This window comes from Streptomyces sp. NPDC003635, assembly GCF_053587635.1.
On the sequence record NZ_JBSFOK010000033.1, the window covers coordinates 57,412 to 103,116 of the forward strand.

General features: G+C 73.0%; 43 protein-coding genes. 27 read left to right on the forward strand and 16 right to left on the reverse strand.

The features are described 5' to 3' along the window. Nucleotides 1-236 precede the first annotated feature (236 nt). The gene (locus ACWDRW_RS27220) at nucleotides 237-1,193 is read left to right on the forward strand and encodes an AraC family transcriptional regulator (RefSeq protein WP_451726792.1); all 957 of its coding nucleotides are present in this window, start codon (nucleotides 237-239) and stop codon (nucleotides 1,191-1,193) included. A gap of 59 nt (nucleotides 1,194-1,252) precedes the next feature. On the opposite strand, the gene ACWDRW_RS27225 is transcribed toward ACWDRW_RS27220, so the two are convergent. The 3 genes from ACWDRW_RS27225 to ACWDRW_RS27235 all read right to left on the reverse strand — a co-directional run bounded on the left by ACWDRW_RS27225 (nucleotide 1,253) and on the right by ACWDRW_RS27235 (nucleotide 4,772). Further along, nucleotides 1,253-2,896, reverse strand: coding sequence for a sodium/solute symporter (locus tag ACWDRW_RS27225; protein WP_451726795.1), 1,644 nt, complete (start codon nucleotides 2,894-2,896; stop codon nucleotides 1,253-1,255). After that, nucleotides 2,896-3,204, reverse strand: a complete 309-nt coding sequence (locus ACWDRW_RS27230) for a hypothetical protein (RefSeq protein ID WP_451726798.1) — start codon at nucleotides 3,202-3,204, stop codon at nucleotides 2,896-2,898. Before ACWDRW_RS27230 ends, ACWDRW_RS27225 begins: the two co-directional genes overlap by 1 nt. 200 nt (nucleotides 3,205-3,404) lie before the next feature. After that, entirely contained in the window at nucleotides 3,405-4,772 is a 1,368-nt protein-coding gene (locus ACWDRW_RS27235) for a glycoside hydrolase family 43 protein (RefSeq protein WP_451726801.1), read from the reverse strand. 214 nt (nucleotides 4,773-4,986) lie between these two features. On the opposite strand from ACWDRW_RS27235, the gene ACWDRW_RS27240 reads away from it, so the two are divergent. Together ACWDRW_RS27240 and ACWDRW_RS27245 are read left to right on the forward strand one after the other, a co-directional pair. Next, entirely contained in the window at nucleotides 4,987-6,411 is a 1,425-nt protein-coding gene (locus ACWDRW_RS27240) for an amidase (RefSeq protein WP_451726803.1), read from the forward strand. Between the two features lie 34 nt (nucleotides 6,412-6,445). Next, complete coding sequence (locus tag ACWDRW_RS27245) at nucleotides 6,446-6,892, forward strand: type II toxin-antitoxin system PemK/MazF family toxin (RefSeq protein WP_451726806.1); 447 nt, start codon at nucleotides 6,446-6,448, stop codon at nucleotides 6,890-6,892. A gap of 43 nt (nucleotides 6,893-6,935) precedes the next feature. Here the strand turns inward: ACWDRW_RS27245 and ACWDRW_RS27250 are convergent, their stop codons facing one another. Continuing rightward, entirely contained in the window at nucleotides 6,936-7,754 is an 819-nt protein-coding gene (locus ACWDRW_RS27250) for a TIGR02452 family protein (protein ID WP_451726809.1), read from the reverse strand. Nucleotides 7,755-8,032: 278 nt separating this feature from the next. On the opposite strand from ACWDRW_RS27250, the gene egtA reads away from it, so the two are divergent. From egtA to ACWDRW_RS27285, 7 genes are all read left to right on the forward strand, one after another. Then, on the forward strand, nucleotides 8,033-9,328 hold the full coding sequence (egtA, locus tag ACWDRW_RS27255; RefSeq protein WP_451726812.1) for an ergothioneine biosynthesis glutamate--cysteine ligase EgtA: 1,296 nt from the start codon (nucleotides 8,033-8,035) through the stop codon (nucleotides 9,326-9,328). Beyond that, entirely contained in the window at nucleotides 9,325-10,641 is a 1,317-nt protein-coding gene (gene egtB / locus ACWDRW_RS27260; protein ID WP_451726815.1) for an ergothioneine biosynthesis protein EgtB, read from the forward strand. The genes egtA and egtB overlap by 4 nt, the downstream gene beginning before the upstream one ends. Then, the gene (egtC, locus tag ACWDRW_RS27265) at nucleotides 10,641-11,468 is read left to right on the forward strand and encodes an ergothioneine biosynthesis protein EgtC (RefSeq protein WP_451726817.1); all 828 of its coding nucleotides are present in this window, start codon (nucleotides 10,641-10,643) and stop codon (nucleotides 11,466-11,468) included. The genes egtB and egtC overlap by 1 nt, the downstream gene beginning before the upstream one ends. Further along, nucleotides 11,465-12,427: an L-histidine N(alpha)-methyltransferase gene (gene egtD / locus ACWDRW_RS27270; protein WP_451726820.1), complete on the forward strand. Its 963-nt coding sequence runs from the start codon at nucleotides 11,465-11,467 to the stop codon at nucleotides 12,425-12,427. The genes egtC and egtD overlap by 4 nt, the downstream gene beginning before the upstream one ends. A gap of 61 nt (nucleotides 12,428-12,488) precedes the next feature. Next, nucleotides 12,489-12,704, forward strand: coding sequence for a dodecin (locus ACWDRW_RS27275; RefSeq protein ID WP_451726823.1), 216 nt, complete (start codon nucleotides 12,489-12,491; stop codon nucleotides 12,702-12,704). A 43-nt stretch (nucleotides 12,705-12,747) separates the two neighbouring features. After that, a complete protein-coding gene (locus ACWDRW_RS27280; RefSeq protein ID WP_451726826.1) occupies nucleotides 12,748-13,341 on the forward strand; it encodes a dihydrofolate reductase family protein in 594 nt (197 codons plus the stop codon). A gap of 16 nt (nucleotides 13,342-13,357) precedes the next feature. Next, a complete protein-coding gene (locus ACWDRW_RS27285) occupies nucleotides 13,358-14,215 on the forward strand; it encodes a GNAT family N-acetyltransferase (protein WP_451726829.1) in 858 nt (285 codons plus the stop codon). A gap of 8 nt (nucleotides 14,216-14,223) precedes the next feature. On the opposite strand, the gene ACWDRW_RS27290 is transcribed toward ACWDRW_RS27285, so the two are convergent. Next, entirely contained in the window at nucleotides 14,224-14,715 is a 492-nt protein-coding gene (locus ACWDRW_RS27290) for a phosphatase domain-containing protein (protein WP_451726832.1), read from the reverse strand. Nucleotides 14,716-14,782: 67 nt separating this feature from the next. Between ACWDRW_RS27290 and ACWDRW_RS27295 the strand changes: the two genes are divergently transcribed. The 3 genes from ACWDRW_RS27295 to ACWDRW_RS27305 all read left to right on the forward strand — a co-directional run bounded on the left by ACWDRW_RS27295 (nucleotide 14,783) and on the right by ACWDRW_RS27305 (nucleotide 16,604). After that, on the forward strand, nucleotides 14,783-15,184 hold the full coding sequence (locus ACWDRW_RS27295) for a (2Fe-2S) ferredoxin domain-containing protein (RefSeq protein ID WP_451726835.1): 402 nt from the start codon (nucleotides 14,783-14,785) through the stop codon (nucleotides 15,182-15,184). A gap of 81 nt (nucleotides 15,185-15,265) precedes the next feature. Next, nucleotides 15,266-15,436 carry a 50S ribosomal protein L32 gene (rpmF, locus tag ACWDRW_RS27300; protein WP_451726838.1) on the forward strand — a complete coding sequence of 57 codons (171 nt, stop codon included), beginning with the start codon at nucleotides 15,266-15,268 and terminating at the stop codon, nucleotides 15,434-15,436. Between the two features lie 4 nt (nucleotides 15,437-15,440). Further along, nucleotides 15,441-16,604 (forward strand): GTP-binding protein, encoded by a 1,164-nt coding sequence (locus tag ACWDRW_RS27305; protein WP_451726841.1) that lies wholly within the window; start codon nucleotides 15,441-15,443, stop codon nucleotides 16,602-16,604. Between the two features lie 27 nt (nucleotides 16,605-16,631). On the opposite strand, the gene ACWDRW_RS27310 is transcribed toward ACWDRW_RS27305, so the two are convergent. From ACWDRW_RS27310 to ACWDRW_RS27330, 5 genes are all read right to left on the reverse strand, one after another. Continuing rightward, nucleotides 16,632-17,447, reverse strand: coding sequence for an AfsR/SARP family transcriptional regulator (locus ACWDRW_RS27310; RefSeq protein WP_451726843.1), 816 nt, complete (start codon nucleotides 17,445-17,447; stop codon nucleotides 16,632-16,634). A 292-nt stretch (nucleotides 17,448-17,739) separates the two neighbouring features. After that, nucleotides 17,740-18,954, reverse strand: coding sequence for an alpha/beta hydrolase family protein (locus ACWDRW_RS27315; protein WP_451726846.1), 1,215 nt, complete (start codon nucleotides 18,952-18,954; stop codon nucleotides 17,740-17,742). Continuing rightward, on the reverse strand, nucleotides 18,951-19,634 hold the full coding sequence (locus tag ACWDRW_RS27320) for a TetR/AcrR family transcriptional regulator (RefSeq protein ID WP_451726848.1): 684 nt from the start codon (nucleotides 19,632-19,634) through the stop codon (nucleotides 18,951-18,953). Before ACWDRW_RS27320 ends, ACWDRW_RS27315 begins: the two co-directional genes overlap by 4 nt. Nucleotides 19,635-19,639: 5 nt before the next feature. Beyond that, the gene (locus ACWDRW_RS27325) at nucleotides 19,640-21,244 is read right to left on the reverse strand and encodes an MFS transporter (protein ID WP_451726851.1); all 1,605 of its coding nucleotides are present in this window, start codon (nucleotides 21,242-21,244) and stop codon (nucleotides 19,640-19,642) included. 133 nt (nucleotides 21,245-21,377) lie between these two features. Continuing rightward, nucleotides 21,378-21,911, reverse strand: a complete 534-nt coding sequence (locus tag ACWDRW_RS27330) for a 4'-phosphopantetheinyl transferase family protein (RefSeq protein ID WP_451726853.1) — start codon at nucleotides 21,909-21,911, stop codon at nucleotides 21,378-21,380. Nucleotides 21,912-22,210: 299 nt separating this feature from the next. Here ACWDRW_RS27330 and ACWDRW_RS27335 point away from each other — a divergent pair, with 299 nt between their 5' ends. From ACWDRW_RS27335 to ACWDRW_RS27375, 9 genes are read left to right on the forward strand one after another with little or no spacing between them, the layout of a single operon-like run. Then, nucleotides 22,211-24,016: a fatty acyl-AMP ligase gene (locus ACWDRW_RS27335; RefSeq protein ID WP_451726854.1), complete on the forward strand. Its 1,806-nt coding sequence runs from the start codon at nucleotides 22,211-22,213 to the stop codon at nucleotides 24,014-24,016. Between the two features lie 35 nt (nucleotides 24,017-24,051). Next, a complete protein-coding gene (locus ACWDRW_RS27340) occupies nucleotides 24,052-24,387 on the forward strand; it encodes an acyl carrier protein (protein WP_451726856.1) in 336 nt (111 codons plus the stop codon). Next, complete coding sequence (locus ACWDRW_RS27345; protein WP_451726859.1) at nucleotides 24,384-27,410, forward strand: type I polyketide synthase; 3,027 nt, start codon at nucleotides 24,384-24,386, stop codon at nucleotides 27,408-27,410. Before ACWDRW_RS27340 ends, ACWDRW_RS27345 begins: the two co-directional genes overlap by 4 nt. After that, complete coding sequence (locus ACWDRW_RS27350) at nucleotides 27,407-28,429, forward strand: 3-oxoacyl-ACP synthase III family protein (protein WP_451726862.1); 1,023 nt, start codon at nucleotides 27,407-27,409, stop codon at nucleotides 28,427-28,429. The genes ACWDRW_RS27345 and ACWDRW_RS27350 overlap by 4 nt, the downstream gene beginning before the upstream one ends. Next, nucleotides 28,426-30,375: an HAD-IIIC family phosphatase gene (locus ACWDRW_RS27355; protein WP_451726865.1), complete on the forward strand. Its 1,950-nt coding sequence runs from the start codon at nucleotides 28,426-28,428 to the stop codon at nucleotides 30,373-30,375. The genes ACWDRW_RS27350 and ACWDRW_RS27355 overlap by 4 nt, the downstream gene beginning before the upstream one ends. Continuing rightward, the gene (locus ACWDRW_RS27360) at nucleotides 30,372-30,614 is read left to right on the forward strand and encodes a phosphopantetheine-binding protein (protein WP_451726868.1); all 243 of its coding nucleotides are present in this window, start codon (nucleotides 30,372-30,374) and stop codon (nucleotides 30,612-30,614) included. The genes ACWDRW_RS27355 and ACWDRW_RS27360 overlap by 4 nt, the downstream gene beginning before the upstream one ends. Beyond that, nucleotides 30,611-30,838: a hypothetical protein gene (locus tag ACWDRW_RS27365; RefSeq protein WP_451726871.1), complete on the forward strand. Its 228-nt coding sequence runs from the start codon at nucleotides 30,611-30,613 to the stop codon at nucleotides 30,836-30,838. Before ACWDRW_RS27360 ends, ACWDRW_RS27365 begins: the two co-directional genes overlap by 4 nt. Next, a complete protein-coding gene (locus ACWDRW_RS27370; RefSeq protein ID WP_451726873.1) occupies nucleotides 30,835-31,935 on the forward strand; it encodes an alpha/beta fold hydrolase in 1,101 nt (366 codons plus the stop codon). The genes ACWDRW_RS27365 and ACWDRW_RS27370 overlap by 4 nt, the downstream gene beginning before the upstream one ends. Further along, on the forward strand, nucleotides 31,932-32,741 hold the full coding sequence (locus ACWDRW_RS27375; protein ID WP_451726876.1) for a thioesterase II family protein: 810 nt from the start codon (nucleotides 31,932-31,934) through the stop codon (nucleotides 32,739-32,741). The genes ACWDRW_RS27370 and ACWDRW_RS27375 overlap by 4 nt, the downstream gene beginning before the upstream one ends. Here the strand turns inward: ACWDRW_RS27375 and ACWDRW_RS27380 are convergent. From ACWDRW_RS27380 to ACWDRW_RS27400, 5 genes are read right to left on the reverse strand one after another with little or no spacing between them, the layout of a single operon-like run. Further along, nucleotides 32,674-33,558, reverse strand: coding sequence for an MBL fold metallo-hydrolase (locus ACWDRW_RS27380; RefSeq protein WP_451726878.1), 885 nt, complete (start codon nucleotides 33,556-33,558; stop codon nucleotides 32,674-32,676). The two genes, ACWDRW_RS27375 and ACWDRW_RS27380, sit on opposite strands and share 68 nt — an antisense overlap. Nucleotides 33,559-33,590: 32 nt before the next feature. After that, the gene (locus ACWDRW_RS27385; RefSeq protein WP_451726880.1) at nucleotides 33,591-35,519 is read right to left on the reverse strand and encodes an AMP-binding protein; all 1,929 of its coding nucleotides are present in this window, start codon (nucleotides 35,517-35,519) and stop codon (nucleotides 33,591-33,593) included. Then, nucleotides 35,516-36,691 carry a thiolase family protein gene (locus ACWDRW_RS27390; protein WP_451726882.1) on the reverse strand — a complete coding sequence of 392 codons (1,176 nt, stop codon included), beginning with the start codon at nucleotides 36,689-36,691 and terminating at the stop codon, nucleotides 35,516-35,518. Before ACWDRW_RS27390 ends, ACWDRW_RS27385 begins: the two co-directional genes overlap by 4 nt. Nucleotides 36,692-36,697: 6 nt before the next feature. Further along, the gene (locus ACWDRW_RS27395) at nucleotides 36,698-36,886 is read right to left on the reverse strand and encodes a thiolase family protein (RefSeq protein WP_451726885.1); all 189 of its coding nucleotides are present in this window, start codon (nucleotides 36,884-36,886) and stop codon (nucleotides 36,698-36,700) included. Nucleotides 36,887-36,892: 6 nt separating this feature from the next. Continuing rightward, nucleotides 36,893-38,236, reverse strand: a complete 1,344-nt coding sequence (locus ACWDRW_RS27400) for an MFS transporter (RefSeq protein ID WP_451726887.1) — start codon at nucleotides 38,234-38,236, stop codon at nucleotides 36,893-36,895. 108 nt (nucleotides 38,237-38,344) lie between these two features. On the opposite strand from ACWDRW_RS27400, the gene ACWDRW_RS27405 reads away from it, so the two are divergent. The 5 genes from ACWDRW_RS27405 to ACWDRW_RS27425 all read left to right on the forward strand — a co-directional run bounded on the left by ACWDRW_RS27405 (nucleotide 38,345) and on the right by ACWDRW_RS27425 (nucleotide 44,704). Beyond that, entirely contained in the window at nucleotides 38,345-38,962 is a 618-nt protein-coding gene (locus tag ACWDRW_RS27405; RefSeq protein ID WP_451726888.1) for a TetR/AcrR family transcriptional regulator, read from the forward strand. A 100-nt stretch (nucleotides 38,963-39,062) separates the two neighbouring features. Next, on the forward strand, nucleotides 39,063-40,058 hold the full coding sequence (locus ACWDRW_RS27410) for an LLM class flavin-dependent oxidoreductase (RefSeq protein ID WP_451726890.1): 996 nt from the start codon (nucleotides 39,063-39,065) through the stop codon (nucleotides 40,056-40,058). A gap of 62 nt (nucleotides 40,059-40,120) precedes the next feature. Then, nucleotides 40,121-41,341: a DUF2716 domain-containing protein gene (locus tag ACWDRW_RS27415; protein ID WP_451726893.1), complete on the forward strand. Its 1,221-nt coding sequence runs from the start codon at nucleotides 40,121-40,123 to the stop codon at nucleotides 41,339-41,341. Between the two features lie 66 nt (nucleotides 41,342-41,407). Then, nucleotides 41,408-43,762, forward strand: coding sequence for an ATP-binding cassette domain-containing protein (locus ACWDRW_RS27420; RefSeq protein ID WP_451726895.1), 2,355 nt, complete (start codon nucleotides 41,408-41,410; stop codon nucleotides 43,760-43,762). A 27-nt stretch (nucleotides 43,763-43,789) separates the two neighbouring features. Beyond that, the gene (locus ACWDRW_RS27425; protein ID WP_451726897.1) at nucleotides 43,790-44,704 is read left to right on the forward strand and encodes an amidohydrolase family protein; all 915 of its coding nucleotides are present in this window, start codon (nucleotides 43,790-43,792) and stop codon (nucleotides 44,702-44,704) included. Nucleotides 44,705-44,757: 53 nt separating this feature from the next. Here the strand turns inward: ACWDRW_RS27425 and ACWDRW_RS27430 are convergent, their stop codons facing one another. Next, nucleotides 44,758-45,618 carry a lysophospholipid acyltransferase family protein gene (locus tag ACWDRW_RS27430; protein ID WP_451726900.1) on the reverse strand — a complete coding sequence of 287 codons (861 nt, stop codon included), beginning with the start codon at nucleotides 45,616-45,618 and terminating at the stop codon, nucleotides 44,758-44,760. Between the last annotated feature and the right edge of the window lie 87 nt (nucleotides 45,619-45,705).

The following is a 45,705-nucleotide window of genomic DNA, read 5'->3' on the forward strand; positions in this document are numbered from 1 at the left end:
TGGCGGGTCGACGGGCGCACGACGGTAGTAGGACGCCGCGTGACGCACTTGTCCGAGCGCGCAAGGAAGTTGCCGTGGGACGCAGGCACGTTCGTGGGACGGGCCGATCGCGCCAGGCTCGCCTCCGGCACCGGCCAATGAGGCGGGGACGAGTTCCGGAAACCGATTGCCGATCCCTAGTCTGCGCTGAGTAACGGACAAGGCCGTTCGACACACGTCACCATGAAGGGAAAGCGTTGCCCACGGGAAGTTACGTCGTGGAGACGACGAGGACCGCCGAGGTCGCGGCAGGCGAGCGGACCGACCTGTGGAGCGAGCGCGTCGGGACGTACCAGACCCGGCTCGACTACAAGTACGCCCGCGCCGAGGGCTTCCGCGGCGAGATGGTCCGTCAGCGCAGCGACACCTACCAGGTCGTCACCTGGCACAGCGACCAGATCGAGTACGCCCGCACACCGGGCCTGATCCGTCAGATGCCGGACCCCGACTACCGGCTCCTCTTCCCGCTCTCCGGCGAACTGCGGCTGCGCCAGGACGACCAGGAGGTGCGGCTGAGGCCGGGCACGGGCAGCCTGTTCACGCTCGGCGCGCCTTTCGAGCTCCAGCACGGCGCGTCCCTGCGCGCTGTCATCATGTCGATCCCGGCCCAGGAGATCGACGGCCCGCTGAACCGGAAGGCACCGCTGGCCACCGGCCTGGATCTGACCCAGGGTCTCGGCCGCGTGGTGCAGTCCGTGATGCACAGCCTGAACGAGGAGCGCGAGCACCTCACCGCCCCGCAGTTCGACGCCGTCTGCGACCGCGTCGTGGAACTGCTCTGCATGCTCGCCTGCGGCGACGACCGCCCCGGCGCGCCCGGGCATCTGACCGAGGTCGAGGCGGTGGTCCGCCGCCACGTCCGCGAGCACGCGGCCGACCCCGACCTGTCCGGCAACTCCATGGCCCGCGCCCTTGGTTGGTCCCTCCGCCAGATCCAGCTCGCACTCCAGCACGTGGGCACCACACCCCGCGACCTGATCCGCGAGGAGCGCCTCCGTCTGGTCCGCGAGCGTCTCCTGTGCACCGACTGCGCGCACATGACGATCACGGACCTGGCGTACGCCTCGGGCTTCTCCTCGGCCAGCGCCATGAGCACGGCCTTCCACCGACGCTACGGGGTGAGCCCTCGGGAGATGCGCCACAAGTCCCGCTGAGACCGGGGCGGCGGCCGGTGAGCTGGTGCGGGCGCTCCGCCGGCCGCCGCCTTCGTGCGTCAGTACGTCAGTGCGTCAGGGCGCCGGGCTCGACCGGCGCCCGCGTCCCCGGGGCCGGCCGGGTGCCGCGGTCCCGTCACGCTGCCGAGCCAGCCGAGCAGGAACGCCACGGGCAGCGACACCAGCGCGACGGTCTGGAGCGGGAACCAGTCGATGTGCCACTCGGGCACCAGCGCCATCGGGTTGCCCGAGAAGACGGGGCTGCACACCTGGAGCCCGATCGCGGAGCCCAGGCCGCCGTACAGCGTCCACAGCAGTCCCCGACGGGTGAAGCCGCGCCAGAACAACGCGTACACCAGCGCCGGGAGCAGGCAGGAGGCCGCCACCGCCAGGGAGAGTGTGGACAGGAACCCCATGTCCCAGCCCTGGACCCACACCGCGCAGAAAATACTCGCCACCCCGACCAGGGCGGACGCGATACGGGCCGCGGCCACCTCCCGGCCCTCGGTGGTGCGTCCGCGGCGCACGACGTTGGTGACGAGATCGTGGGCTACGGCGCCCGCCGCCGCCAGGGTCACGCTCGCGACGACCGCAAGGGTCGTGAGGAACACCGCGCAGGCGACCAGCACGACGAGCCATGCCTCGCCCGTCCGCGCCGACGATCCTCCCGCCAGATCACCGGTGAGCATCAGCAGGCTGCTGGTGGCTCCGGGATCGGCGGCGAGGATCTTCGGGGCACCGATCAACGCCGAGGCGCCGAAGCCCAGCACCGTGGTGACGAGGCAGACGGCGCCGACGATGCCGATGGTGTGGCGGACCGTACGTCGGGCGGCGGCCGGGTCGGGCGCGGTGTTGAGCTGGGTGGCGACATGGGGCAGGCACGCCACACCCAGCACCACCGTGATCATCAGGCCGATGAAGTCGAGCGTGCTCTTGACCGGACCGCCGGCGGCGAAGCGCAGGCCCGGCCGCATATAGCCCTCGGGGCGGCCGCTGCCCCGAGCGGCGGTGTCGATGAGGGCGTCGGCGCTCCAGTGGAAGCGGTGCAGCAGCACCGCGGCCACGGCGAGCGTCATGGCGAGCAGGAGCACCGTCTTGATGATCTGCAGGGCGATCATGCCTCGCATCCCGCCGAAGGCCGTGGCGCAGACGACGAGCGTGCCGATCATGACGATGACGGTCTGTTCGGCGCCCGGCCCGGAAAGGCCGAGCAGCATGGCGGTGGTCCGGCCTGCGCCGGAGAGCTGGACGATCAGATACGGGATACAGGCGCTCAGCGTCACGACGGCCGCCGCGATCCGCACGGCGGGCCCCGGGGCGCGCAGGGCGAAGGTGTCGCCGAGGGTGTAGCTGCCGCGCTCGCGCAGCGGGCCGGCCAGCAGGAGCAGGACGCCGAGCGACAGCACGGTGCACAGGGCGATGAACAGGCCGTCGAAGCCGTAGACCGCGACGGTTCCCGTCGTACCGAGCACGGTCGCGGCGGAGAGGTAGACGCCGGAGAGGACGATGGCTCCCTGCACGGGGCGCAGCCTGCGGCCCGCGGTGTAGAAGTCGTTGACCCGGTCGCGCTCGGGGCCGTTGAGCACGCAGATGAGCAGCATCGGGACGATGAAGGTCAGGAAGCCGACGAGGACCCAGGAGCGGATGTCCGCGTCCAGGTCGAGGGTGCCGGGTGCCCCTGCGAGCAGCACCTGAGGAAGCATCAGCGCTCCCCCTGCGGCCCGTACGAGGCCTCGTCGCTCGACGTCTCGTCGCGGGCCTCGCCGTAGGGGGCGCGGTCGTAGCGCGCCGCCGTCCACAGCAGGAGCAGGACCTGGGCGAGGAGTGCGACGACACCGAAGGTGATCTGCCCGGCGATGCGCGTGGCCAGCAGGTCCTCGGCGGTGCAGGCGAGCAGGAGATGGACCGCGAAGGTCAGTGCGTTGACGAGCAGGAAGGACCTGCCGGGCGGGTGGGGCCGGGGTCTTGGAGGGTACTGGGGGGCGTGCGGATGGGCGTGCTGATGGGCCATGGAGTTCTCCTGGCGGGCAGGGACGCGCGCACCGCCTGACTCGGGCGATGCACCGCGCGGGCATTGCCCCTGACGGCATTGCCCTGATGCGGGCTCACCCGAGCACGTACCGACCAGTCGGTCCATGCGTTTCGGGCCCGCCGTTGTCCGCTCCCAACGCCGGAGGGCAGTGACTGTGCCACTGCCCATCCGCGTGCGGGTCAGGCCCAGGGGGTCACCGGGACGAACGAACTGTCCTGCCGGAACAGCTCCGTCCCGTCCGACCGTTCCACCCGCAGCTGGTAGCCGTAGTGCCGCAGGTAGTACCCGGGGTAGTTGTACGACTCGAAGCGCAGCGAGCCCGTCGCGGTACCGGTGCGGGCGATGAACGTCGCGTCCCTCGCGAACGTCGAGGTCGCGCTGTTCGCGTCGAACCGGGCGCGGAAGTCGTAGTGGCGCAGGTAGTTCCCGGACGCGTCCCGGAAGGAGTAGCCGTTCGAGTCCGCGAGGCCGGCGACGACCGTGAACGTGGACGCCCGCTTCTCCGCCGTCGTGCTGGAGGCACTCACGACCGGGAGGTTGAGCAGGGACGACTGCTGCTGCCAGTTGCGGGTCGGGTAGTTGGCCGACTGGAAGGAGCGAGTGACGTTGCGGACCAGGCTCGGCCCGCCCGGCACCGTCTCTTTCACCACCGTGAAGTGGCGTGCCGTACCCGAGATCGCGGGCAACGCGGCAGGCGCCGACCATGTCGTGAAGGTGTCGTAGCTGTCGCTGTAGTAGTAGCGGCCGTCTCCGTAGCCGTCGAAGAACAGCCGCCAGGCTCCGTTGTCCAGCTGGATCAGCGCCGGGCCCTCCCGATAGCTGCCCCAGCCCGCCCAGTTGCCCGTGCGCGTGATCGCGTAGGGGCCGGCGAGGCTGGAGGCCGTGCCGTACTCGATGTACTTCGTCGTCTCGTTCTTGGTGAAGGCGTGATAGGTCGAGCCGATCCGCACCACGAACGTGTCGATGTGGTTGGCGCCGATGCCGGACAGGGCGACCGGTGAACTCCACGTCGTCAGGGCGGAGTTCGTCGCCCGCAGCAGATACGGCGTGAAGATCCACTCGTCGTCGGCCGTCGAGCAGGACACGATGATGTGCACGCTGCCGTCGCTGTCGACGAAGAACTCCGGCGCCCACGCTCGGGACAGGTTCGCGATCGGGACCGGATGGTCGTACAGGAACGTCCAGTTGACCCGGTCCGCGCTGCGCGCGAAGCCGATCGTCGTGCTGGTGTCCTGCCAGGTGCGGGTCGTGTACGTGAGGTAGTAGTAGCCGTCCGAGTGCCTGATGACGCCGGCGTCGCGGATGCGGCCCGCCGGTGGGGTGTAGGCGGTGGAGCGCAGCAGCCGGAAGTCGGTGGCGTCGTCGGACTGGTAGACGTTCACCGTGCCGTCGTCGCTGTTGAGGAACGGGACGATCGTGTAGCGGGTCGCCGAGCCGCTGGGGGGTGCGGCGGCGTAGGCCGTGGCTTCGGGCAGCAGCAGCGCGGAGGCGGGGACGGCGGCCATCGCGCGCAGCACGGTACGGCGGGACGCGAACGCGGGGGTCATGGGGCTCTCCCTCTGACACGGACGGCAGCGGATGTTCGAAATTCCGGACTCAGTTCGGCAAGCCGGTCAGAAGTTAGGACTGGGGCCCGAGTGCGTCAATGGTTCGCGCACGAGTGCCGCGTACACCCAAGTCCGGCTCGCCGTGAGGACGTTCCTTCGCGCGCCCCCAGAGGTTACTGTTCAGTAGACAAGGCCGTCCCCGGAGGTGTTCCGCATGACGTTCGACCGTTCCGCAGGCCTGGCGGAGTCCGCCCGCGCGCTGGCCGACGGGGAGGTGACGTCCCGGGCGCTGGTCGAGCGGGCCCTGGCGCGCATCGAGGCCACGCAGGGCTCCCTCAACGCCTTCCGGATCGTCAGGGCCGAGGCGGCGCTCACCGAGGCGGACGCGGCGGACAAGGAACTCGCGGCCGGGGCACGGCGGCCGCTGCTCGGGGTGCCGGTGGCGGTCAAGGACGACATGGACGTGGCGGGCGAGCCCACCGCCTTCGGCTGTCAGGGGCAGTTCCCGGCGATCTCCCAGGACGGCGAGGCGGTACGGCGGCTGCGCGCGGCCGGGGCCGTGATCGTCGGCAAGACCAACACCTGCGAGCTGGGCCAGTGGCCGTTCACCGAGGGCCCGGCCTTCGGCGAGACACGGAACCCCTGGCACACCGCGCACACTCCCGGCGGCTCCTCCGGCGGTTCGGCCGCCGCCGTCGCCGCGGGTCTGGTGCCCGCCGCGCTGGGCTCGGACGGCGCCGGGTCGGTGCGGATCCCCGCCTCCTGGACCCATCTGATCGGCATCAAGCCGCAGCGCGGCCGGATCTCCACCTGGCCGCGCGGCGAGTCCTTCCAGGGCATCACCGTCAACGGCACGCTGGCCCGTACGGTCGCCGACGCGGCCCTGCTGCTCGACGCGGCGAGCGGCAACCACGAGCGCGACCCGCACCGGCCGCCCGCCGTCGACGCCTCGGCGGCCGTGGGCCGGGACCCGGGGCGGCTGCGGATCGCGCTCTCCCTCAAGCCGCCGTTCACCGCCGTACCCGCCCGGCTCCGGCCCGAGGTGCGGGCCAAGGTCGTCCAACTCGCGGACAAGCTGGCCGCGTTGGGGCACACCGTGGAGGAGGCCGATCCGCCGTACGGACAGATCGGGCTCACCTTCGTGCCCCGAGCGACCGCCGGGATCGCCGAGTTCGTCAGCGAGTCGCCCTTCCCGGCCCTGCTCGACCGGCGCACCCTGGACGCCGCCCGGCTCGGCAAGCTGCTCGGCGGGGCACCCCTGCGGGCGGCCCGGCGCGCCGAGGCGGTCCTGCACCGCCGTATCGGCGCGTTCTTCGAGTCGTACGACGTGATGCTCGCGCCGACCACGGCCGCTCCCCCGCCGCGGATCGGCGCGATGCTCGGGCTCGGCGGGTTCGCCACCGACCGGGCGATGATCGCCGCCTGCCCCTTCGCGTGGCCGTGGAACGTACTGGGCTGGCCCGGCGTCAACGTGCCCGCCGGGTTCGTCGACGGCGGACTTCCCGTCGGCGCCCAACTCCTCGGCCCCTCCCACAGCGAGCCTCTTCTGCTCTCGCTCGCCGCCCAGTTGGAGGCGGAGTTGCGCTGGCACGAGACGTGGCCGCCGGAACAGGTCACCGCGGACGCACCGGTCGCCTGAACCGCTTTCGGCGGCACCCTCTAACGTGATCCCCGTGACCGCGACCACCGAAGAAGACGTCCCCGGCCGCTCCGGCCCGTCCGCCACCGTCGAGGCCGACCCCCGCGAGGTCGGCCGGGTGCGCACCGAGTACTCACCCGCGCACGACGGCGACCCCGATCCCGGCGAGATCGTGTGGACGTGGGTGCCGTACGAGGAGAACGACGGCCGGGGCAAGGACCGCCCGGTGCTCGTCGTGGCCCGGGAGCCGGCCGGGACCTTCCTCGCCGTGCAGTTGTCCAGCAAGCGGCATGACGCCGACCGGGACTGGGTGCCGATCGGGCACGGGCCCTGGGACCGGTCCGGGCGCGACTCCTGGGTCGCTGTGGACCGGGTGCTGCGGCTGCACGAGCGGGGGATGCGGCGCGAGGCGTGCGCGCTGGACCGGATGCGGTTCAACTCCGTTGTGCACCAGTTGCGACTTCGGTACGGCTGGAAGTGAGGATGCGGGTCGTCCGTGGCCGGTCGCGCCGTTGCCCGCGCCCCTAACGGCGCGCCCCTGCAAACGCTCGCTCGAAGGCCGCCCGGGTCGTCGCGCCCGGAGAGCGGTCGAGTATCCCGAACACCACCTGCTCGAAGCGGTCGGCGAACCGTCCGCCCGGTCCGAGCAGCCCCCGGAACGCGCCTGCCACCTGCGCCGGGTCGTTCTGGAACACCCCGCAGCCCCAGGCGCCCAGCACCAGGCGCCGGTAGCCGTGCGCCGCGGCCGTCTCCAGCACCCGCTCGGCGCGGTGCGCGAGGGCGGCGGGGAGTTCGGCGACGCGCTCGGGTGCCGTGCGCCGGACCACTCCCGCGTTCGGCGCCGCCGAGGTGAGGAAGCCGCGCGTGTACGGCTCGTCCAGCAGACGTCCGCGGTCGTCGCGGAAGACGGGCACGCCGGGTGAGTGGATCACACGGTCCGTGTAGAACGCGTCCCGGTGCGCGCGGTGGTGGTCGTAGAACTCCCGGACCTCGGTCAGGCACGTGTACAGCGCCGAGGCGCGGCACAGGGCCTCCTCCTGCGCCTGCGCGCCGTTGAGGTAGCCGCCGCCCGGGTTGCGGGCCGAGGAGAAGTTGAGTACGGCCGTACCGTCCCCGAGCCTGCGCGCCGCCTCCAGGCTGGACTCGCCCGTGACCTCGATGCGCGTCCCGACCGGCGGCGCGGACGGCACCGGCACGGGCTCTGGTCCGTACATGCGCGTGCCGCGCCTGGCGGCGGCCACCGCCTGCGCGATCGGTGTCTCGCGGCCGTCGGAGCGCGTGTAGCCGCCCGCCGCCACGATCTGTTCCGTCTGCTGTGCGATGCCCCGCAGGCGCGCGCTCATGGCGCCACCCCCGTGAGCGCCTCGAGCGCGCGCCGGGCGCACTCCCCCGTCGTGCTCATGCACGCATCGTGGGCGATGCTCCACAGGAGGTGCAACAGATTTCCGGAGCCGCGAACGCCCTCGAAAACCCGCGGAAACCGGATGTGACCGAAGCGGAACATCCGGGGAGGCGCCCTTGTGCGGAGCCATTTCAGCGTCTTGGGTGGGACGAGTGTGCCGTCCCGGCCCACCCGAAATGCCGGGGCGGTGGCATGGTGGAATATCAGGAGGATCCCGATATGCCAGATTCGTCGAGCAGCTCGTCACCGAGCGGCTGTACCAGGCCCCGCACCTCGGTCTCCGAGGCCGAGGTCGAGGCCCTGGTCCGCGGTATCTGCTTCAAGACAGGTCCGCCCCGCACCCTCGGGGTCGAGGTGGAATGGCTCGTCCATGAGCTGCGCAGCCCGCAGCTCCCCGTCACACCCGAACGACTCGGAGCGGCCTACGCCGCCCTGCGGACCGTGCCTTTGAGGTCGGCGCTCACCGTCGAACCCGGTGGCCAGCTGGAGCTGAGCTCGCCGCCCGCCGCCTCCCTGATGGAGTGCATCGGCACCGTCTCCGCCGACCTCGACGCCGTCCGCGCCACCTTGCGCGGGCACGGTCTCGGTCTGGTCGGCATCGGCCAGGACCCCTGGCACGAACCCCGTCGCTATCTGCGCGAGCCGCGCTACGACGCCATGGAGGCCTGCCTGGACCGCAGAGGTCCGGCCGGCCGCGCCATGATGTGCACCTCGGCCTCCGTCCAGGTCTGCCTGGACGCGGGCCACGAGGAGCCGGGCCCCCTCGGCCATGTACGGCGCTGGTGGCTCGCCCACCAGCTCGGCGCGGTCCTGGTGGCGGCCTTCGCCAACTCCCCCCTCGCCGGGAACGAGCCCACCGGCTGGCGCTCCACCCGGCAGCTGATGTGGATGGAGATCGGCGCGGGCCGGGCGGGCGCTCCCCCGCTGAACGGCGATCCACGCGCCGCCTGGGCCCGGCACGTCCTGGACGCGCCGGTGATGTGCGTACGCCAGGACAGCGGCCCCTGGGAGGTCCCGGAAGGGCTCACCTTCCGGGAGTGGACCCGATCGGCGGTACCCAGGCCGCCGACGCGGGAGGACCTCGGCTACCACCTGACGACCATGTTCCCGCCGGTCAGGCCGCGCGGCCATCTCGAACTGCGCATGATCGACGCCCAGCCCGGCGAGGACGGCTGGATCGTGCCGCTCGCCGTGACGGCCGCGCTGTTCGACGATCCGCAGGCCGCCGAGACCGCCTACCGCGTGGTCAAGCCGCTCGCCGAGCGGGCCCTGCCGATGCCGGCGCCGCACAACCCGCTGTGGACCGACGCGGCCCGGCAGGGCATGTCCGACCCCGAACTGCACGAGGCGGCCGTCCTCTGCTTCGCCGCCGCGCTGGAGGCGCTGCCGAGGATGGGCGCCACCGACGAGGTCACGGCCGCCGTCACGGCGTACCGGGACCGCTACATCACCCGGGGCCGCAGTCCCGCCGACGACCTGCTCGACCGCCTGCACGGGAAGGACTTCAGCTCATGACCGAGCCCTCCGTCGACACCGATGAGCTCCGGGTCCGGGCCCTGACGACCCTCACCACCGCCCGGGACCGCACCACCCTGCTCACCAGCTGCGTCGAGGACCCGGACCTGACCGCACAGCACTCCCCGCTGATGTCGCCGCTGGTGTGGGACCTGGCGCACATCGGCAACCAGGAGGAGCAGTGGCTGCTGCGGGCGGTCGCGGGCCGGGAGGCCATGCGCCCGGAGATCGACAGCCTCTACGACGCCTTCGAGCACCCGCGCTCCGCGCGCCCCACGCTGCCGCTGCTGCCGCCCGCCGAGGCCCGGCTGTACGCCGCCGACGTGCGCGGACGGGTGATGGACCTGCTGGAGAGCACCGCGTTCCACGGGTCCCGGCTGACCGAGGCGGGCTTCGCGTTCGGGATGATCGCCCAGCACGAACAGCAGCACGACGAGACGATGCTGATCACCCATCAGCTCCGCAAGGGCCCGCAGGCCCTGACCGCCCCGGATCCGGATCCGGCCCCACTGTTCACCGGTCCGGCCGAAGTCCTGGTCCCCGGCGGCCCGTTCACCATGGGCACCTCCACCGAGCCCTGGGCGCTGGACAACGAACGCCCCGCGCACCGGCGCGAGGTGGCGCCCTTCCACATCGACACGGCCCCGGTCACCAACGAGGCGTACCAGGCGTTCATCGAGGACGGCGGCTACTCCGTCGAGCGTTGGTGGGCCCCGGCCGGCTGGGACCACATCCGGCAGCACTCGATCGAGGCCCCGCTGTTCTGGCGCCGGGACGGCGACCAGTGGCTGCGCCGCCGCTTCGGCGTTACCGAGGTCGTACCGCCCGACGAGCCGGTCGTGCACGTCAGCTGGTACGAGGCCGACGCCTACGCCCGCTGGGCCGGCCGGCGGCTGCCCACCGAGGCCGAGTGGGAGAAGGCGGCCCGGCACGACCCCGTCGGCGACCGCTCGATGCGCTACCCCTGGGGCGACGAGGACCCGCGGCCCGAGCACGCCAACCTCGGCCAGCGGCATCTGCGCCCGGCCCCCGCCGGAAGCTACGAGCAGGGCGAGTCCCCGCTCGGTGTACGGCAGTTGATCGGTGATGTGTGGGAGTGGACGGCGAGCGACTTCCTGCCCTATCCCGGGTTCGTCGCCTTCCCGTACAAGGAGTACTCGGAGGTGTTCTTCGGGCCGGAGTACAAGGTCCTGCGCGGCGGTTCGTTCGCCGTGGACGCGGTGGCCTGCCGGGGCACGTTCCGCAACTGGGACTACCCGATCCGCCGCCAGATCTTCTCCGGGTTCCGCACGGCCCGCTCGGAGGCCGTCTGATGTGCCGCCACCTGGCGTATCTGGGGCCCGAGGAGCCGCTCGGCATCCGTCTCGTCCAGCCCCCGCACGGCCTGTACCGGCAGTCCTGGGCGCCCCGGCGCCAACGGTACGGCACGGTCAACGCCGACGGTTTCGGGGTCGGCTGGTACGCGGCCGGCGACCCGGTGCCGGCTCGCTACCGGCGGGCGGGGCCGATCTGGGCGGACCAGTCCTTCGCCGACCTCGCCCGGGTCGTACGGACGACGGCCCTGCTCGCCGCGGTCCGGGACGCGACCCTGTCCGGCGCGGACGCGGAGGCCGCCGCGGCGCCCTTCGCCTCCGGGGTGTGGCTGTTCAGCCACAACGGCGCCGTGCCGGGCTGGCCCGACTCCCTGGCGCCGCTGACCCGGACCCTGCCGGCCGTGGACCTGCTGTCGCTGGAGGCCCGCAACGACTCGGCGTTCGTGTGGGCCCTGGCCCTGACCCGGCTGCGCGCCGGGGACGACGCGGGCCAGGCGCTGGCCGACACGGTCCTGGAGGTGGCCGAGGCAGCGCCGGACGCCCGGCTGAACCTGCTGCTGACCAGCGGCGACACCATCGCGGCGACCGCCTGGGGCGACACGCTGTGGTACCTGACGGCACCCGGCCACGGCACGGTCGTGGCCTCCGAGCCGTACGACGACGACCCGCTCTGGCACGAGGTCCCGGACCGCACCCTCCTCGTGGCGAGCCGCACGGACATCACCCTCACGCCGCTGAAGGAGCCGGGCGAGACCTCGGCGTCCTCCCCCACGCTCGAATCCGCTCGCGCGGGGGGACCCCCATCATTCAAGGAGCCCCGCACGTGAGCCCGTTCCTTCTCACCCGCCAACTGCCCGAGGACGCGACGGAGGCCGCCCTGCGCGCCGACGTCCTGCACGGCCTCAGCCGCACTCCCAAGACGCTCCCGCCGAAGTGGTTCTACGACGCCCACGGCAGCGAACTCTTCGAGCGGATCACGGAGTTGCCCGAGTACTACCCCACGCGCGCCGAACGCGAGATCCTCGTCGCCCGCGCCGCCGACATCGCCGCCGCCACCCACGCCCGCACCCTGGTCGAACTGGGCTCCGGCTCCTCGGAGAAGACGCGGTACGTGATCGACGCGCTGACCGAACTGCACACCTACGTCCCCGTCGACGTCAGCGAGAGCGCCCTCACCCAGGCCGGGCACGCCCTCATCGCGGAGCGGCCCGGACTCGCCGTGCACGCGCTCATCGCCGACTTCACCGGCGGGCTCACCCTGCCCGACACCCCCGGCCCCCGGCTGGTCGCGTTCCTCGGCGGCACGATCGGCAACCTGCTGCCCGCCGAGCGCGCCGACTTCCTCGCCCGGGTCCGCGCCCTGCTGGCCCCCGGCGACGCCCTCCTCCTCGGCACCGACCTGGTCAAGGACGAGGAGGTGCTGGTCAGGGCGTACGACGACGCGGCCGGAGTGACGGCCGCGTTCAACAAGAACGTCCTGACGGTCGTCAACCGCGAACTCGGCGCCGACTTCGATCCCGGGGCCTTCGACCATGTGGCGCTGTGGGACCCCGAGAGCGAGTGGATCGAGATGCGGCTGCGGGCCCGGACCGCGCAGACGGTGAAGGTGCCCGCGCTGGACCTGGCCGTCGACTTCGCGCCGGGCGAGGAGCTGTACACCGAGATCTCGGCGAAGTTCCGGAAGGAGGGAGTGCGCGCCGAACTGTCGGCGGCGGGTCTGGAGCTGACCCACTGGTGGACGGACGAGGAAGGCCGGTTCGCGCTGTCACTGAGCGTGGCGCGGTGACCGACGGCTCGCGCGGCGTCGCCGCCTGAGGCACGGTGGAGTGACGGAGAGGAGTACCCGCATGTCGAACCACACCTATCGGGTCACCGAGATCGTCGGCAGCTCGCACGAGGGCGTCGACCAGGCCATCCGCAACGGCATCGCCCGCGCGTCGCAGACCTTGCGCAACCTGGACTGGTTCGAGGTGACCCAGGTCAGGGGCCAGCTGGAGAACGGAGAGATCGCGCACTGGCAGGTCGGCCTGAAGGTCGGGTTCCGGCTCGAGGACTCCGACTGACGGCCACCGATGAGTTCGGGGGGAGAGACGGGTCAGCACTGGTATGACACGCATCGTCGCTGACATCTCGGTCTCCCTCGACGGCTTCGTCACCGGTCCTGACCCCGGCCCCGAGAACGGCCTGGGCACCGGTGGCGAGGCCCTGCACACCTGGGCGTTCTCCGACGACCCGGACGACCGCCGACTCCTGCGCGAGGCCACCGCCCGCTCGGGCGCCGTCGTCCTCGGCCGCCGGCTCTTCGACATCGTCGACGGGCCGGGCGGCTGGGACGACGAGGTCGGCTACGGCGCGGGCGAGGCGGGAAAACCCGCCTTCGTCGTCGTGACCAGCGCGCCGCCGAAGTCGGTACGGCTGACCGGCCTCGACTGGACGTTCGTCACGACCGGGGTGGTCGACGCCGTCGCGGCGGCACGCGAGCGCGCGCCGCAGGGCCTCGACGTCGTTCTCATGGGCGGCGGCGCCACGATCCGCTCCGCGTTCGACGCCGGTCTGGTCGACGTGTTGTCCCTGCATCTCGCTCCGGTCGTCCTGGGCGCCGGGACGCCCCTGTTCACCGGTGGCCCGCGGCGCGGTCTGGTGCGGCGGAGCGTGACACCGACGACGACGGCGACGCATCTGACGTACGACGTCCTGTGACGGGCATGGATGACGCATGCCCTCAGAGGACTGGCACCTCACCGAAGACATCGACGAATTCCTCACCCACGCCGGGGAGTTCCTGCGCTCCCGGCCCGCGCTGCACACCACCCCGCTGTCGGTGACCGAGAAACTCCGCACGCTCGGTCCTCAGGCGTACGGTGGCGGGGCACCGGTCCTCGGCCGCCTGGAACGGGCGGGCGAGGTCAGGGCGACGTTCTACCGCTTCCCGAACCTCGGCCTGAACGTCACCTCACTCACCCCCGACCGTGCCGAGTCCCTCGCCACGCGCCTGCTGGCCCTCGGCCACTCCATCCCGTACGTCACCGCGGACGAGAGCACCGCCAACGCCTTCGCCGAGGCCTGGCAGCGGCACACCGGCACGACGTCGAAGCTCCGGGTACGGCTGCGCCTGTACCGGCTGGACACCCTCACCCCGCCGGACCCCTTCCCGGCGGGCCGGGGCCGGCTCGCGGTCGACGAGGACCAGGAGCACCTGATGCGCTGGTGCCGCGAGTTCGCGGCGGACGTGGGCGAGGAGGTCTCCATCGACGCCGCCACCTGGGCGGGCACGCGCTTCGCCGAGAAGCGCTACACCTTCTGGGAGACCCCCGACGGCTCCCCCGTCTCCATGGCGGGCGCCAACCCGATGGTCGGCGGCCAGGTCCGGGTGGACCCCGTCTACACCCCGGCCCACCTGCGCGGCCACGGCTACGCGGCAGCCGTGACGGTCGAGGTGAGCCGGGCGGCACGGGCGGCCGGCGCCGAGGAGGTGGTCCTGTACACCAACGCCGCCAACCCCACCAGTAACGCCCTGTACCCACGCCTCGGTTACCGTCACCTCACCGACGTCGTGGTGCTCGACTTCTCATGAGCCGGGAGTCAGGTCCGCCCCTCCTTCTCCTGGGCGGTCCTCAGGGCGGCGGAAGGCTTGGCCCAGTGCGCCCGTACGACGGTGAACCCGGCCTGTTCCGCGTCCGCGCAGACGAGTTCGTCGTCGTCCACCAGGACCTGGATCTCCCGGGTGCGGGCGAGGCGGCGGAGGATCTCCAGCTTGGTGCGCCGGGCGGGGCGGCGGTCGTTGTCGCGGCGCATGTACACCCGGCCCTCGGGCAGGCCCTGGGCCGCCAGCCACTCCAACGTGTCGGAGCGGCAGCGCTCGGGGCGGCCGGTGAGGTAGACGACCTCGCACTCCTCGGCGCTGGCCAGCACCAGCGCGATGCCCTCGGGGATCGGCGGGTCCGCGGGAGCGGCGGCGAAGAAGGCGTCCCAGTCGCGGGGCTTGGACTCCAGGAACCGCTGCCGGTGGGCGGTGTCGGCGAGGGTGTTGTCGAGGTCGAACACGGCGAGCGGAAGCCTGTTGCTGTCGGTCACGGCGTCAACTGTACGCAGTCGGCGGCCCGGTGACCGGCACGAACGCCGTGGGCGGCATGCTTCTGTCATGCCTTCGACGCCCCGCACCTCCCTGGCCGCCTCCGCCTGCACGCTCGTCGTCTGCCGCGGCTGCTGCTGCGGCAACGCCCGCAAGCACCCCGGCACCGACCACGAGGGTCAGTTGGAGATCCTGCGCGGCGCGGCGGCCGAACACGGCTTCCGGATCCGTACGACGGACTGCCTCGGCCCGTGCGACCAGGCCAACGTGATCGTCGTGGGGCCCTCGGCGGCGGGCCGCCGCGCCGGCGGACGTCCGACCTGGATCGGGTTCGCCTCGGACCACGACAGCACCGACGAGATCGTGGAGTGGGTGGCGGCGGGCGGGCCGGGCGTGGCCGAGCCGCCGGTCACCCTCGAGCTGCAGTTCATCGACCCGCCGAAGGAGGCGAGGGTGCGCTCCCGACGCTGAGCTGCGCACCTCCCGTCAATTGTTAATGGGATCCATTTTCATGTAGCGTCCTCGCTGTTCACCCCACCGAGGAGGTTCGTCATGGCCGTCCCCAAGCGGAAGATGTCCCGCAGCAACACCCGCCACCGCCGAGCGCAGTGGAAGGCGTCCACCCCGACCCTGGTCCCGGTCACGGTCGACGGGGTCCGGCACCTCGTACCGCAACGGCTGGTCAAGGCGTACGAGCGCGGGCTGCTGCGCCCCGAGGACTGACCGGATGACCGCCGACCGCCGCCTGCCCGTCACCGTGCTCTCCGGATTCCTCGGGGCGGGCAAGACCACCCTGCTCAACCACGTCCTCCGCAATCGCGAGGGACTGCGGGTGGCCGTGATCGTCAACGACATGAGCGAGGTCAACATCGACGCGGCGCTGGTGCGCGGCGGCGAGGCCGCCCTGTCGCGCACCGAGGAACACCTGGTCGAGATGACCAACGGCTGCATCTGCTGCACGCTGCGCGACGACCTGCTCGAGGAGGTCGACCGGCTGGCCCGCGAGGACCGCTTCGACCACCTGCTCATCGAGTCCTCCGGGATCTCCGAGCCGATGCCGGTCGCGGCCACCTTCTCCTTCGCCCGCGACGACGGCGCCACCCTCGGGGACCTGGCCCGGCTGGACACCATGGTCACCGTCGTGGACGCGGCCAACTTCCTGCCCGAGCTGGCAGGCGGTGACGAACTCGCCGAGCGCGGGCTCGCCCCGTACGAGGACGACGAACGCACGGTGAGCGATCTGCTCGTGGACCAGGTCGAGTTCGCCGACGTCCTCGTGCTGAACAAGCTGGACCTGGTGGACGAGCCGTCGGCGGCGCGGCTGCGGGCGGCGCTCGGCCGGCTGAACCCGGTGGCGCGGCTCGTCGACGCCGTGCGGGGTCAGGTGCCGCTCCGACAGGTGCTGGGCACGCGACTGTTCGACCTGGAGCGAGCGCAGCAGGCGCCGGGCTGGGTACGGGAGCTCAACGGCGAGCATGTTCCCGAGACCGAGGAGTACGGCGTCTCCTCCACGCTCTTCCGCTCCGAAGCCCCCTTCCACCCCGAGCGGTTGTGGACGTTCGTGACCGAACGCCTCGACAGCGGTGAATACGGTCGCGTCCTGCGCTCGAAGGGGTTCTTCACCCTGGCGAGCCGCCCCCGGGTGACGGGACTGTGGTCGCAGGCGGGCTCGGTGGCCCGCTTCGAACCGTCGGCCGCGCGCAGCGACGAGACCCCGCACGCCCAGGAACTGGTCTTCATCGGGACGCAGTTGCAGTCGCAGCCCCTGCAAGCGGCGCTCGCCGACTGCCTGATGACACCCGACGAGCCCCTCCCGTCCACCGATCCCTTCCCCACCTGGGGCACCTACGGCATCGACGAGACCTGCGACCACGAACACGCCGGACGTTGAAGAGCCGGATGACCCTGCCCCACCCCGTCAGCCCAGGGCGGGGATGACCCCGGCCGCCTCCAGACGCTCGGGGTCCGCTCGCAGGATCGCCTCGTGGGCGAGGCGCAGGGACGGGCCGGGTTCGACGCCCAGTTCCTCTCTGAGAACGCGGCGGGCGGTGCGGTACACCGCGAGTGCGTCGCCCTGACGGTTCGCCCGGTACAGGGCGATCATCAGCTGGTGGTGGAAGGGCTCCCGCAGCGGGTGCTGGAGCACCAGGCCGCGCAGTTCCTCGATCATCTCGTGGTGGCGGCCGAGGGCCAGCGCCGACTCCATCCTCAGTTCGGTGCAATTCAGCCGTTTCTCGTCCTGGACCGTGGTGAACGAATCGATGACGAGGGAGCCGGGAATGCCCTCCAGCACGGGACCGCGCCAGAGGGAGAGCGCTCGGCGGAGGAGTTCGGACGCATGCAGGTAATCGGCCGCCATATAGCGTTCTCGGCCTAGGGTGTAGAGCACCTCGAATTCATGGAGATCGGTCATCGTGCCGCTCGAGTCGAGGATATAGCCGAGCGGCGTCGTCACGATCGGCGATATTCCTCGTGGAGTGCTCAGGATTTTCCGTAGTTGTGAGATGTACACGCGCAGGCTCGCGCCCGCGCAGCGCGGCGGGTCCTGTTCCCACAGTTCCGTCACGAGTTTCTCGCCGGCCACCGGCTCACCCGCCCTGATCAGGAGCAGGGCGAGCAGTTTCACCAGCTTGGGCGGCTCGGGTGTCAGGTCGGCGCCGCCCCGGGTCACCCGCAGGCGCCCGAGCAGGTCGTAGCGCAGTGGCTGGTCAGCCTGTACAGAGGACAGGGCCACAGCAAACCCCCCAGAATGCGTAGGCACGCATTCAACTGATTCTGGTTCCCCCGTCCGCCCTCAGGTCTGGGACGCACATAGTCGACGATATATCGACTGATGCGTGAAGCATATGCTAGCCCTCCTCTCGCTACCACCCCCTCCCTGTTACACCATCATTAAGGGCAACGGAACTCGAACCGCTCGGATTCGGGCAGCGGGAATGCATTTCGGCCGCCTCGAAAATGGGACGACAGCCCGGCCCGCCACCCCGGGCCGGGCTGTCTGGTCCGCCGACAGGTCCAGGCGCGGGTCAGACCCGGGCCGGCCGTCCCGCGCCGAGGGTCTGGTTCAGCCACGCGAACAGCCGGTCGTGGAAGAGCCGCATGGCGCCCGAGTGGCAGTGCGCCCCGCCACCCTCGTCCGCGGTGAACACCTGGAGCGTCTTGGGCGAGTTCAGCCCGGAGTAGACCTTCTTGGCGTGTTCCAGGCCGGCGAAGAACATGTCCTCCTCCGCGTCCATGGCCAGCACGGGACAGCGCACCCGCCCGATGACCTCCGACAGGTCGAAGTCGGGCAGCCGGCGCAGCAGCCCGGCCGGGGTGTCGGTACCGAAGGTCCACAGCGCGTGTCGCAACAGCCAGCGGGTGAAGGTCTGCTGGGCGGCGATCCCCCACATGACCGGGTCGGCGAAGTCGTCGTGTCCCTGCTCGACCCACTCCAGCACGAACGGCGGCAGGGCGACGACGTCGCCGAGCTGCCAGACCGCGTCGTGGGCGACACAGCCGGCCAGCCGGTGCTCGAAGGCCGCCGCCCGCACGGCGAGCAGACCGCCGAGGCTGGTGCCGACCAGCGCCAACCGGTCGCCGTCCACGCCGGGCAGGGTCACGGCGTGGTCCACGACCGGGGTGACGACGTTCTCCCAGTCGGGCCGGAAGACCAGGCCCTGGTCGCGCACGACGGAGCCCTGTCCGGGTCCTTCGAAGCAGAGACAGTTCCAGCCGTGGGCGAGGGCCGCCGCGGCGACGAAGAAGTAGCCTTCCTCGACCGTGGAGTCGAGCCCGCCGTGGTGGATGATCGTCGGCCGGGGCTCGTCGGAGTCGTCGACCCGGTAGAGGTAGGCGGGCAGGGAGGTGTCCTCGTAGGGGATGCGGAGGAACTGCGGTGGCCGCTCCATGAGTTCGGCGGCGTCGGCGAAGGTCTCGCGGGACAGGCGCATCAGGCGTGCGGGCTCCGCGCCGTGGGGGTCGTCGCGTTCGAAGAACTCGGCGGTGCGGTAGTAGTTGTGGGCCCGCAGCAGCGCGGTCCGGGCGGAGTCGGTGCGTCCCTCGCCGCGTGCCGTGACGGCCAGGCCGTGGACGCGTTCGGCGAGGGAGGTCCAGGCGCGCCGCCAGGCGTCGGTGTCTCCGCCGGGGATGCGGGAGGCGACCGCGACGACCTCGCCGAGCTGCGCGCCACCGTAGTCGGCGTATCCGGCGGCGCGCAGTGCCTGGTAGTCGAAGGCGGGGTCGTCGAAGAGGAATTTCATGGCAGCGGCTCCTCTGGTCGGGGCAGGTGCTCCGGTGGGGTGGCCGGGTGGGTCCCGGCCCGGCTGGTGCGGGTCCCGTTCAGGAACGTGTCGACGATGCGTTCGGCGAACGCCGCTGACTGGACGGGGCGTTGGCGAAGGATGAGGCGGGCGGCCATCGGGCCGGTGAGGATCTCGACGGCGTCGTCGAGGTCGAGGTCGGCGCGGAGTTCGCCGCTGTCGATGCCGTCGCGCAGGACTCCCAGGAATGCCTCGTGGCGGGCGGCGAGGACGGTGTCCTCGAAGCGCTCGACGAGTTGGGGGCGGCGTACGGCCTCGCCGAGCAGGCTGCCGATCAGCCGGTGCAGGTGGGTGTCCTGGCCGCGGTGGCGGAGCTGGTCGACGAGTGTCACCAGCCGGTCCCGCAGGCTGAGTCCGTCCAGCGGCGGCACGGGCAGGTCGAGGGTGCCCAGGGCGGCCAGCACCAGTTCTTCCTTGTTGCGCCAGCGGCGGTAGATGGTGGCCCGGGCGACGCCCGCGCGCTGGGCGACCAGGTCCATGGACAGGTCGCCGAAGCTGCACCCCTCGCTGAGCAGGCCCAGGGTGCTGTGCAGGATGGCCTGGTCGGCGGCGGGGTCGCGCTGACGGCCGCCCCGGGGGGACGGTCCCCGGGCGGCCGCGGGCGGGTCGACGTGGGGCATACGGCTCAGACCTCCGTGGTGTGGACTTCTCGCTCGGTCGCCTCCTGGCCGCCGGGGGCACCGGCGGACGTACGGGAGGGCAGGAACAGCAGGCTGACGAGGGCGCCGAGGAGGCCGGCGCCGGCGGCGACGAGGGCCGTGAGGTGCATGGCGGAGAGGAACGCCTCGACGGCCCGGTCGGCGAGCGCCGCACCAGGCGGGCCCAGTTCCCGGGCGGCGGTAAGGGTGGTGGCGATGGACTCTTCCGCGCTGTCGCGGGCCGCGGCGGGCAGGGCCGTGAGGTCGCCCTCGATCCGGGCGCGGTAGGCGGCGGAGAGCACCGAGCCCAGGACGGCGACCCCGAGGGCGCCGCCCACCTGCCGGAACGTGGTGGTGACCGCCGAGCCGGTGCCCGCCCGGTCCTGGGAGACGGCGGACATGGCGGCCGAGGTCGCGGGCGGCATCACGCAGGCGATGCCGAGGCCCATGACGAACAGAACGGTCTCGATGACCCACACCTCGGTGTGTTCGTCGATGCCCGCGACGGCGAGGAAGGCGAGCGAGGTGAGCAGCATGCCGGTGGCGCAGACCGGTCCGGCCCCGACCCGCTTGGCCAGCAGCGTGGCCGGTGCCGAGCACGCCAACTGGGCCACGGCCAGGGGCAGTAGCAGCAAACCGGCCTCCAGCGGCGTCCAGCCGCGCACGCTCTGGAGATAGAACACCAGGAAGAAGGTGGCGCCGAGCAGGGCGAAGAAGACCAGGCCGATCACGGTCACGGCGGCCGAGAAGCGGCGGACGGTGAACAGGGCGAGGTCCAGGGCGGGCCGCTCGGCGCGGTGCTCCCACCGGGCGAACAGGCCCAGGACCAGCAGGCCGCCGAGGATCGGGCCCCACACCGCGGCCTCCGTCCAGTGGTCGGACTCGCCGCCCCGGATCACGCCGTACACCAGTGCGGTGAGCCCGACGACGGAGAGCAGGGCGCCGAGGGGGTCGAGGCCGCCGCGGGCGGGGTCCTTGGACTCGGGGACGACGACGAGGGTGGCGACCGCCCCGGTCAGCACGACGGGCAGGTTGATCAGGAAGACCGAGCCCCACCAGAAGTGCTGGAGCAGCGCGCCGCCGGTGATCGGCCCGAGCGCGACGGCGAGTCCGGCGGCACCGGCCCACAGGCCGATGGCCTTGGCGCGCTCGGCGGGCGGGAAGACCGCCATGATGATCGCCAGGGTGGCCGGCAGCACCAGCGCGGCCCCGATCCCCAACCCGGCCCGCGCGAGGATCAGTTCGTCGGCGCTGCGGGCGTAGGCGGACCACAGGGAGCAGACGCCGAAGACGGCGAGTCCGGCCAGCAGGACGCGTTTTCGTCCCCAGCGGTCGGCGAGCGCGCCGGCGGTGAAGAGCAGCGCGGCGAAGACGAGGGCGTAGGAGTCGATGGACCACTGCAGAGCGCCCGGCGAGGCGCCGAGGCCCTCGGGCGCGGGTTCGGCGAGGGTTTTCAGGGCCACGTTGAGGATCGACGTGTCCAGGACCACGAGCAGCAGCCCGACCAGGAGCACCGCGAGGACGCGCCAGCGGTGCGGGTGGCCGGTCTGTGACGGGTCGTCGGAGGGCGTGCGGCGTACAGGAGTTGTCACGGATGTCCGCTCCTCGGTGAGAAGAGGGTGATCGTGAGCCGAGTGCCGTTCGGCCCTGACGCTAGACCCGGCGAGCAATCGAGTCAACGGTGTATCGAAACATCGTTGACTCGATTGCCTGAGCCTGGGGCCGTCACCCCTCGGGTCCCAGCGCGCGGGCCACGACGAAGCCGTCCAGGAGCGGATCGCAGCGCAGCCGCCAGCCCGGCGCGGACCGCTCCAGCCACCAGCCGCTCTCCGGGACGAGCCGGGGGCGCAGGCGGGTGAAGTCGTAGGCCAGACCCAGGCCGAGGGCCTTGGTGTAGGCCTCCTTGAGCGTCCACAGCCGTACCAGCCGGGTATTGCGCACGGCGGGCGGCAGGTCGCGCAGCTCGGCCAGTTCCTCCGGGTGGCAGATCTTCTCGGCGAGCCCCGGCGCCAGCAGCGGGCGGTCCCGGGCCTCCACGTCCACGCCGATCCGGCGGCCGCGGGCGACGCCGACGACGAGCACGTCGGCCGTGTGACTGATGCTCACGTCCAGGCCGGCGGGGGCGCGCAGGACCGGTCGGCCATGCCCGTCGCGGTCCAGGCGCACGCGATGCTGGGGTGTGGCGGCGGCCGCGGCCACGACCTGACGCAGCAGCGACCGGGCTCCCGACGACCGCGCCCGGCCCAGGTGTTCACCCACCGGCTCGACCAGTCTGCCGAGGCAGACGGCATGTCCGCCGGGCGGCAGTGGACCCTCCGGGAGCCCTCCCCCCTCACACACCCGCACGCAACCCCCTCCGACCGACCGGCACCGCGTGCCAGCACGGTACGTGTTTCCGCGCGCACCCACCGTCGCATTCGGCCAGGGATACAGCCCCAAACCGTTGACGTGCGCACCAATTTTCGCTTTACGCCGCCTTTTCACCGCGCCCCAAGGGTGGGGACATCGGATGGCACTCGGTGCCGCCGCAAGGAAACGGTTCTCGGAGAGGACATCTCGTGCCACACCAGCTTCAGTACCGGACGATGACGGACGCCGTACGCACCGGCGCGGAGCGCCATCCGGAGCGGCCGGCCTTCGTCTACCTGCACGAGGACGGTCCGGGCATGCGCCCCGAGGAGCTCAGCTACGCCGAACTGGACCGCCGGGCCCGCCTGGTGGCCACCCGGTTGCGGCACGCGTCCTCCAAGGACTGCGCACGCCCGGTGCTGCTGCTCTACCCGCCGACCCTGGACTTCGTCACGGCCTTCCTGGGCTGCTTCTACGCCGGGCGCACCGCCATCCCCGCCCCCCTGCCCGACGAGCCGGGCGAAAGGCTCGCCCGCGTCCAGGGCATCCTGCGGGACGCCGACGTCGGGGCGGTGCTGACGCTCCCGGAGTACCGCCAGCCCGTCAGCGCCTGGCTGGCCGCCGCCGGCGAGCGCGACGTGCTGTGCCTCGCGGCCGGCGGGGACGCCGAGGAGACGGCCGACCCGGACCTGTGGACCCCGCCCCCGGTACGCGACTCGGACGTGGCCTTCCTCCAGTACAGCTCCGGCTCCACCAGCGAGCCGAAGGGCGTCATGGTCACGCACGCCAACCTCGCCGCCAACGAGGAGGCCATACGCGGCGCCATGCGGACCCCGGACGGCGTCGTGGCGGGCAGTTGGCTGCCGCTCTACCACGACATGGGGCTCATCGGCATGACCCTGCACCCGCTGTGGGTGGGCGGCACCAGCGTGCAGATGTCGCCGATCGCCTTCGTCAAGCAGCCGCACCGCTGGCTGCGCATGATCCACGACTATCGGGTCGAGGGCACCGCCTCCCCCAACTTCGGCTACGAACTGTGCACCCGCCGCGTCACCGAGGAACAGTCCGCGGACCTGGACCTGTCCAGCCTGCGCGTGGCCCTCAACGGCGCCGAACCGGTCCGCGCCGAGACCCTGCGCGCCTTCGTGAGCCGCTTCGCGCCCCACGGGCTGCGCCCGCAGGCCATGATCCCCTGTTACGGCCTGGCCGAGAACACCCTGCTGGTCTCCGGCGGGGACACCGAGGCCCCGCACGTCGAACTCACCGTCGACGCACACGCTCTGGAGCAGGACGAGCTGCGGCCCGCCCGCACCGACCGGCCCACCCGCACCCTCGTCGGCTGCGGCCGGCCGAAGAACACCGAGGTCCTGATCGTGGACCCGGTGACCCTGCGGGTCCTGCCCGGCGGCCAGGTCGGCGAGATCTGGCTGCGCGGCGCCTCGGTGGCCGCCGGCTACTGGAACCGCGAGGAACTCACCGCCGCGGCCTTCCGGGCCGAGACCGCGGACGGCCGCGCCGGCTACTTCCGCACCGGCGACCTCGGAGCCCTGCTCGACGAGGAGCTCTACGTCACCGGGCGGATCAAGGAGATGCTGATCCAACACGGCCGCAACCTCTACCCGCAGGACATCGAGCGGGCCGTGCAGGAGGCCGGGGAGGCGTTCCGGCGCGGCGGGGGTGCGGTGTTCACCGTCACCGACGCATCCGAGCGCGCGCACGTGGTCGTGGTGCAGGAGCTGCGGACCAGCGCCGCCGACGACCACGACCCGGCGCAACTCGGCGCCACCGTGCAGTCCCTGCTCAGCCGTCAGTTCCAGCTGCCCGCCGTGAGCGTGGTGCTGGTACGGCCCGGCGTGATCCGCAAGACCACCAGCGGCAAGACGCAGCGCACCCTCATGCGGCAGCTCTTCCTCGACGGCGCCCTGCCGGTGCTGCACCAGCGACTCCAGCCCCCGGTCGCCGCCCTGGTCCCCGCGACGGCCGACGCACCGGAGCCCGCCGCCACCCCCCGTTGATCCGAAGCCCTCAGCCCCTCGGAGAGAGAAACACCATGAGCATCGCCCCCGAAACCCGCGCCGCCCGCCCCACCGCCCCCATGGGCCGGCCCTCGCCCCAGGGCACGGCATCCGACCTCGAACCGTGGCTGACCGGGCGGGTCGCCTTCCACCTGCGCCGGACGGCCGAGGAGATCGACCCGGACACCCCCCTCGCCGACTACGGCATCGACTCCGTCGCGGCGATCAGCATCTGCGGCGAGATAGAGGAGCGGTACCGGATCCCGGTCTCCCCCACCATCGCGTACGACTTCCCGACCGTGCACGCCATCGCCGCCCATCTCGCCGAACGCCTGGCCGACCTGGCGCCGAACGGCGAGGGCCGGTCATGACCGTGCGCGAACCCATCGCGGTCGTCGGTCTCGACTGCCGGTTCCCCGGCGCCCGCGACGCCCAGGAGTACTGGGCGCTGCTCATGGACGGACGCGACGGCACCGGCCGGGTACCCGAACAGCGCTGGGACGCCGACCGCTACCACCTCGATCCCCCCGCCCCTGCCGACGACCGGCCGCCCGGCCGCAGCAACACCGTGCGCGGCGGCTTCATCCACGACCCCGACGCCTTCGACCCCGCCTTCTTCGGGATCGCGCCGCGCGAGGCCGCCGCGATGGACCCGCAGCAGCGGCTGTTGCTGCAGTGCTCGTGGCGGGCGATCGAGGACGCCACGATCGCCCCCCAGGACCTGGCCGGCACGGCGACCGGCGTGTTCGTCGGCGTGATGGCCAACGAGTGGGCGTTCCTGGCGCTCGGGGACTACGACCGGATCACCGCCCGGCACGGCTCCGGCAACGGCTACTTCATGGGCGCCAACCGCGTCTCGTACCACCTCGACCTCAAGGGGCCGAGCCTGGCCGTGGACACGGCCTGCTCCTCCTCGCTCGTCGCCGTCCACCTCGCCATGAACTCGCTGCGCTCCGGCGAGAGCGACCACGCCCTGGTGGCCGGAACCAACCTGATCATGACGCCGGTCCTCAACATCTTCTACACCCAGGCCGGTCTCTCCGCCCCCGACGGCCGCTGCAAGCCGTTCAGCGCCGCGGCGGACGGCATCGGGCGCGCCGAGGGCGTGGCGGTGCTGGTGCTGCGCCGTCTCAGCGACGCCCTGGCGGACCGTCAGCCGGTGTACGCCGTCCTCAAGGAGACCGGGAGCAACCAGGACGGCCGCAGCAACGGCATCACCGCGCCCAACCGCTGGGCGCAGGAGCAGTTGATCGAGTCGGTGTGGCAGCGGGCCGGCGTCACCGCCGACGACATCGGATTCGTCGAGGCGCACGGCACCGGCACCCTGCTCGGTGACCATATCGAGGCCCAGGCGCTCGGCCGGCTGACCAGTGGCCGCAGCGGCGGCAGCGTGGCGCTGGGCTCGGTCAAGAGCAACTTCGGGCACGCCGAGGGCGCGGCGGGCATCGCCGGACTCATCAAGGCCGTCCTCGCGCTGCACCACCGCACGGTGCCGCCCAGCCGGTACGCCCACGACGAGAACCCGCGGCTCGACCTGCCCGGACAGCGGCTGAACCTGCTCAAGTCGCCGCTCCGGCTTGGCTCCGGCACCGTGCACGCCGCGGTGAGCAGCTTCGGCATGGGCGGCAGCAACGCCCACGCCGTGCTGGCCTCCGCGCCTCGGGTCAGCCACCGGACCCGGCCCGGCGCGCCGGGCGTGTTCACCGTCTCGGCCCGGAGCGTGGAAGGGCTGCGCGCCAATCTGCTGGTCCAGGCCGACGCCCTGGCCCGCCGTCCGGGCGACCAGCTGGCGCAGCTGTGCTGGACCAGCAACCGGGTCAAGTCCCGGCAGCCGCGACGGGCGGCCGTCGCCGCCGCCGACCTCCCCACGCTGGTGGCGGGGCTGCGCGAGGCCGCCGAACAGGTCGACAGGAGCGAGGCCGCACGCCGTGCGACGCCGTCGGTGGCGTTCGCCTTCACCGGACAGGGCGCCCAGGACCCGCGTACCACCGCGTCCTGGTACCGGTCGTGCCCCGCCTACGCACGCCACCTCGACGACTTGGACAAGCTGCTCGCCCCGCACACCGGGCGATCCGTGCGCGACCTGCTCCTCGACGACGACCCGGACATTCACCGCCCGGGACTGCTCCAGCCCGCGCTGTTCGCCGTCGGGTACGCGATGGCCGCCACCCTGGCCGAGGCCGGGATCAGGCCCGCGTACGTCATCGGGCACAGCATCGGCGAGTTCGCCGCCGCCTGCGTGGCCGGAGCGCTGGACCCGGCGGACGCCGCCCGCCTGGTCGCCCGGCGCGGGGAACTGATGGAAACGCTGCCCGACGACGGCGGGATGCTCGCGGTGGCCCTGGACGCCGCGGAGGCCGAGCCGCTGCTCGCGGGACGGCAGCGGCTCGGCCTGGCCGCCGTCAACGGCCCCCGTCGTACGGTGATCTCCGGCGACCGCGAGGAACTCACCGCGCTCGCCCTGGAGCTGGCCGAACGCAAGGTGGCCGCACGGCCGCTCGCGGTCACGCACGCCTTCCACTCGCCGCTGATGCTGCCCGTGGTCGAGGAGTTCCGCCGCGCCTGCGCAAAGGCCGCCGACCGGCGGCCGAACGTGCCGGTCCTGTCCACCGTGCACGGCAGAGCACTCACCGACGCGGAGACCCTGGACGCCGACTACTGGGCGGCACAGATCACCGCACCGGTGCGGTTCGCGGAGGCCGCCCGCGCGCTGCTCGCCACGGACGTCACCCACGTCGTGGAGATCGGCCCCTCGGCGGTGCTCACCCCGCTGCTGTCCCGGCTGCGCGCGGACGCCGGCTCCCCGGTGAGCCTGCACACCGCGCACCCCGGCGAACGCGCACCCGGCCACCGGCCCCAGCAGTTGTTCGGCGAGCTGTGGTGCGCGGGCCTCACCCCCGACTGGGACGTGCTGTACACCGAGTCCGACCGGCTGCCCCGCCGGCTGCCGCCCCACCTGTTCGACACGTCCTTCCGCGCCTGGCGCTCCGGCGCCGCACCCAGTCGTCCGGAACCGTCCGCGCCCCCCGCCCCCCTCGGCGCGGACACCGCGGTACCGCCACGTGCGGACCGCGGGGACCCGTGTCCGCCGACCCCGGCCGGGGACGAGCCGGACTCCCTGGCCGCACTGGCACGCCGACTGGTGTGCCGGGTCGGCGGACACGACCCGGACCTGGTCCACGACGACACCCGGCTCCACGAGGACCTGGGCTTCGACTCCATCCAGGCCGTGGAACTGAAGGCGCGGATCGAGCACGAGTTGCCGCGGCTCGGCACGCTTCCGGTCGAGGAACTGCTGGAGAGCATGCGCACCGTCGGCGACCTCGTCCGTTATCTGCGCGGCCGCCGCCTCGACGACGCCGTGACCCTGACCCCGGAAGGAACCGGCCGATGAACGCTCCCACCGCACACCTGGCCTCGGTCGGCACCTGCCTGCCCGGGGATCCCGTGGACAACGCGACCCTCGCCAAGCTCGTCGGCGTCGACGAGACCTGGGCCGAGATGTTCATCGGCAACACCAGCCGGTACTTCGCCGTCGACCTGGCCACCGGTCAGGTACGGCACACCCTGGCCGACATCGCGGCCACCGCCGCCGACCGGGCGCTGGCGGAGGCCGGTCTCGAACCGCGCGACATCGACTGCGTCGTCATGGGCACCGCGACCCCGGACCACCTGATGCCCGCGACCGTGAACCTGGTCGCCGACCGGCTCGGCATCGACAACACCCCCACCTACCAGCTCCAGTCCGGCTGCGCCGGCGCCGTCCAGGCCCTCGACGTGGCCCGCACCCTGCTGCTGGCCCGGCGCTGCGCCAACGTCCTGGTGATCGGCGGCGACGTGTGCGCCAAGCACCTGGAGCGGGACTTCGATCCCGGTACCCGCAGCTCCGCCGAACTCGTCAACTACGCCCTCTTCGGCGACGGCGCCGGGGCGGCCGTGCTCAGCACCGAACCGCTCGGCCCGGGCATCGCGATCCGCCAGGTGCTCAACCGGCTGGTGGGCCTGAACCGGGAACCGGGCCAGATCATCGACTGGTTCGGGCTCGGCGACCGGCACAGCGACCGCCCGGCGGTCTTCGAGGACTACAAGGCGATCGAGGAGACCGTGCCGCTCCTGGCCCAGCAGATGTTCTGGGAACTCCTCGGCGACCTGGGCTGGACCGCCGACCAGGTCGACTACCTGCTGCCCCCGCAGCTCTCCGGCCGGATGAGCGACCGCATCTCCGCGGGCATGCCCGCGCCGGGCGCCCGACGGATCAACGTGGTGCGCACCGTCGGCAACAACGGCAACGCCCTGCCCTTCCTCCAGCTCGCCGAACTACTGGAGCGGTGGGACGGTCCCGGGCGCGCCGTCGCGGTGGCCGTCGAGTCCAGCAAGTGGATCAAGTCCGGTCTCGCCCTGGAGCGGTCATGACCCAGGCCCAGGACCGGATCGTGAGCCCGCAGTCCCCGGCGAGGTGGCACGACCAGGCGTCCCTCGCCACCTTGCGCGGCCTGTACCGCGCCGGGCGGCTGCCCGCGGAGTACGGCACGGTGCGGACGCTGCTGGCCCGGATGCCCCGGGCCGACCTCCCCGCCGCGGGCCAGCTGCTGGCCCGGCTCGACCTCGAGGAGGTCCGCCGCCACGCCCCCGACGCGCCGGTGGTCTCCGTGGCCGTCACCGGCGAGTCCACGGTGGCCCCGCTGGTGGGACCGCTGACCGCCGAACTGGCCCGCCACGGACTGCTGCTGGACGCGCGGGTCGCCCCCTACGGCTCGTACGTGCAGGACCTGATGCGGCCGGCCGACCCGGCGCGGGACGCGGGGCGGCCCCACCTGACGCTGTGCGTGCTCGACGCGCACACGGTCGTCGGCGGTGTCACCGCGCCCTGGCGGGCCGAGGACGTCGAGAAGGCGGCGCGGACCCAGCTCGCGCTGCTCTCCGCCGCCGTACGCGCCCATCAGCAGGCCGGTCGCGGCCTGCTCGTGCTCAACACCGTCCCGCTGCACCGCCATCTCACCCACCAGCTCGTCGAGCTGCGCCACCGCGCCCGCCTCGGCGTGGTGTGGCGGGAGTTCAACAGCGGCCTGCTGGCGCTCGCCGAGGACCACCCGGGCGTGGTCGTCGTCGACCTCGATCCGCTGATCGGCGAGGGCGTGCCCGCCGGTGAACCGCGCGCCGCACAGTACGCCCGCGCCCGGCTGTCCGAGCCGCTGCTCGCCGCCTACGCCCGCGAGGCCGCGCACATCGTCCGCGCCCGCCTCGGCCGGACCCGCAAGGTACTGGTGCTGGACCTGGACGGAACCCTGTGGGGCGGGGTGCTCGGCGAGGACGGCCCCGGCGGCATCGAACTCGGGTCGGGGCTGCGCGGCGACGCCTTCGCCGAGTTCCAGCGGGTGCTCCGACAACTCGCCGCCCAAGGGGTGCTGCTCGCCATCAGCAGCAAGAACGACGCGGACGCCGTGACCCGCACCCTGGGGACGCATCCGGGCATGGTGCTGCGCGAGACCGACTTCGTCCAGGTGAGCGCCAACTGGAAGCCCAAGCACGACAATCTCCGGGGCATCGCCGAGCGGCTCGGACTCGGTCTGGACAGCCTCGTCTTCGTCGACGACAGCCTCTTCGAATGCGGGCTCGTCGCCGAGCAGTTGCCCGAGGTCGCCGTGGTCCGCGTCGACGACGAACCCGCCCTGCACCCCTCGGCGCTGCTGGCCGACGGCTGGTTCGACCTGTTCGAACTGACCGAGGCCGACCTGGAACGGGCGGACCGCTACCGCACGGAGGCCCGGCGGCAGGAGTTCCGCGAGGACGTCGCCTCCTACCAGGACTACCTCGACGGGCTCGAGCTGGAGGTCGTCCTGCGCCCGCCGCACGAGCCGGAACTCGCGCGGATCTCTCAACTCACCCTGCGCACCAACCAGTTCCACCTGGCCACCGAACGGCTCGACGTCCCGCAGGTGACGGAACGGATGACACTGCCGGGGCACCACGTGCTCGCGGTGCACGCGCGTGACCGGTTCGGCGACCACGGCCTGGTCGGCGCGCTGTTCCTGCGGCGCGACGAGGACGTTCTGCGCATCGACAACTTCGCCCTCAGCTGCCGCGTGTTCGCCCGGGGCATCGAGAGCGCCTGCGTGGCCGCGGTGCTGGAATTCGCCCGCGACACCAAGGCAGGGGCCGTGACGGGCCGCTATCTGCCCTCGCCGCGCAACGCCGCCTTCGGCGCGTTCTACGCCGACCACGGCTTCACGCCGGTCGGCACCGACCCGGACGACCCCGACGCCGTCTTCTTCCGGCACGACCTGCGCGACCTCACCCCCGCCCCCGCCCATCTGCGGCTGCACGCCGCGTTCGGGCCCGACGACGGAGACCGCACATGACCACCACCGCCCTCGCCGGTACCGCGGAATTCCGCACGCTCCTGGAGGAGGAACTCGGCCTGTACCTGGAGGAGGAGGACCTGGACCGGCCGCTGGACGACTTCCCCGACTGGGATTCGGTGCTGCTGCTGCGGCTGGTGACCGTGGTGGAACGCGTCGTGGGGCGGCGCGTCCCCGTGGCCGATCTGCTGGAGGTCAGGACGTTCCGGCAGATGCACCTGGTGGTGACGGGGCGATGACTCCTCCCGCGACCGACTCCCGGCCCCCGCGCCCCGACGCCGGCCTGCACTTCCACGCGCTGTTCCTCGACACCCAGCTGGACCTGGTCTGGTCCCCCGGCCTCGGCAGGCGGATCCGGGCCTGCGTCGCCCGGCTCGCCACCCGCCGCGGACCGGCACCCCGGCCGGACCTTCGGGACCCCGTCCCCGCACAGCAACCGGAGAAGAAGGGAGCAGTCCGATGATCCCCATGGCGGAACTGCGCCGGTTCGCCCTCCCGCACGCCCACGCCCAGGGCATCCCCGCCGACGTCATCCACCAGGTGACGGACAACCTCGCCGACGCCGCCGACGAGGGCGCCTGGACCCACGCCTGGTCCTCGCTCGCGGTGGCGGCCGAGGCACGCGGCCGCGATCTGGACGCGGTCCGCTACTGGGCGATGGCCCGCTTCCCCTACCCCGACGGCCCCGACCGGCTCGCCGCCCAGCAGGCCTGCGTGGCGGCCTTCGACCGCTGGCGCAGAGGAGTCCGGGGCGTCTCCCGGCTCGATCTCCCCTGCGAGGAGGCCGGTTTCGCGTGCTGGGCCACCGGCCTGTCGCTGCGCGAGCGGCTGCCGCTGATCCTCGTCGTCGGCGGCATCGCCGGCGTCAAGGAGCAGTGGGCGCCACTGCTGGCCGAGTCCGACCGGCTCGGCGCCGCCGTCGTCGTCACCGAACTGCCCGGGGTCGGCGAGAACGCCCTCACCTACGGAACGGACAGCGTGCGCATGCTCACCTACCTCGTCGACCTCCTCGGCCGTGCCGCCGACACCTCCCGCACCTGCGTCGTCGGTCTCGGCTTCGGCGGCCATCTGGCCCTGCGTCACGTGCTGGACGACGACCGCGTCCGAGGGCTGGCCGTGGTCGGCGCGCCGGTGCGGGACTTCTTCGCCCGGGCCGCGGAACGCACACCCCTGCCGCGTCTGGTGCACCTCACCCTGTCCCATGTGATGCGCACACCGGCGGACCGGCTGCCGGCCGCGCTGGCCGACTGGGGCCTGGACGAGGAGCGGCTGCAGGGACTGCGCGTCCCGGTCGCCTGCGTGGCCGGCCGCGACGACGAGATCGTGCCCTGGTCCGACGCCAGGCTGCTCCAAAACACCGTCCCCCGCCTGCGGCTCGTCGAGAACGACACGCTCGGCGGCCGGCCCGAGCAGGCCGCCGAGACCCGGCTGTGGCTGCTCGCGCAGGCGCTGCGGATGGCGGGCACGACGGGAGCGGTCCGCCGGGCGGCCTCGGTCCGCGCCCACGTCCTGCGCGCCCGCCGCCGTCTGAACGGCACGCCGGCCGGGACGCTCCGGTGACCACCGCGGCCGTGTCCTGTCTCAGCCGGGCGCCCCGCGCCGACGCCCGGCTGCGTCTGTTCTGCTTCCACCACGCGGGCGGCGGGGCGTCGTTCTTCAGCTCGTGGGGCGCCCGCGTGCCGTCCGGTGTGGACGTGCTGCCGGTGCAGTTGCCCGGGCGCGAGGCCCGCTACCGGGAACCCCGCTTCCGGGACGCCGGGGAGCTCGTCGAGGTCCTCGGGCGGGAACTCGCGGACTGTCTCGACGAGGGCCCCTGGGCGGCGTACGGCCACAGCATGGGCGCGCTGGTGGCCGCCGCGCTGGCCGCGGCCCGGCTGCGGGCGGGCGGCCGCGGTCCCGAGACGCTGTTCCTCGGGGCCTACGCTCCTCCGCATCTCACGCCCACGCTGCCCGCGCCCGACCGGTACGAGGACCGGGAACTGGCCCGTCTGCTGGTCGACTTCGGCGGGATGGACCCGCGGTTCCTGGAGCGGGAGGACTGGCTGCGGGTGCTGCTGCCCATCGTCCGTGACGATCTGCGGATCTGCGCGAGTCATGGGCGGGCGGGGCTGCCGGACCCGGACGACGAGCGGGCCCGGCTGCCCCTGGTCGTCGAGGCGTTCGCGGGCTTCGACGACCCGTTGGTGGACCCGGCACGGGTGCGGGCGTGGGAGCGGTACGCACGCGACTTCCGGCTGACCCTCGTGCCCGGCGGTCACTTCTTCCCGCGTGAGGAGCCCGGCCCGTTCTTCGCCCGGCTCAACCGCTCCCTGGCCCGGCTGCTCGGAGATCCGGCGCCGGCCCGACCACCCGCGGCACCCGGCTGATCCGCAGCCGGCTGTCGTCGGCGTTCTTCTCGTACAGCGCGCGCTGCTCCTGGATGCCCGGCATGACCCAGGACGGCCGGGCCGAGGAGTCGGCGAAGCCGAGCCCCGGGGTGTCCGGGCCGACTCCGGTCAGGGTGAGGGCGAAGGACGCCAGGTAGTCGATCCCACCGTCCGGGGCGAGCCGGAACGGGCGGTCGTGACCGGGATAGATCACGTCGGACACGTCCAGGATCCGCCCGATGCTGTGCTCGGCCTGGTCTGCGTCCCAGAAGACGAGGGGGTTGCGCCCGGTCCGGGCGACGTAGGCGAAGTGCAGGGCGTCGCCGGTGATCGTGGCGCGGCCCGCGGCGGTGTCCACCGTCAGGCCGATGCTGCCCGGTGAGTGGCCGGGCAGGGCGATGACGTCGACGCCGGGGATGAGTTCCTCGCCGTCGACGACCTCGCGGACGGGGAGCTGCTCCAGCAGCAGCCCCGTCCAGGCGGGCGTGGCCCAGTCGTTGGCGTGCGGGGTGTGCGCGTACCGGCGCTCGTCGGGGTGGAGCACCAGGGTCGCCGACGGGAACAGGTCGATGTTCTGCACGTGGTCCCAGTGGGCGTGGGTGAGGACGACGGTGTCGATGTCGGCGGCGGCCAGCCCGTGGCGGGCGAGCGCCTCCCACAGGAAGGGGCGGCGGCCCACGTGGGCGGCGTCGACGAGGATGTTCCGGGGCCGTCCCGCGGCGTCGGGGCCGCGGACCAGGAACACCCCGCAGAAGGCGGGGTAGCCCTGGTCGGTGTCGAGGCCGAAGCCGGGCAGGAGGATGTCGACGGTCGGCATGGAACTCCTTGGGTCCAGGGGCGGGTCGCCCGTCATGAGGGGTCTTGCCGTACGGCCGCGCGCAGCGCCCCGAGGCTCTCGGGGTTGACGAGGGTGGACAGGTCGCCGGGTTCCCGGCCGGTGAGCACGTCGCGGACGAGGCGCCGCATCACCTTGCCGTTGCGGGTTCTGGGCAGCTGCGGCACGGCGATCACCCGGCCGGGCCGGAACGCCGGGCCGAGCGCGTCGGCGACCCGTGCGCGGATCCGCTCGCGCTCCGGCGGGCCGAGCGACCGGCCGGCCGCCGGGACGGCGAGGCACCACAGCGTCTCGCCCTTGACGGGATGCGGTACGCCGACCGCGGCGGCCTCGCCGACGGCCGGATCGCCGAGAACCGCCTCCTCGACCTCGGTGGGGCCCAGGCGTTTGCCGGCCACCTTGATGACGTCGTCGAGCCGCCCGTGCACGAACCACTCCTCGCCGGTGCGGGAGACCAGGTCGCCGTGCGACCAGCGGCCCGGCCGTCGTTCGAAGTAGGCCTCCAGGAACCGTTCCTGTGCCCGCCACAGCCCGCGGGTCATGCCGGGCCAGGGCTGACGTACGACGAGTTCGCCGGCCTGTCCCGCGGGCGGCTGGGCGCCGGAGGCGTCCTCGACGGCCGCGTCGATGCCCAGGCAGGGCCCGGCGAAACCGCAGGGCGACTGGGGCAGGGTGGGCGCGGAGGCGAGCAGGGAGCCGCCGACCTCGGTGCCGCCGCAGATGTTGATCACCGGGCAGCGTTTGCCGCCGAACTCGGCGAAGTACCAGTGCCAGGCCTCCTCGGTCCACGGTTCCCCGGTGGACCCGAGGATGCGCAGCCGGGCGGGTGCCGCGGCGTTCGCCGGGCCGCGCCCCATCAGGGTGCGGGCCAGGCTGGGCGAGCCGCCGAACACGGTGACCTCGTGCTCGTCGAGCAGCCGCCACAGGCGGGTGGGGTCCGGATGGTCGATCGCGCCCTCGTAGGCGAGGACGCAGGCACCGGCGAGGGTGGCGCCGACGGCGATCAGCGGGAACATGATCCAGCCGGGATCGGTCACCCACCACACGACGTCGTCCGGCCGCAGGTCGAGGTTGTACCGCGTCTCGCTGCCCACCTGCGCGGGGAAGCCGCCGTGGGTGTGCAGGGCGCCCTTGGGCCGGCCCGTGGTGCCGGAGGTGTGCAGCAGGAGAAAGGGGGTGTCGGCGGCGAGCGAGACGGTTTCGGCGGGGTCGGCGGCGGCGAGGGCGTCCCAGGTCGTGTCGGCCGGTCCGGAGCCCGTGCCCTCCTGGACGACGACGAGGTGCCGGACGCAGGGGACCCGTTGCGTCGCCGTGCGGGCGGCCGCCTCCATGTCGTGGCGGCGTCCGTGCCGGACCGAGGCCGTCGCGGTCACCAGGACCCGGGCCTCGGCGTCGGCGAGCCGGACCGCGATCGCGTCGGCGCCGAACCCGGAGAACAGCGGGACCAGGACGGCGCCGAGGCGGGCGCAGGCGAAGAGCAGGACGAAGGCCTCGGGGCCCGGGGGCAGGTAAGCGGCTACCCGGTCCCCGACCGTGACCCCCAGTCCGCGCAGGCCTCCCGCCACCCGGGCGCTGAGGGCGGCCGTCTCGTCGTAGGTGAGGCTGCCGCGTGTCCCGTCCTCCCGCTCCCAGCGCAGCGCGGGCGCGCCGCCGCGGCCCCGCGGTGTCCGGGGCGCCAGGCAGGAGTCCACGAGATTGGTGCGCCCGCCGGGGAACCAGCGGGTGCGGGCGATGCCCCCGGTGGCGTCGCGGACCCGCCGCGGGGGCACGTGCCAGGCGATGCCGATGTCGCGGACGGCCCGCTCCCAGAACCATTCGGGGTCGTCGACGGACCGGGCGTGCAGGGCGCGGTAGCCGCCGTCGACGCCGTGTTCGCGGCAGAAAGCGGCGATGTTGCTGTGCTCGGTGTGCTCGCGGGAGGGGTGCCACGCGTAGGCGCTCATCGCACCGCACCCGGGTTCTCGATGAGTGCGGCGATGCCCTGGCCGCCGCCGACGCACAGGGCGATCACGGCGAACCGGCCGCCGGTGCGGCGCAGTTCGTGCGCGGCCTTGAGCAGGAGCACGGTTCCGGTGGCGCCGATGGGATGGCCGAGGGCGATCGCGCCGCCGTTGGGGTTGACCCGGTCCGGGTCGAGTTTGAGGCCGTCCATGACGGCGAGGACCTGGGCGGCGAACGCCTCGTTGAGCTCGATCACGTCGATGTCGTCGAGGGTGAGGTCGGCGCGGTGCAGCAGGGCGCGGATCGCCTGCGTGGGGGCGATGCCCATGATCTCCGGTTCCACGGCGCTGACCACGGTGTCCCGCAGCCGGCACAGCGGTGTGGTGCCGGGGGCGAGGTCGGCCGTGCGCATCAGCAGGACGGCGGCGGCGCCGTCGTTGACGCCGGCGGAGTTCCCGGCGGTGACGGTGCCGTTCTGCGCGAACACGGGCGGCAGGCCGGACAGCTTCTCCACCGTCGTGCCGGGCCTGGGGTGTTCGTCCCGCGCGACCAGCCCGGCCGGGGTGTCGACCGGGACGATCTGGTCCCAGAACCGTCCTTCGTCGACGGCGACGGCGGCCCGGCGCTGGCTCTCGGCGGCCCACTGGTCCTGGCGCAGCCGCGAGACGCCGTACCGGTCGGCCACGACCTCGCCGGTCATGCCCATCGGGTAGTTCCCGAAGGGGTCGGTGAGCAGGGAGAGGGTGCCGTCGACGGTGGTGGCCCCGGGTATCTCGTCGGCGGCGCGTTCGCCGTAGTCGAGGGTGGGCTGACGGGTCATCGACTCGTTGCCGCCGGCCACGACGCGGTCCACCGCGCCGACGGTGAGGCTCTGCGCGGCCGACCAGACGGCCTGGAGGCCCGATCCGCACAGGCGGTTGACGTTGTACGCGGTGGTGCGCACCGGCAGCCCGGCGGCCAGGGCCGCCCGGCGGGCGTTGAAGGCGTCGGGGCCCACCTGGCCGACGCAGCCGAGGACGACCTCGTCCACGGCGGCGGGTTCGGTCCCGGCGCGGGCGACGGCATCCTGGATCACCAGTGCGGCGAGCCGGTGGGCGGGGACGGAGCTCAGCGCGCCTCGGTAGCGGCCGATCGGGGTCCGGGCCCCCTGGACGACGGCGATGTCCACGGGCATCGGGGATCACTCCTTCACTGAGGGCTGCGCGACGAGGACGACCTCGTCCACGGCGGCGGGTTCGGTCCCGGCGCGGGCGACGGCATCCTGGATCACCAGTGCGGCGAGCCGGTGGGCGGGGACGGAGCTCAGCGCGCCTCGGTAGCGGCCGATCGGGGTCCGGGCCCCCTGGACGACGGCGATGTCCACGGGCATCGGGGATCACTCCTTCACTGAGGGCTGCGCGTCGGTCGCGGACGCGGGCCGCGGGGCGGTGTGGCCGAGCAGATTCCGGGCGTCACGGTCGGGGCGGATGAGGAGCATCGAGAGCACGGCCCCGGCGATCAGCAGCCAGGCGGTCAGGTCGAAGGCCCGGTCGTAGCCGACGGCTTCGGTCGGCGCCGCGTCGATGATCCGTCCGGTGACGTAGGGGGCGATGAGGCTGGAGAGGGCGGCGAGGGCGTACGACAGTCCGAGGGCGGCGCTGCGCCGGCCCGGCGGGCAGATGTCCGCGATCGCCGCGTTGGTCAGCGGGGTCTGGCCGTTGCCCGCGGAGAACGCCAGCACCAGCAGGGGCAGCAGGGCGGCGGACGGGGCCCGGGTCATCAGGAGCAGGCACCCGCCGGCGAGCAGGGGCAGCAGCGCGCCCAGCAGCCCCTGGGCGAGCCGTGCGGTCGCTCCGCGCCGCAGGAGCCGGTGCGCGAGCGCGCCCGCGGTGAGCACCAGCGCGGCCATCGACAGGGCGGGCAGGCCGACGATCGCGCTGACCTGCGCGGTGCTGAAGCGCGCCTGTTCCTCCAGATAGAGCGGCAGCCAGGCGAAGCCGAGGGCGAGCGTCCACATGACGGCGAAGGTGGAGAGGGTGGCGCCCAGCCAGGTACCGGTGGTGACGACGCGCCGGAGGGGCACGGTGCCGGTGGCCGCCTGCGACGGGATGTCCCCAGGGCCGAGCCGGGCGGTGTAGGGCCCGCCACCGCCTACCCGCAGCCACAGCGCGGTCCAGAGCAGGCCCACGGCGCCGAGCAGGCCGAACGCGGCCCGCCAGCCGAGGGTTTCGCTGACCAGGACGACCAGCGGGGCGGCCAGGACGGTGCCGCCCGCGCCGCCCGCGACCACGACGGCCGAGGGCAGCGCGCGCCGCTTCTCCGGGTACCAGGTGAAGGCGGTGTAGTTGGCCAGCGGATAGCCCGGCCCCTCTCCCGCGCCCAGCATGACCCGGGTCGCGACCAGCGCGCCGAACCCGGCGGCGGGGAGGAGGATCGGCAGTTGCGCCGCCGCCCAGACCAGGGCGAGCACCGCGAGCAGGGGCCGGGGGCGGATGCGGTCGCCGAGGAAGCCGACCGAGACGGCGGAGAGGCTGAACAGCAGATAGAAGCTGCTGGCGATGGTCCCGAACTCGGTCGCGGTCAGGCCGAGTTCGTCCTTGATGGGGCCCGCCGTCAGGCCGAGTACGGCCTTGTCGGCGGCGTTGATCACGATGAAGAGCGCCAGCACGGCCAGCACGGTGCGGGCCCGGCGGCGGGTACCGCCCGCCTCCCCCCGCTGGGTCTCGGCCTCCAGGGTCATGCGCGGCCCCTCTCCCCTACGGAACGGAACAGGGCCGTTCCGTCTCGGCGGAACGTACTCCCGGCCCGGACGGAACGCAACCGTTCCGTCCGGTGTTAATCTCCCGCCGTGGAGTCGACCAGCCGGAGCGCACTCGACCGCGGGCCCACGGGCTCGGCGGTGCTGCGGGAGTCCGTAACCGAGACGATCAGGCGTGCCGTGTTCGAGGAGCTGGCCGAGACCGGGTACGCCCGGATGTCGATGGAGGCCGTCACCCGCCGGGCCGGCGTGGGCAAGGCGGCGCTGTACCGCCGCTGGCCCGCCAAGGAGGCGATGGTGGTGGAACTGGTCTCCGAGGCCGCCGCCGCGCACCTGCCGGCCACGGCCGGCTCCGGCTCCCTCCACGACGACGTCGAGCGTTTCGTGCGGGACACCATGACCGACCTGCACCACCCGCTCGTCGGCCGGATCATCCCGGACCTGGTGGCCGAGTCGGCCCGCAACCCGTCCCTGCGCGACGCGCTCCACGAGGCGGTCCTCGCCCCCCGGCGCGCGGCGGTGGCGACGCTGGTCCGCCAAGCGGTGGACCGCGGCGAACTGCCCGCCGAGACCGACATGGGCCTGGCCGTCGACCTGTTCGGCGCCCCGCTGTACTTCAGGATGCTCGCGGTGGGCGGCCCCACGGACGACGCCTACGTCGCCCGCCTCACCCGCGCCGTCCTCGCGGCCCTGGCCGCCGGCCACTGACCGGCCGGCCCGGCCGGCCACGACGCCTGGCTCCGGCCGGGTTTGCGGGCCCCGGGCATGCCGTGCGGAATCCTGCGGGCCGCCGCGTGTTGAACCAGACATGAGTTCCGTCCTCGCCCAGGCCCGCTTCTCCGTCCTCGACCGCTCCCGCACCCGCGAGGGGCACACCACCGCCGAGGCGCTGCGCGACACCGTCGCCCTGGCACGCGAGGTGGAAGGACTCGGCTACCACCGGGTGTGGGTGGCGGAGCACCATGGCGTGCCGGGGGTCGCCGGGTCCGCGCCGACCGTGCTGGCCGCGGCCGTCGCCGCCGCGACCCGCACCATCCGGGTCGGCACCGGCGGCGTGATGCTGCCCAACCACCGGCCCCTCGTCGTCGCCGAGCAGTTCGGGGTGCTGGAGTCGCTCTTCCCGGGCCGGATCGACATGGGACTGGGGCGTTCCGTCGGATTCACCGGCGGCGTGCGCAAGGCGCTGGGCCGGGACAAGGACGACGCCGAGGACTTCGCCGGGCAGCTCGACGAACTGCTGGGCTGGTTCCGCGGGACCTCGCCGACGGGGGTGCACGCGCGTCCGGCGGAGGGGCTGACCGTGCCGCCGTTCGTGCTCGCCATGGGGGAGGGCGCCGACATCGCGGCCCGCGCCGGGCTGCCGATGGTCATCGGCGACCTCCGCAACCGGCCGAAGATGCGGCGCGGGATCGACCACTACCGCGCGAACTTCCGCCCCTCCCCCTGGGCCGCGGAGCCGTACGTCGTCATCTCCGGCACGATCGCTGTCGCCGCCACCCCCGAGGAGGCCCGGCGGCTGCTGGTCCCGGAGGCCTGGTCGATGGCGTACTCACGCACGCACGGCACCTTCCCGCCGCTGCCGCCCGCCGAGCGCGTCGAGGCGCTCACCATGACCGCCAAGGAGCGCGGCTTCTACGAGCAGGGCCTCGCGGGGCACATCGCCGGCACCGAGGAACAGGTCGCGGACGAGCTGGAAATCCTGTTGAAGGAGACCGGAGCGCAGGAGATCCTCGTCACCACCAGCACCTATGACCGTCGGTCACTGCTGGATTCGTACCGGCGTCTGGCCGGGATCGTGAAGTGAACCACGGGGGCCTTCGAGTGACCGCTGACGCCTCGGCGTTGTGGGTGGAGTACGACAGACAGATGCGCGCACGCGCACCCGAGGTGTTCGGCGTGGTCACCGAGCGGGACGGGCCACTGGCGCGCGTCCACTACGGCACCCATGGCGTGGTGGACCACGCGGACCTCTCCGAGGTCGACGACCTCGCCGGCCTGGTCCGCCGCACGCGGGAGATCTTCGCCGGGCGCGTGGAGCCGGTGACCTGGAAGGTGTACTCCCACGACGGGCCGCGCCTGGCCCGGGCCCTGCTCGCCGCGGGGTTCACTGCGGGCACCCCGCGCTCCCTGCTGGTGGCCGACATCGCCGACGTACCGACGACGGACGTGGAACCGCGCACCTACTGGGCCGGGCTCCCGCACGCCGACCAGGACCGGATCCTCCGGCTCGCCCAGGCGGCCCCCGAACAGCGCCGACCGGTGTCCGAGCTGGAACACGGCATGGATGTCCTGTCCCTCTGGCGCCACGCACGGCCCGTGGACCTGGTCTGGCTGGAGAAGGCCCACGGCACGGACTTCTCCTCGATCGGCGGGATCACCCGGCCGCTCCCCGCGTTGCTGCACGCCGCGGCCGCCTGGGCGGGCCGCCAGGTGTGGGCCCAGCCGCCGGCCCGCTACCTGGTGGCCGAGGCGAGCGGCGATCTCGTCCCCGTCCATCTGGCGGCGGGCTTCCACGAGGTCGCCGAGGTCACCACCTACCGTTGGGAGCCACCCGCGGAGCCGGCCCGGGAACGCCCGGCACGACTGCTGTTCTCGGAGCCCGAGCACGACGCGATCTGGCGCCGCTTCGAGCAGCGGTTCGAGGTCACCTACGAGAGCGCCTACGACGGCATCGCCGAGCCACCCGGCTCGGTCACCTGGCACACGGAGGCCGTCGAGGACTGGCGCGACCCGCTGCTGCGCCAGGTCGAAGCGGTCATCGCCCGCGGGCTGCGGGCCTGCGGGCGGCGGGGGGACCGGCTATACCGGCTCAAGTGGTACATCAACGGCAGCGTCTGCGACCCGACCCGGGTCGGCGGCCCCGGCCAGCCCCCGTGGCCCGGCTACGCCTATCTCCCCGACGAGAACGTCATCCAGGTCACCGAGGACCTGCGCATGGGGACGTACGGCAACTTCGTGGAGGCGTCCCTGTGCGTGTTCGGCGCCGACCTGGTCGCCGAGGTCGAGGAGGACCTCACCCGGCTCCTCGGCACGGTGCTGCGCCGGGACGGCCGCCCGGTGGGGAACGTGTGGACGTTCGGGCCCTGACCGGCGCGGTCGCATAGGATCGCGGGGTTTGTCCCCTTCCCTGCTTCCCTGGTGCGGAGATCCGTCATGCACGACCCCCACGATCCCTGCGTCCGCGTCCGCGGCGCCCGCGAGCACAACCTCCGGGGCGTGGACGTCGACATTCCCCGGGACGTGCTGGCCGTGTTCACCGGGGTCTCCGGATCCGGGAAGTCCTCGCTCGCCTTCGGCACGATCTACGCCGAGGCGCAGCGCCGCTACTTCGAGTCGGTGGCGCCCTACGCCCGCAGGCTGATCCACCAGGTGGGCGCGCCGAAGGTCGGGGAGATCACCGGACTGCCGCCGGCGGTCTCGCTCCAGCAGCGGCGCTCGGCGCCGACGGCACGCTCGTCGGTCGGCACGGTGACCAACCTCTCCAACTCCCTGCGCATGCTGTACTCCCGCGCGGGCGACCACCCGCCCGGCGCCGAGCGGCTCGACTCCGACGCCTTCTCCCCCAACACGGCCGCCGGAGCCTGCCCGTCCTGTCACGGCCTGGGCCAAGTCCACCGTACGACGGAGGAGTTGCTCGTCCCCGATCCGGCGCTGTCGATCCGGGACGGCGCCGTCGCCGCGTGGCCCGGCGCCTGGCAGGGCAAGAATCTGCGGGACATCCTCGACGCGCTCGGGTACGACGTGGACCGGCCCTGGCGCGAACTGCCCGCCGAGCAGCGCGAGTGGATCCTGTTCACCGACGAGCAGCCGGTCGTCACGGTCCATCCGGTGCGCGACGCCGACCGGATCCAACGGCCCTACCAGGGCACGTACATGAGCGCCCGGCGCTACGTCATGAAGACGTTCTCCGACTCCAAGAGCGCGACCCTGCGGACCAGGGCGGAGCGGTTCCTGGCCAGTGCCCCCTGCCCGGCCTGCGACGGCAGCAGGCTGCGCCCCGAGGCGCTGGCGGTGACCTTCGCGGGCCGTACGATCGCCGAACTGGCGGCGCTGCCGCTGGCCGAGCTGGCCGGCGTCATGCACGGCACCTCGGAGACGGCCCGTGTCCTCACCGAGGACCTGAGGTCCCGGATCGCCCCGGTCGTCGAGCTGGGCCTCGGCTACCTGAGCCTCGACCGGGCTACCCCCACCCTCTCGGCGGGCGAGCTGCAACGCCTCCGCCTCGCCACCCAGCTGCGCTCCGGGCTCTTCGGCGTCGTCTACGTCCTCGACGAGCCGTCCGCCGGACTGCACCCGGCGGACACGGAGGCGCTGCTGACGGTGCTGGCGCGACTCAAGGCCGCCGGGAATTCGGTGTTCGTGGTGGAACACCATCTGGACGTGGTCCGCGGCGCCGACTGGCTGGTGGACGTGGGCCCGAGGGCGGGCGAGCACGGCGGGCGGGTGCTGTACAGCGGACCTCCCTCCGGACTCGCCGGGGTGACGGAGTCGGCGACGGCCCGTTTCCTGTTCGCCGGCTCCCCCACTCCCCCGCGCGAAGTGCGGTCCCCCTCGGGCCGGTTGACACTCGGCCCGGTCACCCGGCACAACCTGCGGGCGGTGACCACCCAGATCCCGCTCGGGGTGTTCACCGCGGTCACCGGGGTGTCGGGCTCGGGCAAGTCCACGCTGATCGGGGAGATCACCGAGGAACTGCCCGGCGTCGGCCGCCTGGTGAGCGTCGACCAGAAGCCGATCGGCCGCACTCCGCGCTCCAACCTCGCCACGTACACGGGCCTGTTCGACGTCGTGCGGAAGGCGTTCGCGGCCACGGACGAGGCGCGGGAGCGGGGATTCGGCGTCGGCCGCTTCTCCTTCAACGTGGCCGGAGGGCGCTGCGAGACCTGCCAGGGCGAGGGATTCGTCAGCGTCGAGCTGCTGTTCCTGCCGAGCACGTACGCGGCGTGCCCGGACTGCGGGGGCGCGCGCTACAACCCCGAGACGCTCGAAGTGACGTACCGGGGAAGGAACATCGCCCAGGTGCTGGATCTGACGGTCGAGGCGGCGGCAGGCTTCTTCGCGGACACCCCGGCGGTGGCCCGCAGCCTCGGCACGCTGCTGGACGTCGGCCTCGGCTATCTGCGGCTGGGGCAGCCGGCGACCGAGCTGTCCGGGGGTGAGGCCCAGCGCATCAAGCTGGCGAGCGAGCTCCAGCGGGGCCGCCGGGGCCACACGGTGTACGTGCTGGACGAGCCGACGACCGGCCTTCACCCGGCCGACGTCGAGGTCCTGATGCGCCAGCTGCACGGCTTGGTCGACGCGGGGCACACCGTGGTCGTCGTCGAGCACGACATGGCGGTGGTGGCGGGCGCGGACTGGGTGATCGACCTCGGCCCGGGCGGTGGCGACGCGGGCGGCCGGATCGTGGCGGCGGGACCGCCGGCGGAGGTCGCGCGGGCCGAGAGCAGCGCTACGGCCGCGTACCTGGCCCGGACGATGGACGGGAACCGATCAATGGGGTTGTCGTGAGCGGTACGCCTGCGTGACAGTCGGGGCATGACCGCACGCAGCGAAGACGACCCCGTGGCCGAGGCCGAGGCTCTGGAGGAGTTCCGGCGGCGTATCGGGGTGCCCGGGTTCGTCGACGTCCACACGCACTTCATGCCGGAACGGGTGCTGCGCAAGGTGTGGGACTACTTCGACGCGGTCGGCCCGATGACGGGCGTCGAGTGGGCCATCACCTACCGCCACGAGGAGGACGAACGGGTGGCGGTGCTGCGCCGCTTCGGGGTCCGTGCCTTCACGGCGATGCTGTACCCGCACAAGGCGGGCATGGCGGCCTGGCTGAACGAATGGGCCGCGGACTTCGCGACCCGCACACCCGACTGCCTGCACACGGCCACGCTGTTCCCGGAGGAGGGCGTCGAGGACTACGTCCGCATGGCGGTCGAGGCCGGCGCCAAGGTCTTCAAGTCCCATGTCCAGGTGGGGGCGTACGACCCGACGCACGAACTGCTGGACCCGGTCTGGGGCCTGCTGGCGGAGGCGGGCATCCCCGTGGTCATGCACTGCGGTTCGGGCCCCGCTCCTGGCAAGCACACCGGCCCGGAACCGGTGGGCCGCCTCCTGGCCCGCCATCCCCGCCTGCCCCTGATCGTGGCGCACATGGGCATGCCGGAGTACACGGACTTCCTGGACCTGGCCGAGCGGTACGAGGAGGTCCGCCTGGACACCACGATGGCCTTCACGGACTTCAGCGAACGCCTCGCCCCCTTCCCGACAGCGGAGCTCCCCCGCCTCCGAGCACTCGGCGACCGCATCCTCCTCGGCACCGACTTCCCCAACATCCCCTACCCGTACGTCCACCAGCTGGAGGCCCTCGAACGGCTGGGACTGGGCGAGGAGTGGTTGCGCGGGGTCTGCTACGCGAACGGGGCTCGGTTGTTCGGACTGCGGCGCTCGGGGGCGTAGGGAGCTAGTGCGTGCCGGGCGACGCGACGGGGCGAACGTCGCCTGACGCGGCACTAGGCGACCGCGCCGGGTGTCCGCTCGCTCGCCAGTGCCGTGTGGGCCCACCCCGGTTCGCCTCCCGTCGGGCCCGGCTGGGAGGCGTGGGCCAGGGTGCGGCGGTCGGGGTGGGTGCCGGGGGCGATGGTCGGGCGGAGCTCCACGTCCGCCACCAGGTGGCGGGAGGTGACCACCCGCCACAGGGACGAGAGCAGGGAGTCCTCGCCCACGAAGGCCGGGGCGGTCGTCGCGGGGCCGTCCGCGAGGCGGTAGCGCAGGCGGACCGGCTGGACCGGCACCCCGGCGTCCAGGGCCGCCTGGAACACCGCGCGGCGGAAGTGGCCCTGGGCCCTGCCACACCACGTGCTGCCTTCCGGGAAGGCGACCACCGCGGCGCCGGAGCGCAGGGCCTCGGCGATCCGGGCGACCGTCAGGGGCAGGGCCCGCAGCCGGTCCCGTTCGATGAAGAAGGCGCCGCTGCGTGCCGTGAGGCCGCCCGCCACCGGCCACCGCCGGATCTCCGCCTTGGCCAGCATCCTGGCCGGGCGCACCGCCGCGAGCAGCGGGATGTCCAGCCAGGAGATGTGGTTGGCGACCAGAAGCAGGCCCCCGGTGGAGGGGGCGGCGTCGCCGGTGATCCGGACCCGGACCCCGGACGCGCGGACGACGGCCCTGCTCCAGCCGCGGATCAGCGCGTCGTGCCGGGACGCCGGGACGAGGCGGAACACCGGCAGCAGGGCCACGCCCACCAGCAGCGTCAGCAGCAGTGCCGTCAGGCGCGGCACCGCCCGCGGCACGTCCGTCCAGGCGCCGGCCGAGACCACGCAGACCTGCGGGGAGCAGGGCGCCGTGGGTAGCCAGGCGCTCGTCGGGATCACCGGGCGGGGCACCGCGACCGCCGCCGCCCGGCGAGTTTCCCTGGGGCGAGACCGTCGCGAAGGTCAACAGGAAGGTGTTCGTCTTCC

Excerpts from the sequence above, each read along its gene's own strand:
- ACWDRW_RS27410 (WP_451726890.1), top strand. The coding sequence starts at position 39,063 with ATGAGTTCCGTCCTCGCCCAGGCCCGCTTCTCCGTCCTCGACCGCTCC.
- ACWDRW_RS27225 (WP_451726795.1), bottom strand. The coding sequence starts at position 2,896 with ATGCTTCCTCAGGTGCTGCTCGCAGGGGCACCCGGCACCCTCGACCTG.
- ACWDRW_RS27240 (WP_451726803.1), top strand. The coding sequence starts at position 4,987 with ATGACGTTCGACCGTTCCGCAGGCCTGGCGGAGTCCGCCCGCGCGCTG.
- ACWDRW_RS27420 (WP_451726895.1), top strand. The coding sequence starts at position 41,408 with ATGCACGACCCCCACGATCCCTGCGTCCGCGTCCGCGGCGCCCGCGAG.
- ACWDRW_RS27285 (WP_451726829.1), top strand. The coding sequence starts at position 13,358 with ATGCCCTCAGAGGACTGGCACCTCACCGAAGACATCGACGAATTCCTC.
- ACWDRW_RS27280 (WP_451726826.1), top strand. The coding sequence starts at position 12,748 with ATGACACGCATCGTCGCTGACATCTCGGTCTCCCTCGACGGCTTCGTC.
- egtC (WP_451726817.1), top strand. The coding sequence starts at position 10,641 with ATGTGCCGCCACCTGGCGTATCTGGGGCCCGAGGAGCCGCTCGGCATC.
- egtA (WP_451726812.1), top strand. The coding sequence starts at position 8,033 with ATGCCAGATTCGTCGAGCAGCTCGTCACCGAGCGGCTGTACCAGGCCC.
- ACWDRW_RS27360 (WP_451726868.1), top strand. The coding sequence starts at position 30,372 with ATGACCACCACCGCCCTCGCCGGTACCGCGGAATTCCGCACGCTCCTG.
- ACWDRW_RS27305 (WP_451726841.1), top strand. The coding sequence starts at position 15,441 with ATGACCGCCGACCGCCGCCTGCCCGTCACCGTGCTCTCCGGATTCCTC.
- egtB (WP_451726815.1), top strand. The coding sequence starts at position 9,325 with ATGACCGAGCCCTCCGTCGACACCGATGAGCTCCGGGTCCGGGCCCTG.
- ACWDRW_RS27370 (WP_451726873.1), top strand. The coding sequence starts at position 30,835 with ATGATCCCCATGGCGGAACTGCGCCGGTTCGCCCTCCCGCACGCCCAC.
- ACWDRW_RS27320 (WP_451726848.1), bottom strand. The coding sequence starts at position 19,634 with ATGCCCCACGTCGACCCGCCCGCGGCCGCCCGGGGACCGTCCCCCCGG.
- ACWDRW_RS27275 (WP_451726823.1), top strand. The coding sequence starts at position 12,489 with ATGTCGAACCACACCTATCGGGTCACCGAGATCGTCGGCAGCTCGCAC.
- ACWDRW_RS27345 (WP_451726859.1), top strand. The coding sequence starts at position 24,384 with ATGACCGTGCGCGAACCCATCGCGGTCGTCGGTCTCGACTGCCGGTTC.
- ACWDRW_RS27340 (WP_451726856.1), top strand. The coding sequence starts at position 24,052 with ATGAGCATCGCCCCCGAAACCCGCGCCGCCCGCCCCACCGCCCCCATG.
- ACWDRW_RS27425 (WP_451726897.1), top strand. The coding sequence starts at position 43,790 with ATGACCGCACGCAGCGAAGACGACCCCGTGGCCGAGGCCGAGGCTCTG.
- ACWDRW_RS27385 (WP_451726880.1), bottom strand. The coding sequence starts at position 35,519 with ATGAGCGCCTACGCGTGGCACCCCTCCCGCGAGCACACCGAGCACAGC.
- ACWDRW_RS27250 (WP_451726809.1), bottom strand. The coding sequence starts at position 7,754 with ATGAGCGCGCGCCTGCGGGGCATCGCACAGCAGACGGAACAGATCGTG.
- rpmF (WP_451726838.1), top strand. The coding sequence starts at position 15,266 with ATGGCCGTCCCCAAGCGGAAGATGTCCCGCAGCAACACCCGCCACCGC.
- ACWDRW_RS27295 (WP_451726835.1), top strand. The coding sequence starts at position 14,783 with ATGCCTTCGACGCCCCGCACCTCCCTGGCCGCCTCCGCCTGCACGCTC.
- ACWDRW_RS27355 (WP_451726865.1), top strand. The coding sequence starts at position 28,426 with ATGACCCAGGCCCAGGACCGGATCGTGAGCCCGCAGTCCCCGGCGAGG.
- ACWDRW_RS27415 (WP_451726893.1), top strand. The coding sequence starts at position 40,121 with ATGCGCGCACGCGCACCCGAGGTGTTCGGCGTGGTCACCGAGCGGGAC.
- ACWDRW_RS27380 (WP_451726878.1), bottom strand. The coding sequence starts at position 33,558 with ATGCCGACCGTCGACATCCTCCTGCCCGGCTTCGGCCTCGACACCGAC.
- ACWDRW_RS27230 (WP_451726798.1), bottom strand. The coding sequence starts at position 3,204 with ATGGCCCATCAGCACGCCCATCCGCACGCCCCCCAGTACCCTCCAAGA.
- ACWDRW_RS27390 (WP_451726882.1), bottom strand. The coding sequence starts at position 36,691 with ATGCCCGTGGACATCGCCGTCGTCCAGGGGGCCCGGACCCCGATCGGC.
- ACWDRW_RS27315 (WP_451726846.1), bottom strand. The coding sequence starts at position 18,954 with ATGAAATTCCTCTTCGACGACCCCGCCTTCGACTACCAGGCACTGCGC.
- ACWDRW_RS27365 (WP_451726871.1), top strand. The coding sequence starts at position 30,611 with ATGACTCCTCCCGCGACCGACTCCCGGCCCCCGCGCCCCGACGCCGGC.
- ACWDRW_RS27350 (WP_451726862.1), top strand. The coding sequence starts at position 27,407 with ATGAACGCTCCCACCGCACACCTGGCCTCGGTCGGCACCTGCCTGCCC.
- ACWDRW_RS27395 (WP_451726885.1), bottom strand. The coding sequence starts at position 36,886 with ATGCCCGTGGACATCGCCGTCGTCCAGGGGGCCCGGACCCCGATCGGC.
- ACWDRW_RS27400 (WP_451726887.1), bottom strand. The coding sequence starts at position 38,236 with ATGACCCTGGAGGCCGAGACCCAGCGGGGGGAGGCGGGCGGTACCCGC.
- ACWDRW_RS27235 (WP_451726801.1), bottom strand. The coding sequence starts at position 4,772 with ATGACCCCCGCGTTCGCGTCCCGCCGTACCGTGCTGCGCGCGATGGCC.